Here is a 56,129-nt window from a genome sequence, read left to right as displayed (position 1 = left end):
TATGTACCATGAGCCGTTCAAATGGTTCAAAGCATAGCCCAAGGACTAAAAATAACACGGAAAAAAGCAGGATATGAGCTACTGAACGGTAGCTCGTCCCTGCTATAGAAAACAATATAAACATGACGGCAAAATAGGTCAACACCACTGCCGAAGCGGCCAGTAAATACGTTATAAAGAGCCGCAAAAAACATTTGAAAGACATTTGATATTTCACTGGTACATCTCCTTATAAAGACTCGCAGAGAACGATTGCTCTCTGCAAGCTGGCTTTTTTTATTTACTGTTTTTCTTTTTCACTACCGGATGTTTTTCTTTTGAAAGAAAATCAGTAAAGTCTTTTCCTAAATCAAGATGCTGTTGAACTAATGTTTCAGGAAGCATGGCAAGCCATTGGTTTAAAGAGACATCGGCATAATGATCGTCTTTAAAGATTTCTAAAAAGACAAGCGGTTCGTCCCCAACGTTTTCAACGTAATGGCCCATTGCAAAGGGAACATATCCGACATCACCGGCTTGGTAGTTAAATGTTCTGGCATGACCGTCAGAAGCAAAAACGGTCATTTTTGCTTTTCCGGAGATGTAGTATTGCCATTCGTGAGTATTCGGGTGCCAATGCAGTTCTCTCATGGCGCCGGGTTTCACTGTTACGAGCGCAGATGCAATCGTTTTAGACACTTTGAAGTTTGTAGAATCTGCAATATAGACTTTTCCGCCTTCTGATTTAATTGGCTCCTGTTCAAGAAGGCGGTAAGTAAACGGATAAGGCGCTTCGCCATTCGGTCCTTCTACAATGTCATCTTTCAAGCATCCTGGGACTGGTTCTTCAAAAATATATTTCTCTTTTTCTGGTAAATGAGAAATATCTTCTTGTGTTACGCCAAAGTTTGCAGCGATGACGTCTTTAGGCGTGTGGGCAAGCCAGTCTGTCAGCTGGAACGTACTGTTTTCAGAGAATGAACCATCGTCAAATACGAGCAGGAACTCGGCTCCCTCATCCAATGCTTGAATGGAGTGCGGCAGGCCCGATGGGAAATACCAAAGATCTCCTTCGCCTACATCATCAATAAAGCTGCGCCCCTTTTCATCCACAATGGTAACTCTTGCACTTCCATAAATCATATAAGCCCATTCTGCTTCTTTGTGCCAATGCAGCTCGCGAATGGCGCCAGGCTTCAAGCGCATATTGACAGATGCGAGGTTTTCGGAAATCGGCAGCTCCCGTACTGTTACTTCACGGGCATATCCGCCTTTTTCTAAGCGGTTATGAGTATCAGAGAATGAAAATTTCATATTGCTTACTGTGCCATTATCAGTCTCCGGCGGAACGAGCATATCTGGATTTTGGCGGTCTCTTTCAATATTTCGCGGGATTTTTACTGTTGCTCCTTCGTCTCCTCTAATTGGCTGTGGAATGTCATTTTGTTTTTTCATAAAATGTTTCCTCCTTAGAATGGAAATGTAATAACAGAAAGAGAAGGTGAAAGGCCTTTCGTTTTCCCTTCTGCCTTGTTAAGTGAAAAAATACAGTGAAAAGTCAACTTCGATTGAAAATTATTTTTTTGCTTTTTGATCTTTCAGCTCTGTCATCAGTTCGATAAGCTGATCAAACTTTTTCTCAAATCGGGTCAGCAGGTACATCGCAATCAGCGCAGGAAACCCCAGATTTCCGATTTGTTTCACGACCTCCTCTATAAACACCTGATCCATAGGAAAATACCTCCCTTCTTTTTTTACAGTCATGTATGTAAGTGAAGGAAATCTAAGAAAACGTAAACTGCGGCTGAAGTATGTAAGACAATCGCTAGTTAGAAAGTAGTAGTTTACTTTTTTTTGCTTTCCTTCATTTAATTTAGTAGGGAGGCGGTTTGATGGACTATCAAGAACTTTTACGGTCAAAATGTAAGGAGATAATGAAGCATCCCATCGTGAAGCATTTTTTGAGCAATCCTCAGCATTATCGTTTATTCAAAAGCGTAATGGAAAGCCCGAATGAAAAAGATGCACAATCATTGGACGAGCAATTTAAGCAATTTTATAAAGAAATCCGCATCGTCAAGTATATGAATTCAATGATCCGTATCTTTTCTATTGATTTTGATAAGCGGGTTCGCAAAAACCAAAAACGGTATCCGCTGACGGTTGATCATCCGGAAGCAGGAGAACGGCTTCCTTCTGAAACAGGAAGCGATACGTTTGAAGCATTTTTAGATATGCAGGATGATTTGAGCCAGCATGTCCAGGATTATCAGCTCTATCAAGCGATCCAAATGCTGACTGACAAACAAAAAAGCGTACTGACAAAAGTCTATCTTCACGGTGCCACGATGCAAGAAATTGCCGATTCATTAGGGGAGTCCAGGCAAAACATCTCTAACATTCATAAAAAAGGGCTTGAGAATATCAGAAAACAGCTAGCGGAGCAAAAAAGGGGGAAACGTAAGCGTGAACGGTTATTTTGAATACAAGAACCAAGAAGACGATACATTTGACATTGAACATCTGATCGAATGCTTTTCACCGATGATCAGAAAAAAACTCAGCAATACATCCTACCAAGAAAGAGAAGATTTAGAGCAAGAGCTGAAGATCAAAATGTTTGAAAAGGCTGATATGCTTTTATGCCAGGACGTTCCAGGGTTTTGGGAGTTTATTTTGTATATGGCAGACGAGAACTCATAATTATTTATTATCTGAAAATATGAAAGACGGGAACTGACGTGTTCCCGTTTTTTGTTTGCCCTGCCTAGATAAGGCGAACCCATTCAAAAATGTACCAAAAATAAACGATATAATGATAAGATGAAAAAAAAAGAGACAGAAAGGAACATAAAAGTGGAAAATGCGTCAATTTTAATTGTGGACGATGAGAAAGCGATTGTGGATATGATCAAACGCGTTCTCAAAAAAGAAGGATATCGAAATTTACTTGATGCGGCAAGCGCAGAGGAAGCGATCCCGGTTGTGAAGGCCAATAAGGTTGATTTGATTGTGCTTGATGTCATGATGGGCGGAATGTCAGGTTTTGAAGCCTGCACGATGATCAGAGAGTACTCTGAGGCTCCGATTTTTTTCCTGACGGCAAGATCATCCGATGCCGACAAATTGTCTGGCTTTGCGGTGGGGGCTGATGACTATATCACAAAACCGTTTAATCCGCTTGAATTAGCGGCGCGGATCAGAGCGCATCTTAAGCGCACATACCAATCGAAAGAAACGAATGCAGCTCAAACCTATACATATGATTATTTTACATTCTCTCCGCAAAATGCCGAACTGATTGCAGGCGGGGAAGCCGTCGCTTGTTCAGCTCAGCTTTTGCAGCTTTTACAGTATTTTTGCGAACACCCTAACGTTGTGCTCTCCAAAGATCAAATTTATGAAAAAGTGTGGGGGTATCCTTCCTACGGTGATAATAATACCGTCATGGTTCATATTCGCAAGCTTAGAGAGAAGATAGAACGCGATCCGAGCAATCCGGAGTATATTGTAACTGTTCGCGGTCTCGGTTATCGTTTTATCCCGAATCCTGAAGGCAAGCGGTCATGAGATTAAGATGGAAGTTTCTGTTTCACTTCTTCGGGCAGATGCTGATTGTCATTCTGTTGCTCACGGTTATGCTTGTTGCTTCGTTTTTCTATTTAGACTCGCGATTTAGCGATGCGGAATCCAATTCAGGGCTGACGAAGGCAACGACCGATACACTTGAGGCATACCTCGATGTAAATGAAGACGGGACATGGGAAGTGGATAATTTCCTGAAGAAATCTGTCGATAAACAGGACGGCTGGATGCAAATCATTGATTCGAAGGGGAAAAACGCTTATTCCTACAGCGTGCCGAAAGACGTGCCCAGCGACTTTACGAAAAAAGAGCTTTTATCTATTTATAAAACCAAAAAATTTAATCATTATAGGGTGAATTATTGGGCCATCAATATTGAAGATAAATCGTATCTTCTGTTGTCCGGCTGGAAGTCAAAGAGCGAACAGCTGCTGACTTCCGTTAGAAAACGCGAACAAAAGATAGACTCTCTATCGCATTATAAGTCCAGTACCATTGAGTATATTAAGCGGCAAAAAGGCGCCATTTACCTGTTAGACAGCAATGGAAAGATTCTCGACAGCATGAACAGCACAAAAAGTGAAAGAGAAACGATAAACCAGCTGGAGCTGCTCAAATACAGCTCTAAACCTTGGAACTATAAGCGGGAAATGTCCGTTAACATCCTCAATCAAGACAGATGGCTGGTCGCTACAGTGCCAAACCCTGTGTATGTCACTGATCAGGAATTTAACGATTCGTTTCTGAAGGTTGTGCTAAAGGCGATGTTCCTCGTTCTGGCCGTTTTGTTCTTATATATTATTTGGATGACCGTTTGGTATATGTTCCGATTTGGGCTGCCGATTTTTCACACGATTAAATGGCTGGTCAATCTATCAAAAGGAAAACTTGAAGAACCGAAAAATCGAAAAGGCCGCCCTGTCAGCAAAAACAAAAAGGGGAAAATCAAACATCCGTACCGTTTCTTCGGTGAGATTTTTGAATCAATGGATCAGCTGACTGAAACGCTGAGTCGTGATAAAAGGAACAGAGAAAAAATCCAGGCGACAAGGGAAGAATGGATTGCCGGGTTGTCGCATGACTTAAAAACACCGCTAAGCAGCATTTACGGCTACAGCATGATGCTCGAGTCGAAGCAGTATGACTGGTCGCCGGATGAAGTGAAAGAAATGGGGCAGGTTGTCAGAGAAAAATCCGAATACATGTCCAAGCTGATAGAAGATTTAAATTTAACCTATCGGCTGAAAAATGATGCCCTTCCAATTGAAAGAAAGCTTACAAACCTGATCCCGTTTTTTAAAAATGTCATTGAAGATTTTAAGAAAAATCCGTTTTCCGAAGGGTATGATGTCTTTTTTGTCTCCAAAGAAGAGCACATCGAATTTGCGCTTGATGAAGCATGGTTCAGGCGCATATTAGAAAATCTCCTTGGAAATGCCGTGAAGCACAATGACAAAGGAACAGAGATTCAGGTCATTCTGGAACAAACAAAAAATCACATTTCTTTGAAGGTGAAGGACAACGGGAAGGGAATGGATGAAGAAACGATCACCAATTTATTTAACCGATACTATAGAGGAACGAACACGAAAGACTCTGCTGCCGGAACTGGTCTCGGGCTTGCGATTGCCAAGGAGCTTGTCCATCTGCATAATGGAACGATTCATGTGAACAGCAGAATAAACATTGGTTCGGTCATTACCATCCTATTCCAAAAACAATAAATAGGTTTGGACATCTCTTTACAGGGAATAACAAGGTATAGACTGAAGCTAAAGAGGTGTAACATTCATGGATGCTGTATTGGAAGCAGATACTCGGGCGGTAATTGGTGAAGGCCCGTTATGGGATGAAGAAAACGGGCGCTTATATTGGGTTGATATTTTAGGGAGTGAGCTCCATATCTTCGACCCTCTAGAAAAAATCAACCGGTCGATCAAGTTTACATCTTTTGTGACGGCGCTTGCGAAATATTCAAAGGATGAGCTGGTGATGACAATGAAGGATGGGTTTTACCTTTATCATCTTCAAGAAGACAGCTTAGAAAAAATCAAACAGCCGAAAGATATGCATGAGAGCCTGCGTTTTAATGACGCAAAGTGTGATCCGTACGGACGGCTGTGGGCGGGGACGACAAGTATGGAAGGCGAGCAAAAACAAGCCTCGCTATACCGTTTGGACCCAGACGGCAGACTTATCAAAATGAAGGATCAAGTTTCCACCTCGAACGGTTTGGATTGGGATCGCGAGCGGAATTTGATGTATTACATAGATACACCTACTCAGGAAATTATGTGTTACAGCTATGATCCTAAAAGCGGAAATGTCTCAAATCCAAAGCCCGTCTATCGTTTTGATCAAACAGACGGATTGCCGGACGGCATGACCATCGACCAAAATGGTATGCTGTGGGTGGCGCTGTTTGGGGGCGGCCGCGTTGCTCATATTGACCCATTTCAGAAAAAAGAAATCGATTCAATCAGCGTCCCGGCTAAATATGTCACGTGCTGCGCATTCGGCGGCAAAGACTTAAAAACCCTTTATATCACAACGGCAACAGAACAAATGACAGAAAAAGAAAGACACGAGCAGCCCCATGCGGGAGGATTGTTTTCAGCAACCTTGGAAACAGGCGGCTATCAGCCGGTTCCATTCGCTGGTGAGGTATAAAAAAACGCATCCGAGATACGGATGCGTTTTTTGCGTATTAAAGTGAACGGATGATGCCGCCTTCGACGCGCTGTGCCGTGCCGTTAATAGCTGATGCGGCATCAGACGCGAGGAATGTGATTGTGTTGGCGACCTCCTCTGCTGTCGCGTATCGCTGTATCAGCGAAGTCGGCTCATTAACTTTGAAATAGTCGTTGATAAATGTATCTGTATCCTGTCCGGCAGCTTGTGCGGCGCCTTCCATGTAAGAGGCCACGCCTTCTGTCCAAGTGGGTCCCGGAAGGACTGAGTTTACTGTTACATTTGTGCCTTTCGTCATTTCTGCCATTCCTCTTGAAAGGCTGATCAGCGCCGTTTTTGTCATTGAGTATGGAATCATCGTCGGAATCGGTTTGATGCCTGCTTCACTTGCGATATTTAAAATGCGTCCGCTGTTTTTAGCAAGCATTTTTGGAAGAAAGTGACGGCTTGTCCGAACTGCGCTCATCACGTTCACTTCAAAATATTGATTCCACTCTTCATCTGTCACATCGGCAAAGTTTTTTACCTCGAAGAAACCAAGGTTGTTCACAAGGATATCGATATCACCGATTTCATTTACTTTTGTAATAAAAGCCGCAGCTTCATCTGTTTTTGACAAATCGGCAGCCGCACCGTGAACAGTTCCATATGCAGATAGCTCTTCAATCGTGCGGTCGACAGTCTCTTGTTTGCGTCCGTTAACAATGACTGCCGCTCCCTCTTGCAGAAAGCTTTTTGCCGCAGCTTTCCCGATGCCGGAAGTTGAGCCGGTGATTAAAACGAGTTTGTCTCTTAGCTGTAAATCCATAAGAATCATTCCTTTTTCATGATGATGTTATTAAGTATACTAGATCAAATTTAGTGTTTACGAGGATTTTGCTCGCATACATTTAACGGGAGAAAGTCATTCAGGACTCGTATACAAGCTTGTCAGTCCTATAGTATAATTACTCCGAAAAAAGGATACGAATGTCAAATAGGTGCCGGTCCGTGAACAACAGCCGGCTTAATAGGGAAACCGGTAAAAGCCGGTGCGGTCCCGCCACTGTAATTGGACAAAATGCCAAGAGCCAGGATACCTGCCTGTTTGACCAGCACGAAGTCTGCGAGGACAGATGATGTGTAAACAATAGGCTTTTTTTGTGTTGTTTACAGCATCTTTACCGTCGTAGAGATGCTTTTTTTAATTTACTTAGGAGGAAAGGTTATGAAAAAACGAGCCGGAATATGGATTGCGCTTTTGCTGGCTGCTGTTATGATCGCAGGCTGCGGCAATACAGCCGATCAGAAGAACGATCCAAAGGCGAAGCAAAAGACAGAAGCGTCTGAAGCGTTTCCTGTCACGATTGATGATGCGTCAAATCAAGAAGTGACCATTAAAAAGAAGCCGAACAAGATTGTTTCATTAATGCCGAGCAATACAGAAATCACATACGCTCTCGGCCTCGGTGACAAAATGGTCGGCGTCACCACAAACGATACATACCCAAAGGAAGTCAAAAAGGTTGAGAAGGTCGGAGATATGAATATAAACGTTGAGAAAGTCATGTCTTTAAAGCCAGATCTCGTTCTTGCGCATGAATCTTCCATGTCAGCTTCAGCTGATGCCATCAAACAGCTGAAGGACGCGGGCATTACCGTGGTGACTGTCAATGATGCAAAATCATTTTCCGAGGTGTACAAGTCAATCGAAATGATCGGAGAAGCTGCCGGGGCAGAGAAAAAAGCCGATCAGCTCGTGAAAAACATGAAATCAGATTTGCAGGATATTCAAGATAAAGCAAAAACCATTCCAAAAGACGAGGAGAAAAGCGTATTTATCGAGGTTTCTCCTGATCCTGACATTTACACAACCGGAAAAGACACGTTCATGAATGAAATGCTGAATGTCATCCATGCTAAAAACACAGCAGCAGACCAAACAGGCTGGGTGCAAATGACAGACGAGGCGATCGTAAAACTCAATCCTGACGCTATTGTGACAACAGATGGGGTAAAAGCGAAAGTAGTGGAAAATCGTGATGGCTGGAGTGACATCAATGCTGTGAAACATCATCGCGTGTATGATGTGGATCCTGATCTCGTGACACGCTCCGGTCCCCGTCTGATCGAAGGGGTCGAAGAACTTGCGGAAAGCATTTACCCGAATACGTTTAAGGAATAATCGTTATGCCGCATATATCATCAGTTTTTCATTTTTAGCTGCCTGCATCGTGATAGGAATTTCTTGCGGAAGCCTGCAAATTCCCATCCCCGCTATCTTTCGTGTCTTTTGGTATGAATGCTTTGGCGGCTCTATTGGCTCTGATGACCCGATGTACACCAATATTATAATGAATATCAGACTGCCGAGAGTTGTGCTGGCCGCCCTTGTGGGGGCGGCTCTTTCTATCGCAGGGGCCGCTTTTCAGGGGCTGCTGAAGAACCCGCTTGCTGATCCCTACACGCTGGGCGTTTCGTCCGGTGCTTCAGTCGGCGCGGTGGTGACCCTGTTCTTCGGCTTGCAGCTTCCTGTCATCGGAGGGTTCACACTCCCGGTTGTGAGTGTAGCCGCGGCACTTGTTACGATTGCGGCTGTCCTATCCTTTAGCCGCCTCGTGCATGCATCGATGACTGTTTCCACCCTCATTTTGACCGGTGTCATCATCAACTCATTTTTGGGCGCTTTTATTTCTCTTATTATTGCCCTGACAGGCGACAATCTGCTGCCGATTGTGCACTGGCTGCTTGGCAGCGTCTCAATGAGGGGCTGGAGCTATATTATGTTGTTTCTCCCGTTTTTTCTTTTAGGAACGGTTTTACTGATTATTAACGGAAGAGAGCTGAATGTGATGACTTATGGAGAAGATAAAGCAAGGCTTCTCGGAGTCAGTGTCCAGCAGAGAAAAGTGCTAATTTTAATAGCCGGCTCTCTTTTGACAGGGAGCGCTGTTGCTGTGTCGGGCACGATCGGCTTTGTCGGCCTTCTCATTCCGCATATTACAAGGCTTTTGTGGGGAACAGATCATCGGCATTTACTGCCTATCTCCGCCTTGCTCGGAGCAGGGTTTCTCGTTTTATCCGATCTGCTTTCAAGAACGATTATTGAACCGATTGAACTGCCGATTGGGATTATTACATCCTTGGCGGGAGCGCCTGTTTTCGCTCTTATTTTAATTCGTCAGCATCGTGGGGGGAAAGGCTTATGATGAAAGCAGAAGGACTATCGGGGGGATATGGAGACAGCAGGCTGATCAGCAATGTCAGCTTAACAGTGGAGCGGGGTGAATTTCTCGGAATTCTCGGCCCTAATGGCAGCGGAAAAACAACGCTTTTGCATTTGCTGACAGGTACGCTGCCGGCGAAGGAAGGCAGCGTTTATCTAGCTGGCAAACCGCTTGCGGACTATAAACCGAAGGAACTGGCGCGCATGATGGCTGTCCTGCCGCAAAAAACGGATCAAGCCTTTACCTTTACCGTCAAAGAAACGGTAGCTTTCGGCAGATATCCATTCCAAACAGGGCTGTTCAGACAGCAGACTGAAAAGGATGAAGCCATTGTACTGGAAGCAATGGAGCAAACAGGAGTGGCTGCATTTGCTCAAAAATCGATCCGTGAATTAAGCGGAGGTGAACAGCAGCGGGTGTATGTAGCCCAAGCTTTGGCGCAGCAGCCACGTATGTTATTTTTGGACGAGCCGACCAATTTTCTCGATCTGTCTTATCAAAAAGAATTGCTCGATCTGATCAAACGCCTGACAAGAGAAAGCGGATTGGCGGTTGTCAGCGTTTTTCATGATTTGAATACTGCGAGCCTGTATTGTGACGAGCTCTTGTTTATGAAAAACGGTATAGCCGGACCTAAGCAAAAGCCGGAATATGCGGTCACAGAACATCATATAAAGACGGTGTACGATACAGATATCACTGCTTTGGTTCATCACAGCTCCTCTAAACCGATGATTGTGATTCAGCCTGAAAAAGCAAGTGTGGACCAGCTGCGCATCCCATTTGAAGCAATGCTCCAAGCGGGGCGTGATGACATTATCCTTCAAACGGACCTCCCGCTTCGCACATTGTCCTCAGCTCCTGTCGGTGCGGGGTTTTCGTGGAGCAGGACGCTTATCCATAAAAGGCTGCCGTTTCAGGCGGATCCAATCGATGGGCTGACGGCTTATCTATCAGAAAACGGTTTTCATCTGCCGGAAACGTGTGCGATGGCGTCATCAGGAAGGCTTGACCATTTCGTGTATCGAACGTATGAGGATGGTGAGCTATCCGTTTTCATATGTGTCATGACAGGGTTTTCGATCTGGATTTTGATCAATGGATATGTATCAGATCAATCCTTCGTCAACATCCTTATGGCTGCGGAAGCAGAACGGACGAAAGTGCTGAGAGACAGACAGGCAGAGGGGGATATGCTCATCGCTGCGACACAAATTCAGCAATCTGAACACACAAAAAAGCAGCTCATTCAATTGATAAAGGCGGGAATGGCTGAATGTGTAAAAGAGGCGGAAGAGCTGTTTGAATAAGTCTGTAAAGGAGAGAGATGAATGAAACTATATACCAAAACAGGCGATAAAGGACAAACGAGTCTAGTAGGAGGCAGAACGGACAAGGATAGCCTTCGGGTCGAAAGCTACGGCACTATTGATGAACTGAACAGCTTTGTCGGACTTTGTTTAGCTGAGCTTTCCGGGCAGTCCGGCTTTGAAGATGTGACAGCAGAGCTGCTGATGATCCAGCATGAGCTGTTTGATTGCGGAGGCGATCTGGCAATCGTCACAGAAAAAAAAGACTATAAACTAACGGAAGAATCCGTTTCCTTTTTAGAAACGCGTATTGATGCCTATACAGCGGAAGCACCGGAACTGAAGAAATTTATTCTTCCGGGCGGCTCAAAGGGTGCTGCGCTTCTCCATTGTGCGCGCACTATTACGAGACGGGCGGAACGACGAGTGGTGGCCCTGATGAAATCAGAAGAGATCCATGAAACAGTGCTGCGTTATTTGAATCGCTTGTCCGACTATTTCTTTGCCGCCGCCCGCGTTGTGAATGTGAGAAGCAGCATTGGTGATGTAGAATATGAAAGAAGTGCTGTTGTGTTTCGGGACCAAAACAACAGCAAATCATAAAAAAAGAAAACAAATTCGGCGTGTTCACTCTGCATGCCGGATTTTTGTTTTTCATTCTGTCAATCTCCTATTTTACGACAAAAAATGAACCTTACGAATTATTGACCGAAAAATGAAAAAATGAGATATTGTAACAAATAGATGTAAAAAATAGGCAATAGGGGGCTCTGATAGATGGTGAATTTAATTGAAAGTGATAGCATCTGGAAGAGAAATTTCAATTATCTTTTTTTCTCAAGAATAGTCAAGATATCCGGCGATATGTTCGCATTTAACTCAATATTATGGTTTTTAATTTATGATGGCAAAGGTGCGATCGGCACTGCTTTATTGATTGCTGTCACCTTCTTGCCAGAAGCTGTACTGGCGCCTGTGACAGGTCCTTTCATGAAACAGACCACACTGAAATTTTGGATGTACTTTTCAGATTTGACGAGGGCTGCGATTGTCTTGATCATTCCTCTTTGCCATTTTGCGGGTTTTTCTCCATTGTGGTTTGTCATGACCCTTATGATTGTGCATTCTGCAACAGGAGCTGCCTATAATCCCGCCTCCATCGCTTTAATTCCCCAAATCGTAAATGAAGAGGGCATTCAAAAAGCAAACGCTGTGCTGCAATCCTCCGCCCAAATTGTCCGGCTCGGAGCTGTCACATTATGCGGCGCTATTCTGACATTTATCAGCCCTTCTTATACAATGCTTATCGCACTCATCCTTTATTTGGTTTCTGGTTTTCTCGTCCTTTTTATTAAGTACACTGCTGTTCAATCTCAATTAGAATCTGCTGCCGTTGCGCAGAGAGGCACATATATCGGCAGACTGAAACGCGGTTTTACGCTCGTGAGAAAACATCAGATTTTATATCCGCTCGCCATTTACTGTATCTTTATGAATTTCGCGGCTGCACCTTGGGAAGCACTCTCAGCCGTTTATGTAGCGGAGGATTTAAACGGCAATCCGATCGTTTACTCATTTTTAAAGGCCACCACCGCCGCAGGCGCTTTTTTATTAGGATTTGTGCTGGCGAAAGTCAAGGTGAATAGATACGGCCTGCTATTCGTAACGGCCGGCATTATTGAAGGATTCGCTTTCTTTATTACTGGGATGAATACATTTTTGCCGCTCGTTTTTCTCGCTGCGTTTACCTTTGGCGCTGCAGTCAGTGCTGTTAATGTTCCTGAGTACACGATTATCCAGACCTCTGTGGATAGTGAGGATCAGCCGCAAGTCTACGCCGTTATACATATGATCTCAAATATCTCCATTCCTGCCGGAGCTGTTATTTGCGGATATGCCGCGAATGCTTTTGGCTCAGGAACTGTGATCGCTGTCGGAGGAGTTGTTGAAATTATTGCAGGTATCGGAATTTTACTGTTCACAAAGCTGGCTAAAGCAGAACGGTCCGACCTGGTCAAAGAAAGGGAAGCAAGTGTTCATTTGTAAAGGGTTTTGAAATGCCATGCCTCGTGCATGGCGTTTTTTTGTGTCTATGGGTCCGGGGCATGATAAGACTCTAGTCTTATATAAAAATCAATCTCTGTTCGTTTTGCGCAAATGCCAACTTGTTTAAGATGAAGACAAGGAAAACGAAAGGAGGATCTGCATGAAGATAAACAAAAAAACGATAGGCGGATTCTTATTAATTGTTTTTGGAGTCTCTGTCTTTTTCGGAGGGGGAAGCTTCGGCTTTATCATCCCGCTCGCCATTGGAAGCTTGATGACATACGCAGGAATCAAAAGGTTTGCCGCAGGAAAAGCCATCACAGGAATCATCCTTGGCGGCATCGGAGCAATCATGCTCGTCTGCCCGCTTCCGTTTGTCCTCGGAATCGCGCTGGCGGCAGCTACGGTGTATTACGGCTGGAAGCTGATGAAAAACGGATCAGCTGATAACGGTGTATCGTCTTTTGACCCTGAACCGGCTTCGGCTGCCTATCAAAAGTGGCGGGAAAAGTATTATCCCGGCGCGCCACTCAGGAGAAAACGCACTCCCGCATGAATCATTAACAAAACGGGAGCTCGAAATTCTCTGCCTGATCGCGGAAGAAAAAACAAATAAAGAAATTAGCGAGGAGCTGTTTATCACTATTAAAACAGTCAAAACCCATATCACTAATATTTTATCAAAGCTGGATGTCAGTGACCGGACGCAGGCTGCGGTATATGCATACCGAAACCACCTCGTAAAATAGCGTCCGTTATTTCGTCGCGCCTTTTGTCCCGAAGTCTCTGACAACCACATGAATGCGGTAGTCTATTTCCGCATTGCTGAAATATTCATCATCCCATTTTCTTGCGATTTTGCTCCACTTTTGAGGATAATGAATTCTAACCTCGTTTCCCAGACCGGTTACATCTGCTTTGATATCTTCCTGCAGTTTGCCTGCGAACGCAGTCACTGTTTCATGCAATCGTTTTTCGATGGTTTTTTCAATCCCTTTTATATAGGAATCCTTAAAAGAATCCTCCTTAGTATCCCAGTCCTCGGATAATCGGCCTTCAATATGGCGTGTGACGGTGAACTTGAACTTGCCGTCCTTATAGTCAGTTTTGATCTTGCGGCTGCTGGAGTATACCTCATAAGAAAAAAGATTGCCGTTATGCCTCATATCAATGACGCCGCCTTGGACAGTGCCTGTGAATAAGTTTATGTTTTGCAGCTCACCCGGTGTTAAATCCCGGAGCCAAAATTTATTTTTGATGATAGCAGCCCCGTTTATCGCGAGTTTGCCGTTTTCCTCACCGACATGCGGGATGAGAAACGAATCATCAGAGGTTAAATGCTCTGATATCTCTCCCAGCGTAACAGGATCCATCATTCTGATCGTCACTGAATTGTTTTCTGTCAGAGCATAAATCACATTGGATGCAGGCTCGCCTCCCTCATTCATTTTAAATACATCCTTAGGACGGCTATTGGTGACAAAGACGTACGAACTCCTCCTTGTCCCATTGTCTCTAACAAATTGGTTAATGATCGCGTCCATTCCGACGTGATCAGCAATCGCATTTTTGGAAAGCAGGATGAGACGCAAATGCTGGGAAAACGTAGGATTATGCTTTAATGCAGATGTTCTTATCATTTGATGAACCGTTTCACCCTTTGTGATAGAAAGCTGGGTCGGATCAGATGAAGAACTTTCTGTGGAGCTAGCTTTTTTTGGCACAAGAATTTGCTGTGTCAGTTCTAAGTTCTGATGATCCGACTTGTCTAAGCCAACACCAATGACTAAGCTTAAATCCTCAATATTTCGGCTGTCCCAGCATCCGGACAGCAATAGGGGGCATATGAATATACATAAAATCCTGATCTTCATTTTGCTGTCATCCTCCTTTTAAGAGCTACAATAAAAAAGAGAATAAAGGGAAGCAGAAACAGACCGATGAACATGTATCCGAGGTAATCGCTATACATGATGACTTTGTTTGTGTCATCCGGCCACAGAGAAAAGTAAAAGACGGCCGCTCCAATGAGCATCATGCTTTTTTTAGCCGATAGCCCAAACGTCTTCTTGAGCCCATTCGCGGCAAGATATCCATAAATGACAAACGTTGTGAAAAATTGAATGACCCAGACGATCAGTAAAAACGATTCAAACCGTTCAATGAATGTGCCTTTCAACTCAAAGGACTGAAAGAGGGAAATCGTCGGCCATATCAGTGTTTTGACCTCAGGAGCTGTCAAAGCGCCAACGACAATGAGGTACGTCAGGATATATAAAACAATTGGAATCGCAAAGCCGATTACTGAGTATCTGAATGTGTATTTCTGTTTCTTCATATGTTCAGGTAGAAACAGCATCACTTCCATTCCTAAAAAAGAGATGGAAACGACAGTAAGGGAGTTTAAAATAGGGTGCAGACCTTCACCTAAAACAGGGCGCAAATTATTGATATCAAAAATCTTAAAGCTGATACCAAATAAAATCAGCAAAATAATGATCGTAATGACGAGATAAAAAGGAAAGAGTCGGGAGACATCCTTTAAACCGCCTACAATTAAATAGATACCGCAGCAGATAAACGTTATAATAATCACTTGAATTGGCGTTCTCTCCAGCAGGAAAAACTTAACCATTTCAGCCATCGCCCGGGTTTCAAAGCTGGCGACTCCGATAAAATAGCAGCAGATCAAAAGGCTGATGATGCTGCCGATCCATTTTCCGAGCCCTTCCCGCAAGTATTCAAACAATGAAGCATACTGATGTTTTTTTTGAATAAGCGTGTTTACATAGATGAAAAGAATAAATATAATGCCCTCTAACATGAGCGTAATCCAGCCGTCGGGGGTGTTGGTCTTAGTCGTCAGTGCCCTCGGTAATGTTAACAGGCCGGCCCCAAGCATTGTATTTGCAATAATGGAAATACCTTGAAAGGTATTAAGTTTGATTGGAGTCTGTTTTTGGCTCATTTGGATTATTCGCCTCTTTTGGTTTGTTTTTAAGCGGGAGACGGATAATGGAGTCATCCGTATTTTTCAAGCTAAAGAAGCCGCTTGGCGAAAAATAGGGAGATCCAAAGCTCGTTTGTCTCGTTAGGTGTGTGTAAACAACAAGCATAAATAAAATAATCCCGTACAGCCCAAGGATAGCGGCGGAAAACATTGAAACAAAACGCAGCACCCGGAAAGACAGGCCCATTCCGTATTGAGGAACGGTAAAGGATGCAAGGGCAATGACACTGACGACAATGACCATAATCGAACTGACAAGATTTGCTTCCACTGCCGCCTGACCGATGACAACGCCCCCGACTAGACCGATCGTCTGTCCGAGCGAATTGGGAAGGCGCAGTCCGGCTTCTCTCAACAGCTCGATCGTCACTTCCATCAGCAAGGCTTCAAATATCGGCGGAAACGGCACATTTTCTCTGTTTGCCGAAATCGTAACGGCGAGCGCGGTCGGCAGCAGCCCTTGATGGAAGGACACGAGTGCAATATAAATCGATGATAAAAACAAGGTAATAAAGATAGAAGCAAAACGCAGCAAACGGATGAGAGATGCTGAAATCCAGCGGTCATAATAGTCATCCGGCGACTGCATCAGGACACCGAGAGAAACGGGAACGAGAAGCACAAATGGTGAACTGTCGACCAAAATGGCCACACGGCCGTTAAACAGGGCCGAAGATACCTTGTCAGGCCTTTCCGTATTTTGAATCTGTGGAAACGGCGAATATTTATTATCTTCAATAAGCTCTCCAAGCATTCCGCTGTCCTGAATATCCTCCAGCTGGACATTTTTAAGCCGCGCTTTCACATCTTTTATGACGGACTTTTTCGCTCTGCCATCAATATACATAATGGCTGCAGGCTTCAGCTTGTTTTTGCCGATCATGATTTTTTTGGTGATTAACTTAGGATGCATAGTTCTTTGCCTGATCAGAGCGAGATTTGTATTCATATCTTCGACAAACGCTACCTTTGGACCCCGAACCACTTTTTCAGTTGTCGGCTCAGCCAGACTTCTTGATTTTTTCTGCCCGGTAGACAGCATATAAGCCCTATCCAATCCGTTGATAAACACAGCGCAATTGCCGCTGAGAATCGACTCCACCGTTTTTTCCGCGGTTTCAATGGGTCTTGCGTCAAGCTGGTCAAGGCGTTTTTTAATCTGGTTAAGCGTTAAGGTCTCCTCATCTTTGATTAAGGTTTTAATGGATTCTGACACCAAATTTTCATCATTCAATTCACTAAAATAGAGATAGTAAAAAACAAGTCCGTTCGCCAGCATTTTTTTATTCTTGACCAGATCATCATTTTCTTTAAGCTGTGGAAGCACCAATGCTAAATTATCATGTATATATTCCTTAAACGTGTGTTCCAAGGAAGTCACCTCTTGTCCAAAACCTTAGTAGAGGTTATCTTTTCCTGTTAAAAAAATGATATACTGTGTTACAGTATTTCAGGGTTAAGTTTTTTATGAAAGCGGAGGATATGAAAGTGGCACAGGTAAGGCTTGCAGGAAAACAAGAAGAAATAGAACAGCTCATTAAATCATTTGAAAAGCATTATGATGTCTCCTATACATCAAAGGAGTACGGCAGAACGAATCCGAAGTATAAGTATTCAAAGGATTCCCGCGTATATCTTGAATTAAAATTAAAATCTGCAAAGCTCGAAAATTAAAAAGGATTTTTTATATCATTGGCGAATTACATTCTATTGAAGCAACCGTTATGGAGGGATACATAAATGGAATTCAGAATTGAACGAGACACCATGGGAGAAGTAAAAGTTCCTGCTGATAAATATTGGGGCGCCCAAACACAGCGAAGCAAGGAGAACTTTAAGATCGGTTCTGAAAAAATGCCGATGCGTGTTGTGAAGGCGTTTGCAATTTTGAAACGAAGCGCAGCACTCGCTAATAAACGCCTCGGCAATCTGGATGCGGAAAAAGCTGAAGCGATTGCAGCGGTTTGTGATGATGTGCTCAAAGGCAAATACGATGACAACTTCCCGCTTGTCGTGTGGCAGACCGGAAGCGGCACACAAAGCAACATGAATATGAACGAAGTAGTGGCCAACCGTGCGACTGCTTTATTAAATGAAAAAAACTCTGATCAAACCATTCATCCAAATGATGATGTGAACCGCAGCCAAAGTTCAAACGACACATTCCCGACTGCGATGCATGTTGCCGCAGTTTTGTCTGTTTACGAGCAGCTTGTGCCTGCGCTTGACCAGCTTCGCAATACATTGGACGAAAAGGCAAAAGCATACAATGATATTGTCAAAATCGGACGCACGCACCTTCAGGATGCTACGCCTTTGACACTCGGACAGGAAATCAGCGGATGGGTTTACATGCTGGACCGTTCGAAGGAAATGATTTTGGAAGCGACAGATAAAATGCGTGCCCTTGCAATCGGCGGAACGGCTGTCGGAACGGGAATCAACGCTCACCCAGAGTTTGGAGAGCTTGTCTCAGAAGAGATCACAAAACTGACCGGCCAAACGTTCAGCAGCTCGCCAAATAAATTCCACGCGCTGACAAGCCATGATGAGATCACTTATGCGCATGGCGCACTAAAATCGCTCGCCGCTGACTTAATGAAGATTGCGAACGATGTCAGATGGCTTGCAAGCGGACCTCGCTGCGGCATCGGGGAAATCGTCATCCCTGAAAATGAGCCGGGCAGCTCCATTATGCCTGGTAAAGTCAACCCGACACAAAGTGAAGCATTGACGATGATTGCAGCGCAAATCATGGGGAACGATGCGACAATCGGCTTTGCGGCAAGTCAAGGGAACTTTGAATTGAACGTGTTTAAGCCTGTGATTATTTATAACTTCCTGCAATCTGTGCAGCTGCTGAGTGACGGCATGAATTCATTCCATGATAAATGTGCCGTCGGTATTGAGCCTAACAAAGAAACCATTCAGGAAAACCTGTCAAATTCATTAATGCTTGTTACGGCGCTGAACCCGCACATCGGATATGAAAACGCGGCGAAAATCGCCAAGCTCGCCCATAAAGAGGGATTGACGCTGAAAGAAGCAGCTTTGAAGCTTGAATTGCTGACAGAGGAGCAATTTAACGAAATGGTTAAGCCTGAAGATATGGTGAAGCCAAAAGCATAAGAGAAAGAAAAAACGGCTGCTTGTGAAGCAGCCGTTCTTCTAAATATGTTGCTGTTTTAATAAATATTTAAGCTGCTCCGCATCTTTAGCGAGAGCCTCAGACTCCATCAAATTATGGATCATGCCTTTTATGATCGCGAGCTTCGGTGTTTTTTTCTTCATTTCTGCTTCAAGTATGTCCAAGCTCTCCGATAATTCAAGAGAGGAGTTTGTGTGTAAGCTGTTGATTTTGTTGCGAAGGCTTTTCACAATCGATTCAGTCAGCGGATCAGGCCGTCCATGAGTAAGAGGCCCAAATAATGAGCTCGCCTCTTCTAATGTGATGAAAGGCTTATCATTTCGTTCTGACATGCCTTTTACCATATCATCAATTCGATTCATAATGATATCAGCTAATTGATCAGGCTTCACCGTGTAACCGAGCAGAATCATGCACTCCAGGTAAATCTGACTGATGCCCTCTATTAAAAAACAAAGCTCTGCAGTATACGGTTCCGCTTTTTTGCCGTAAATGTGCAGCAAGCTATCGATATGAAATTGAAGTGAGGACTGGCGGATTTTTTTTGCGCATTGCTCCACTTCCTCTGTGTAAGGCAGAGAACCTTCCTTCATCTGCATGCCGATAAAGTCTTTGTGTTCAAGGATGTTTTCATAGAGCACGGTCAGCTGTTTACGGTAAGCCGTTCTGGGACTGTCGCCCTTTGTTTTAATATTTAAAATTCGGGTAAACGTTTTATCGTAATAGTCGTTCAGCATAGACAGAAGAAGCGCTTCTTTCGAAGGAAAATAAATATAAAAAGCGCCTTTTGAAATTTTGCATTCTTTTGCGATTTCCTGAACTGATGTTGAATTATATCCTTTTTGGGCAAATAGTTTTAAAGCTGTTTCAATAATCAGCTTTTCTTTTTCCTTCAATGGTACCACCCTTTCGGAGCCTGGAGGCCTCATGAGGATATGACCATCTAGTCACACCTTCTGCTATAAAATTAACCTTATTGTAACTTGTTTTTTTATCATGTATTATTTATATTATAAGTTGAGATGACCGAATGGTCAAAGCTCAAGCGAAAGGGTGAATCTAATATGAGAGAATTGGATGAAATGATCAGCCGCTTGCGAAACAGAGGTATCAAAGTGGAGAAAGTCAAATATCCGAAGCAGACCTTGTCAGAGAAAAAATGGGTTCATCAATGCAAGCAGCAGCTCAAAACAAATTACAGAGATTTTAACGGTTATTCTTTCACATGAAAAAATAGACTGCAAAAATATCTACAGTCTATTTTGGTACTGTTATACGGTATGATACACCCGTTTTGTCATTTTCAATTGAGATAGACGCCTTATGAAGAGTTAAAATTCGTTTTACGATGCTGAGACCAATGCCGAATTCGCCTTTCTTCCCTTTACTAAAAGGCTCATAAAGGCTGGAGAGCATCTCATCTTCAATGTGGGGGCCGTCATTTTTAATGATGATCACGATATTTCGATCATCTTGTTTCATGCTGATTTTTATTTTTGTCTCAGCATAGCGGATTTGATTTTCCAGAATGTTTTCAAGGAGTTTGTTCCATTGTTCCGAATCGCCCGGCATCAGAATGTCTTCTTCTATATCAATGTCCCACGATAATTCTTTCCGCGCCCACTTCAGTCTTTCGATGACTTCTTTTGTCACTTCCAGAATACTGAACATGCCGTGCTGCACGTTTTGCTTCGCTAAATAATCCAGCTTCGTTAAATATAATAAATCCTTAATTTTTTTCTCCAGCTTAAGGGCTTCGCCTTCAATGACATCTACTGTATTTTCAAGATCTCCTTTAGGAAAAATTCCGTCCTTAATCGATTGCGTATAGCCTCTGATAACCATAACCGGCGTTTTTAAATCATGTGAAATATTTTGCAGGAGGGTTCTTTCAGTTTCATCCTTTTGCACAAGCTTTTGGCGCATTTCTTCAATGGTATGGCCTAATTTGCCGATTTCATCTTTCCGGTCCACTTTTACTGGGTCATCCCAGTCCTGTTCGGAAATCCGTTTAACGTGCTTTTCAAATGACACGAGAGGTCTTGATAAATATCTCGCAAGCCAAATGGCAGGAATCCAGCTTAATAAAATGACAACAGCTATAATCAACAGAAGCTGTTTGAATAGGGTATAGGCTAGATCGTCCCGATAAGAATCAAGCGCGTAGGAGAGCATCATAGCTGATTGTCCATTGACGGAAAGCCCCTTTTTGATGACAAAAAACACTTTCTCTCCATTGACATCGGCGCTGTACCGTTTCTTTTTAGCCTCCTGTTTATCAGCCAGCTTATACACCTTATGGATAAACGAAGACGACAGTATGCGTAAATTTTTGTCTGAAGAAGCTTCTTCGTTTTCAGGCAGCAGCACATGCTGTACAGAGCGGACGGTTGTCGGTGCTGTCGCTTCTTCACTGTAATAGCGCCGTTCAATTGAACCGGGCAGGCGGTATTCGGTCAGAACATGCTGCTCATTTTCAATCGTCGTATACGTTTCATTTGTAAAGAAATCGCGCAGCGTGTTTGAAAATAACACAAGCAGTAAAAGAGATATCGCTAGCAGGATACCGGATATGACAACCCATATTTGAAACGAGAGCGGTTTGTTTTTCATGATGTCATCATCCTGTAGCCGAATCCGTAAATCGTCTCCACCTTCAATTCAGGCATTTTTTTGCGCAGTCTTCGGACGAGGTCATCGACGACCCGGTCTGTTCCAAAGTAGTCATGCCCCCATATTTTTACGAGAATATCCTCACGAGAGTATGGATGTCCTTTATGATGGATAAACAATAGCAGCAGATCAAATTCCTTCGACGTCAAGTTGATGATATTTCCGTTTTCATCATAGACCTCGCGGGCGTCTTCAGCGATCCGATATGTGGAGACGGCGATTTCATTTTTTTGTACAGGCGGAGTCCCCTTGTAAACGAGCTGCAGCAGCTTTTGCACACGTATGATCAGCTCTCGCGGAAGAAACGGTTTTGAAATGTAGTCATTGCTGCCAAGCTCTAAGCCAAGCACTCTGTCAATATCTGCATCTCGGGCGGAAATAAAAATGACAGGCACATCAGGATCTTTCGCTTTGATTTCTTTTATTAATGTATAGCCGTCAGTATCCGGCAGCATGATATCGAGAATCCACAGGTGGGGAGACGGCGTCATTTTCTTTCTGGCGTCTTCACCTTTCGTAAAAGATGTAATGTTCCAGCCTTCATTCTCTAAATACTTCGTCAGCAGTTCATTCAGGTTATCCTCATCTTCAACTAGATAAATGGTGTATGACAAGGCTTTTCACATCCTTTCAACGTCATTATAAACTAGTTTTAACATACGGCAGGACATTTTCATAATTTCACATATTCTTTTCATTTTTATCCCACAATGTTTGTTTATGATAGAGATAAGGGAAGAAAGGAAGAGAAAAAGAGCGAGGAAGATGAAGGATGTTCAAACATATTTTATTTTGGTGCTTTGCTTTTCTCCTCATCATTGGCACAATTGAACTTGTACACGCGATCAATATGTAACGATAAATAAAAAACGGTTAAAGGAGTGTCAGAGTATGGATGATCGACGGGATGATTATAACAATCAACATCAATCAGAATCTTCACGGCCAGAACATCAGAATAAAGAAAACCGGCAGCTGATTGAACAACAGGAATTGCTTGATGCGCCTGTTACATATGAAACGGGAAAACAGGAAACAGCTGCTGCAATAGAAATGGAAAAGACCGAAACGGCTGTGAAAAAAGAAAAGAAACGAAGAGCCGCTTGGCTGAGTCCGATTTTAGGCGGTATTATTGGCGGCGGCTTGATGCTCGGCATCGCGCCTTATCTGCCGTCAGACCAAAATCATACAACTAATACTGTTTCTGCTAATAAACAGGTGCAGTCTGGTAATTTTACAACGGAACCAATAACGAATGCTTCAAACGTTGCTGATATGGTGGGGGATTTAGAGCCGACGATTGTCGGTATTTCTAACATCCAAACCTCGCAAAATAACACATTCGGCACAGGAGGCGGCTCCAGCTCAGAAAGTGAAAGCGGAACCGGATCAGGTGTTATTTTCAAAAAAGATGGCAATAAAGCGTATGTGATTACAAACAATCATGTCGTTGAAGGCGCGAATAAGCTGACTGTCACGTTAGACAACGGCGAAACGGAGACTGCCAAGCTTGTCGGCAGCGATACCATTACTGATTTGGCTGTTTTGGAAATCAACAGCAAAAACATCAAAAAAGTAGCGAGCTTTGGTGACTCTTCACAGCTGCGCACAGGCGAAAAGGTCATTGCCATCGGAAATCCGCTCGGACAGCAGTTTTCCGGTACGGTGACACAAGGTATCATCAGCGGATTAAATCGGACGATTGGTGTGGATACAACACAAGGTACCGTGGAAATGAACGTGTTGCAAACTGACGCAGCGATCAATCCGGGAAACAGCGGAGGCCCGTTAATCAATGCAAGAGGCCAGGTGATCGGCATCAACAGTTTGAAGGTGAGCGAAAGCGGCGTGGAATCACTTGGATTTGCAATCCCAAGCAATGATGTCGAGCCGATTGTTGACCAACTGCTGGAAAAAGGGAAAGTCGATCGACCATTTTTAGGCGTGCAAATGATTGACATGTCTCAAGTGCCAGAAACCTATCAGCAAAATACGCTCGGACTGTTTGGAGATCAATTAGGCAAAGGTGTTTATGTAAAAGAAGTTCAAGCAAACTCACCGGCGGCAAAAGCAGGGATTAAATCCGAGGATGTCATTGTCAAACTAAAAGGTAAAGATGTGGAGAGCAGCGCAGATATCCGTCAGATCCTCTACAAAGATCTGAAAGTCGGAGAAAAAACGACAATCCAAGTGCTGCGAAACGGAAAAATGAAAAAGCTGAACGTGACACTGACCAAGCAGGCAGAAAGCAGCTCAAGTTAAGTAATTAAAAAGCTGAACCCGAAAAGGGTTCAGTTCAGATTGAAGACAAAGCCCTAAAACGTTTTCGTTTTAGGGCTTTGTCTTCTTTCTTTCTTTTCAGCGTGATTGAAAACCCTTGAAGTCTAGGAAGAGCGCGCATCGGAGCACAGCGAATGTTGAAATTTGAAATTCGTGAGCACCGACGCGCGCAGTCCTGACAACGAATGCGAGGGTTTGTCGACACGCTGAGCTGAACCCGAAAAGGGTTCAGCTTTTTTTATCCTAAGTAAGCGGAAAGCATCCACACTTGTTTTTCAACTTCACCAACTAATCCGACAAACAAGTCGGCTGTTGTGTCATCTTGATTTTCTTCAGCCAGGCCGATTACGAATTTAGACTCGCTGCTTATTTGTTTGTAGTCGTTTACTAAGGCTTGTACCATTTCTGAAGCTGATGTTTCGTTTCCGCCATCTGTGATAGATGCATGCTCAGTGTATTCTTTCAGCGTGGCAACAGGCTGTCCGCCGATTGCCAGCAGACGTTCAGCAATGGTATCGGCTGTTTCCGCCGCATGGTCATATAGTTCTTCAAATTTTTCGTGCAATGTAAAGAAATGAGGCCCTTTCACATACCAATGGAAACGGTGGAGCTTAGCGTATAAAAGAAACCAGTTTGATAATTGTGTGTTCATTGAATTCTCAACTAATGTTTGATTTGTTTGTGCGTTTTCGGTTTTCATAAGATAACGTCCTCCTTGGATCTGTTAATTTAATTATATCACATATCAATTAAAAATCAATACTAAATTATAATTATTATAATTTAGGGCGGGTGAATAGTTTTTTCTTCAGGATATATTCCCATGCAGACCAAGGGAACAGCGACCGGAATAACAGGGTAAGCTTGATGCCTTTTCCGATCGGATATCGCAATTTCTTTACGTGCTGCTTTGTTGCTAATTGATAAATGAGGTCGGCTACCTCTTGGGGATCTCCGCTGTCATCTGCGTTTTTTTCAACGTAGGTAAGAATCTTTTTATAGTAGTGATAATAAGCTGAATCGTCAGCAGGCACCGACATATAATGTGATAATGATGTCGACCAGATCGACGTTTTGTATGAACCAGGTTCCACCAAAGCGGTTTCGATACCGAACGGAAGCAGCTCAATACGAAGGCTTTCAGAGAAACCCTCTAATGCATGCTTGGACGCTGCATATGGCGACAACGCAGGAAATCCGGTCAGGCCGCTGATGCTGCTCACATTTATAATCTTTGCACCGCCATGCTTTCTTATGTAAGGCAGAATAGTTTTTGTCACATGGATTACTCCGAAGACATTCGTTTCAAATTGCTGTCTGAAATGTTCCATCGGCACATCCTCGACAAATCCCCCGTAAGCTGTTCCGGCGTTGTTGACGAGAAGATCAATAGGAGCGTAAGTACTAATGGCTTGACCGAATGAAGCTATAGATTGTTCATCTGTGACATCGAGAGCAATAATGTGAATAGAATCAGCCACATTGTGTGCGGCAGCCATTTCACGCAGCTGTTCAGCTTTCTCAGGCTGTCTTGTTGTGGCAATCACGAAAAATGACTTGGCGAGCTTTAGGGCTGCCAGCTGTCCAAAGCCTTTTGACGCTCCTGTTACGATTGCAATTTTTTTATTCATCATATACCTCCAATTTAACTGCTACAGCTATTGTACAATCATGAACAGGAAATGACGCTATAAAAGAAACTTTTATACAATAATTCAGAATTGTTCTATAATAAAACGAAAGCAGGAAAGGGGTTTTGTGGTATGGCGCTGCAAGGAGTAGACCAAAAGTGGGATCTTGATTCATTTTTTAAGGGTGGGAGCCAATCAGAAGAGTTCAAAGATTATATCCAAAAGCTGTCACAAGGTCTGCGTGTATTTCATGACACGACTGAGGCCTTTCAGGTGCCTGAAAGGCCAGAAGATGCTGAGGGACTGATTGCTTTGCTTGATGAATTTGAACAGGTTTCTGTCAAGCTTCAGCAAGCCGGTGCTTTTGTTGCTTGCCTTCTGGCCCAAAATATTAATGATCAAAAGGCTGTTGAGCATCAGTCCCTCATAAATCGGCTTCATGCTGATTTTCAATCGTCCCTCGTCACATTAGATCATAAGCTTGTGGCCATCAAACAAGACGTGTGGGATGAATTGCTAACCCAACCGGGATTACGGAATGTATCTTACATATTACATGAAAGAAGACAGCGGGTTGCCGAAAAGCTTAGCCCAGGTAAAGAAAAATTGGTAGAAAACCTCGCGGTGGACGGGTACCACGCTTGGAGCGACTTATACAATATGATTGTCGGGAAAATGACGATTCCGTATGAGGAAAACGGTGTGAACAAGCAGTTGTCTGTCGGCCAGGCTGAAAATGTGATGGATCATCGAGACCGCACTGTTAGAAAAACAATATACGAACGTTTGCATCAAGTGTGGGAAAGCAAGCAGGATATGTTCAGCAGCACGCTAAATCATTTGGCGGGGTTCCGGCTTGAGACCTATAAAGCGCGCGGCTGGGAGGACGTCTTGAAGGAGCCGCTGCAAATCAACAGGATGAAAAAGGAAACACTTGATACGATGTGGCAGGTCATCACGGAAAATAAGCAGCCGTTCGTTCAGTTTCTGAATCGAAAAGCGTCGATGCTCGGTCTTGAAAAGCTCAGTTGGTACGATGTTGGGGCTCCGATCGGGTCTGAGGGAAAGGTTTATTCATATGATGAAGCTGCAAATGTCATCGTCAGCCAGTTTTCAACGTTTGGCAAAAAACTGTCCGCGTTCACTGAAAAAGCGTTTCGGGACCGCTGGATTGAAGCGGAAGACAGGAGCGGGAAAAGAGTCGGCGGCTTTTGCACGAGTTTTCCTGACAGCGGAGAATCACGGATTTTCATGACGTTTTCGGGAAGTGCCTCAAATGTCTCAACGCTTGCTCATGAGCTTGGCCACGCGTTCCATCAGGAAGCGATGCTCAACGTCAGGCCGTTAAACAGATCCTACGCCATGAACGTTGCAGAAACCGCTTCAACATTTGCAGAGATGATTGTGGCGGATGCGACTGTCCAACAGGCGGAGACGAAGGAAGAAAAGCTCGTCCTTCTTGAAGATAAAGTGCAAAGAAGCGTTGCGTTTTTCATGAATATCCATGCAAGATTCTTATTCGAAACGAGATTTTATGAAGAACGAAAGCGTGGAGTGATTCCGGCCGACCGTTTGAATGAGCTGATGGAAGCGGCGCAAAAAGAGGCGTATTGCAATGCGTTAGGAGAATATCACCCGCTCTTTTGGGCGTCAAAGCTTCACTTTCATATCACGAGGGTTCCGTTTTACAATTTCCCTTACACGTTCGGCTATCTTTTTTCTCTTGGTATTTATGCATTGGCGCTTGAAGAAAAAACCGCATTCGAAGAGAAGTATATCGCACTATTGCAAGATACAGCTTCGATGACTGTGGAAGATTTGGCGATGAAACATTTGGGCGCTGATATCACGAAGCGCGATTTCTGGGACAATGCCATCAAGCTGGCCGTTCGTGACGCAGAAGACTTTTTGCAAATGACAGAATCTTCACAGCGTGATTGAAAACTCTTGAAGTCTAGAATTTTTGAAGGGTGTGATGATGGCGTCGTTTAGGCAGGATACTTAAGTATTCAACCGCCGCTCCGTATTGATCACCGAGGCGCAGTCTTGACAACGAATGCGGGAGTTTAACGCCTCGGCTTTTTCAATTCTCTCCTGAATGAGGATTTCATAGTCTGGATATACCTAAAACAAATGGAATCCTACAGGAGGGGAAATATATGCGTTTGATCAGAACAGCCGGGGCTGTTTGTCTGGCAGTCGTTCTGATTGCGGGCTGCCGTCTCAATGAAGAGCAGCAGGCAGAAGAAAAAAATACAGCTGTCACCCAGCAGAAACCCGTTCCGTACAGCGATTTCTCGCTTCATGTGAGCTACGGAGATGGTGAGCATAATCGTTATGAAAGTATATATACAAAAAACGGGGCTCAGGAAACAGCGGAAATACTGGATAAGCTCTCTGGCGTCAAACAGGAGGGAGAAGAAGCATTAGATGAGATGAGAATCATCCTAAGCGAGCTTTCTGTGACAGACCAGATGGCAGAAGCAGAAGTGATCCGCAATGTGCTGGAGGCCTTTAATCTGGACAGCCATTACCATCATATCAACTTAAAGCTGAAGCTGAACAATGGCTCCGTTAGAGAAATTAAGAAATAACCTGCAAACGCCAATTATATCCAAATCTAATTGAAAATGATTTTCAAAATCAGCGTTTTCTGCTACAATGAGCAATATGACCGAATACATTAACATTAATGACAATTGACCCAAATACACATGGAGAAAACGTGCAATACATAGTGCTGCTAAAAAGCCAGCAAAAAGGAGCGGTTATGGGTATGAGTGCAATTTCTACAGAAACGCTGAGCTTAGGATACGGAGATACCGTTATTATTGATGAGTTGGATTTAACAATTCCCAAAGGTGAAATTACCGTATTTATCGGCAGCAATGGCTGCGGAAAATCGACACTTTTACGTTCATTAGCGCGTCTGATGAAGCCGAGAGGCGGTTCAGTGCTGCTGGAAGGAAGAGCGATTGCCAAGCTTCCGACAAAGGAAGTCGCAAAAGAGCTCGCAATTCTGCCGCAGGGTCCATCGGCTCCAGAGGGCCTTACGGTGCATCAGCTGGTGAAACAAGGAAGATATCCTTATCAAAATTGGCTGAAGCAGTGGTCAAAAGAGGATGAGGAGGCGGTTGAGAGGGCTCTTAAAGCAACGAAGCTTGAGAACATGGCTGACCGCGCCGTCGATTCTTTGTCAGGCGGACAGCGCCAGCGAGCCTGGATCGCGATGACGCTTGCGCAGGAAACAGATATTATCCTTCTGGATGAACCGACAACGTATTTAGACATGACGCATCAAATTGAAATTCTTGATTTGCTGTTTGAGCTGAATGAAAAGGAAGAGCGGACGATTGTGATGGTTCTTCATGACTTAAACTTGGCGTGTCGTTATGCCCATCATCTTGTCGCCATAAAAGATAAACAAATTTATGCTGAAGGCCGTCCGGAAGAGGTCATCACTTGCGATCTTGTGCAAAATGTGTTTTCTATGAACTGTCAGGTCACACAGGACCCGCTGTTCGGAACGCCTCTATGCATCCCTCATGGCAGAGGCAGGTGCATTGTCCGGGAAGCGGCTTTTACATCACATGGATAAATAAACGCCCAGCGCAAGGAGCTTTCTCAGGATGAGGGGCTTCTTGCTGTTTTTTCGAAAGGAAGATGGAAATGGAACAAAAACTTCAGGAGCAGCTGGATGGGTTGCTGGAGAAGTATACTGAGCTTCTGCTTGGTGAAACAAGCAATGAGCTAAAAGAAGAAGTAAAGCAATGGATTTTGTACACACATATCGCCAAAAGCATGCCGCCGCTCGCCAAGCATTGGAATGCAACATATCCCGACGCGAAGCAGGGCATTAAAGATATCATTCAGCATATTAAGGAACTGAATGAGGCGCATCGAAACAAATAATAGCTAAAAAAGCAGTCTGCTAATCACAGCAGACTGCTTTTTTGTGATGTTGCCGTTTTGCCTGGCGTAAATGAATCCATAAAGGCTTGCAGTGCGCTGCTGATAAACGAGTTTTTTCGGATAATAAATATTGTTTTCATCTGTCTGAGAGCTTCAGGCAGCGGGTACAATCGAATCGTCCCTTCAGCCGCGTGTTTCTGCACAACCGTTCTCGGCAGCAGCGAGATGCCAAGACCTGCTGTAACCCCGCCGATAATCGCTTCAAGCGTACCAAATTCCATAATGACCGGCTGTGTGACACCGACAGAGCGCAGCCACTTTTCAAGTGTCTCCCGATACGAACAGCCTGTGCTGTATACGAGAATCGGCTTTGTGATGGCTTCCTCTGCACCGGATATGGAAGCAGCCGAAACAACTACCGGCTCTTCCTCAAATGCAGGATAGGATTCGAGATCAGGATGATTGCATTCACATCCGATAAAGGCGCCATCCAATTCATAACGGAGAACCTGATCAAGGAGAAATTGTGTATGTCCTGTTGTTAAAGACAGCTGAACGTTTGGATGTTCTTCATAATAAGAGGCCAAAAGCTTCGGAAGTCTTACCGCGGCGGTTGTCTGAGTGGAGCCGATCATAAGCGGTCCGCTAGGTTCGACGGAGGATGAGAGTGCTTTAGATGCCTCATCCAGCAGGCCGACAATTTTATTGGTGTAGTCCAGCAGCAGCTTTCCGCTTGCAGAAAGTGTCATGCCCCTGTTATGGCGCAAAAACAGCATGGTACCCAGCTCAGCTTCCAATTGCTGAATTCTGGCCGTGACATTCGATTGTACATAGCCAAGCTGCTGGGACGCTTTTGTAATGGAGCCTTCACGGGCTACCATTTGAAACACACGTAAATCTCCGCTTTCCATTTTGCATTCCTCCGTTCGTTTGCTATCAATCTGAGTGATAGCAAGTATCTTTAACAATCATTATACGTAACACCAAACCTTGATTACAATGGAATCAGCAAGAAAATTTCATAAACGGCAAGGAGTGGCGGCAATGAATGTCATGAACAAAATAGCTCTCGTAACAGGGGGCGGCACAGGAATCGGAAGAGCAGCCAGCATAGAATTGGCAAAACGCGGAGCGATTGTTGCGGTGAATTATTCACGCTCGCAATTCGAAGCGGAGGAAACAGTAGAAACGATTAAAAAAGATGGCGGGCAAGCTTTCACCATCCAAGCGGATGTATCCAAAAATAGCGAAGTGCAGGATATGGTTCAATCGATTGTGAAAATATATGGCACTATTGATATTTTAATCAACAATGCCAGCATTACAAGGCATATTCCAATGGATGACCTTGAAGCTGCGACAGAAGACATCTGGGATGAACTTTACGCTGTCAATGTGAAAGGCATGTTTTTCTGTGCGCGGGCAGCGGTTCCTTTCATGAAAAAAAGCAAGGCCGGGGCGATCGTAAATGTCGGCAGCATCGCAGGGGTAACCGGTGCGGGTTCATCCATGCCTTACGCAGTATCAAAATCGGCGGTGCACGGCTTAACGAAATCTTTGGCTCACGCCTTAGCGCCTGAAATCAGAGTGAGCGGTGTAGCACCGGGAGCTGTCGCAACGAGATGGTGGGCCGGCCGGGAAGAAAAAATGAAAAGCATGATCGGCACTTTGCTGCTGCAGCGTATTGCTGAACCGGATGATGTCGCCAAATTGATTTGTTCGCTTGTTGAACAGGAATCGCTCACAGGTCAAATCATCACAATTGACAGCGGACAGACGTTGTAAGAGAGGGGATGCGGGGATGCCATTTGTACAAATTCATTTACGTGCGGGGAGAAGCGAAGCGTGGCTTCAAAAACTTAGCAGGACCATTCATCAATCAATGACTGAAGAAATCAATGTGCCGGAAGATGACTATTTTCAAGTCATCAGGCAATATGAAAAAAGCGAGTTTTTTTATGATCCGTCTTATCTGCAGGTCGAGCGTACTGATGAACTGATCTACATTCATTTTACGTTGAAACATTCAAGAACAACTGAACAGAAAAAAGCGCTTTACCGCTCTATCGCAAGTGGAATTCATTCCGAGCTTGGTGTAAGAAAAGAAGATGTGTTTATCATGCTGACCGGTAATCAGGATGAGGATTGGTCTTTCGGAAGTGGAAAGGCTCAGATGATCGAATAAGAAAACCCCGCGGTCTTGGGACCCGCGGGGTTTCTATTAATGAGAAGGCGATTCAACGGTTTGTGCCGTTTTCTCTTTTACTTGTTCTTCCGTTTTCTTATTTGATAGCTTGATAGGTTTTAAAAACAATGTAAATACGGCTCCGACTACGATAAAGATCAGGCCTGTGTAAAACACGCTATGGAGTGAATCCATCAGCGATGTTTTTAAAATCGGCACAATATGGGATGAGAAGGCCGCAGGTATTTGTTTGATTGCATCCGGGCTGAACAGTGATTGCAGCAGCCCTTGCGGATTTGTATCAATCATACCCTTCAGCTGGCCGGCAAATGAACTTGCCTGTGCCGGAAGAGAGTCTAAATACGGCACCAATTTATCAGTTAATAGATTTCCGGAACGGGCATTCATTACTGCTCCCAGCATGGTAATGCCGAATGTTCCTCCGATAGAACGGAAGAATTGACTGGATGAAGTGACGACCCCAAGCTCTTCCTTCGAAAAGCTTTCCTGTAAAGCGAGTGTCAGGATCGGCATGACGAGACCCATTCCCAAACCAATAATCGCCATATACGAAGTAGCGACAAGCTTGCCCGTATCAAGGTCTAAAGTCGTTAACAGCAAAAATCCTCCGGCCATAATCAGCATACCTGTAATGATTTGCGGTTTAATGCCGATTTTATAGACAAGCTGGCCGCCGATAATACTTGTAATGATCATAGAGATCATCATCGGTGTCATAATCGTGCCTGATTCAGACGCACTTACACCGACAATTCCCTGCATAAAGAAAGGAACAAACGTAATGGCGCCAAACATGCCGATGCTCATAAAGAAGCCGATCAAGTTTAGGAATGTAAACGTTCTGTTTTTAAATAAATACATTGGCAGGATCGGCTCTTTTGCTTTTGACTCTACAATAATAAAGCTGACAATGCCGACCAGCGCGAGTGCGAACAGGCCAAGAATCTGCCAAGAACCCCACCCGTAATCTTTTCCTCCAAAGCTTAAAGCGAGAAGAAGGCTGACAACCCCGACAATCATCGTGAAAATCCCAGCGATATCGAAGTTGATCGGACCAGTTTGCCGGCGGCCCTGTAATCCTCTGGCAATGAAAATAACGGCAATAATTCCGACTGGAAGATTGATATAGAAAACCCATTTCCAGTTGAGCGAGTCTACGATCCAGCCGCCGATTTGCGGCCCAATCACTGAAGCCAGCCCATAAATCGCGCCAAAGACCCCTTGGAATTTAGCACGCTGTTTTCCTGTGAACAAGTCACCGATGACAATCATCGCCATCGGCATCATAATGCCTCCGCCGATTCCCTGCAGTCCTCGGAAGATAATCAATTCTGTCATGTTGTTGGCCATTCCGCACAAAGCAGAAGCGGCCATAAAAATAATCAAGCCTGATACATAAACAATCCGGCGTCCCAATAAATCGGCCAGTTTACCGGCAATTGGAACAACGGTTGTTGATGTTAACAAATACGCGGTTGTCAGCCAGGTCATCATGCTCAAGCCGCCGAGATCACCGACGATTTTCGGCATGGCCGTTCCGACAATGGTACCGTCAAGCGCGGAAAAAAACATGGCAATAATTAAGCCTGTTATTAATAACGTTCGTTTTGATTGCTGTTTGCCTTCTGTACTCATTTCATTCGTTTCCTCTTTTCGTGTTGTGCTGTTCATCAGTTTCCGCTGCTGCCTGTGCGAGCTTTTCTGTAATATGAGCCGCCTGAAGCATTTCCTCCTTCGTCAAGAAGGAAAGGTACCGTGCCATAATGGCTTTTCTGCCTGCTAAAACCTCTTCGAACTTTCTGTCTCCTTCATCAGTAAGGCTGATATCGATCACTCGCCTGTCTTTTGTGTTATGTGTTCTGGCGATGAGATTTTTTTGTTCAAGGCGATCTGCCATTAACGTCACCGCGCTTGGCTTCACCTCCATACGCTCGGCAATTTCAGAAATCTTGAGGCTGCCGTGTTTTTTTAGGCTGGCCAGCACAAACAGCTGCGCTGGGGTAATGCCTTGTTTCTCCATACTTTCTAGCATTTCAGGCTGTATCTTTTGAAAGAGCGCCTGAAGCGATAATTGAATATCGGACATTAACCGATCCGCACTCTTCATGTTCATTTCCCCTCTATTACTTACACTGTATATATATTTTGATAACAAAATAGTTAATGCTTATTAAATATAAATAAGCGTAAATGAAAAGTCAATCATTTTTACCATAAAAAAAGGATAGATGCCTGAACGCACATCGTACCCTTTTTTGCTGATGCTGTTATTGCTGGTAAGGAGACTGCTGCTGAATGGTTTGCTGAAATTTTTGGTAGGATTGCTGCAGCTTTTGGGTATCCTCCGCTTCAACAGAATACCATCCATATTGGAACATAAGATCATACAGTTTTCTTTGCGCTTTTTGTGACTCATCAAAAATGGATTGAATATCCTGGTAAAGAGATTCGTGGCTGAATTCGTGCAAGGCTGTGCAATAAGCTGTTGTCATATATTTTTCGGTTGTCAGCAGTTCATTGACGAAGTCTCTGTCATTCATCTCCGAAGTTGTCGGTACAGGCGTCTGCGGGTTGCTGATTTTCTGATTTTGCTGATTCATTTTGTCGCCTCCTTATTGGATGTAGCCGGACTGCTGCTGGCCTGGCTGCAGGTGCTTTACTATTCTTTGATAATGATCATGATGCATGTGTCCGAGGCGGTCGAGTTCTTGTTTTAATGTTTGATCCTGGCACTGCTGCGCCATGAAATGCGCTTTTTTCATCGCAAGCAAATTCCAGTTCAGCATGTCATTGAGATACAAATGATCCTTTGTAGAAATAACGGAAGGCGGCATTTGAGCTTGTTGCTGATTGTCCATTGTGAACCTCCTTTGATTTTTGTTCATTTTATAGTTTCCTTCAGTCTGGGAGTTCTATACAGGTGTTTTGAAGATGATGGCAGGAGGGAGTCGGATGTTGAGACCTGTGTTTTTATTCTTATCTCAAAATAAAACACTTACCAAGCTCGCCAAAGCATATGGAACGAAGCTTGGAGCAAGACGATTTGTCGCTGGAGATACAATTGAGTCGGCGGTTAAGACCGTCAAAAGACTAAACAGATCCGGTTTGTGTGCAACGATTGATTATTTAGGCGAATATGCGGCATCAGAAAAAGAAGCACATCAAATCGCAGAGGAGTGCAAGAAAGCCATTCGAGCCATTGCTGAGCATCAATTGGATTCAGAGTTTTCATTAAAGCTGACCTCAATTGGGCTAGATCTTTCAGAAGAACTTTGCCTTTCTCATTTGCGTGCAATTTTATCTGCTGCGAAGCAACATGGTGTTGCTGTGACCATTGATATGGAAGACTATTCTCATTATGAACAGACACTTTCTATTTATAGGAAATGTAAACAGGAATACGAAATGCTCGGCACGGTCATTCAGGCGTATTTGTATCGGGCGGCAGAAGATATCAGACATATGCATGGCTTAAAGCCGAATCTCAGACTTGTAAAGGGCGCTTATAAAGAGTCTGCGGCTGTAGCATTCCCTGACAAAAAGGGAACAGACCTTCATTTTCAAAGCTTAATTAAGCTGCAGCTGTTAAGCGGGAACTATACGGCTGTCGCTACACATGACGATGACATCATTGCGTTTACAAAACAGCTCGTTGCTGAACACCATATCCCCGCATCGCAATTTGAGTTTCAAATGCTGTATGGCATAAGGACGGAGCGGCAGAAGGAACTTGCCAAGGAAGGATACAGAATGCGTGTGTATGTTCCATATGGAACGGATTGGTTCAGCTACTTTATGAGAAGAATTGCTGAGCGGCCTGCCAATGCAGCGTTTGTGTTAAAAGGAATCTTGAAAAAGTGAAAGCAGCCGCGAAAAGCAGCTGCATTACGATTGTTCCATGTTATGCTTTTTATATTGCTGATTTTGACTTGTCCGCTTTCCGCCGCTGTAATGCTGAGTCGGACCGGCATCCCCTTTTACACTCGCCGCGCTGACTGCCGCTGAAGACGGGTTTTTTTTCTCTCGCACCATTCCTATCACCTCCGGGTTTAAGTTGCCCGTCTTTTGTAAACCACATACAAAAAAATAACAAATTAGCTATTGAAGTCGAATCAGAAATCTTTTAAGATGAAAGAAGAAACAGGTTTCATTTTTTTTGGTCAAAAAATGAATGATTATTCATTCAATGTTCAAGGGGGATATCTCATGCACAAACACATTCGAAAGGCAGCCGTTTTAGGATCGGGGGTAATGGGTTCCGGGATTGCGGCACATTTGGCTAACCTCGGAATTCCTGTCCTGCTGCTTGATATTGTGCCGAACGATTTGACAAAGGAAGAAGAAAAAAGAGGGCTGGCAAAGGACAGTCCGGAGGTGCGCAGCAGGCTGAGCCGCCAAGCGGTAAAAAAACTGCTGAAACAAAAGCCAGCCCCCCTCACATCAGCGGAAAACATCTCTTATATCACATCAGGCAATCTGGAGGATGATGCAGAAAGGCTGAATGAAGCAGATTGGATTATTGAAGTTGTTGTGGAAAACCTTGAAGTCAAAAAGCGAATTTTCACCCTTGTGGATAAACACCGAAAGCCTGGAAGTATTGTCTCTAGCAATACATCTGGTATATCAGTGCAGAAAATGGCTGAGGGCCGGTCGGATGATTTTAAAGCCCATTTTCTCGGAACACACTTTTTTAATCCCGCCCGCTATTTAAAGCTGCTGGAGATTATTCCGATTCAGGAAACAGACCCTGATATCTTAAAGTTTATGACAGCCTTCGGTGAAAATGTTCTCGGTAAAGGTGTAGTCACAGCAAAGGACACACCGAACTTTATCGCAAACCGAATCGGAACGTACGGGCTTCTCGTTACAGTACAAGAAATGCTGAAAGGCGGCTATCAGGTCGGTGAAGTCGACTCAATCACAGGCCCGCTGATCGGCAGACCGAAAAGCGCAACCTTCAGAACGCTTGATGTTGTCGGACTCGATACATTCGCCCATGTCGCCCGAAATGTGTATGACAAAGCGGAGGGAGACGAGAAAGAAATATTCCGCCTGCCAAGCTTTATGAACGATATGCTGGAAAAAGGATGGATCGGAAGCAAGGCTGGTCAAGGCTTTTATAAAAAAGAAGGCAAAACGATTTATGAGCTTGATCCAATGACGCTTACTTATGGGAAGCGAACAAAAATGATATCACCGGCACTTGAAGCGGCAAAACAGGCAAAAGGGACAAAAGCCAAAATGAAAGCGCTTATTTACTCGGACGACAGAGCTGGCAGATTGCTTTGGAATATCACATCTCAAACCCTGCTTTATTCAGCTGAGCTGCTTGGTGAGATTGCTGATGATATTCATGCGATTGACCAAGCCATGAAGTGGGGATTCGGCTGGGAGCTGGGCCCGTTTGAAATGTGGGATGCCATCGGTCTCAGACAGTCTGCAGAAAAGCTTGGGGCTAAAATACCCGGCTGGATTAAAGACATGCTGGACAAAGGAAATGAAACCTTCTACATCAAAGAGAACGGAACAGTATTTTATTATGACCGCGGCGAATACAGGGCCGTGAAGGAAAACAAAAAACAGATTCATTTACAAGCGCTTAAAGAAACAAAAGGGGTAATTGCGAAAAACAGCGGAGCAAGCCTGATTGACCTTGGAGATGATGTGGCCCTTCTTGAGTTTCATTCGAAAAGCAATGCCATCGGCCTTGATATTATTCAAATGATCAACAAGGCGTTAGAGGAAACAGAGCGGAACTATAAAGGGCTTGTCATCGGCAATCAAGGAAAAAATTTCTGTGTAGGCGCGAATCTCGCTATGATTCTAATGGAAGTCCAGGATGACAACTTTTTGGAAGTTGACTTCGTGATCCGCCGATTCCAAGAAACGATGATGAAGATTAAATACAGTGCGAAGCCGGTTGTCGCCGCTCCGTTCGGCATGACGCTCGGCGGCGGAACGGAAGTATGCCTGCCTGCGGCGCGCATTCAAGCAGCAAGCGAAGCCTACATGGGGCTTGTCGAATCCGGTGTCGGCCTTATCCCTGGCGGAGGAGGTAATAAAGAGCTGTACATTAACCATCTTCGCCGCGGTCTTGATCCGATGAATGCGGCAATGAAAACATTTGAAACAATTGCGATGGCGAAAGTATCCGCCTCCGCCCAAGAGGCTCGTGAGATGAACATTTTAAAAGAAACAGACCGTATCAGCGTGAATCAGGATCACCTGCTGTACGATGCGAAGCAGCTTGCCGCCTCTTTATACGATACCGGCTGGCGGCCGCCTGTAAAAGAAAAGGTCAAGGTGCCGGGTGAAACCGGTTATGCGGCACTCTTGCTTGGCGCTGAGCAGATGAAACTGTCCGGTTATATATCTGAGCATGATTTTAAGATCGCGAAAAAACTCGCTTATGTCATTGCCGGCGGAAAAGTGCCGTTTGGCACAGAAGTAGACGAAGAGTATTTATTAGAGATCGAGAGGGAAGCGTTTTTGAGTTTGGCAGGAGAGGCGAAATCTCAAGCGAGAATGCAGCATATGCTTGTGAAAGGTAAACCTTTACGGAATTAGGAGGGAGCTTATGAAAGAAGCAGTCATTGTGTCAGGTGCAAGAACACCGGTGGGGAAAGCCAAAAAAGGATCGCTTGCCGCCGTTCGTCCGGATGATTTAGGTGCGATTTGCGTAAAAGAAACATTGAAAAGAGCAGGCGGCTACGAAGGCAATATTGACGACTTGATTATCGGCTGTGCGACACCTGAAGCGGAACAGGGGCTCAATATGGCGAGAAATATCGGCGCGCTCGCCGGACTGCCGTACACGGTTCCGGCGATAACAGTCAATCGCTACTGCTCTTCAGGCCTTCAGTCTATCGCATATGCGGCGGAAAAAATTATGCTTGGCGCCTACGATACAGCGATCGCCGGTGGAGCAGAATCCATGTCACAGGTTCCGATGATGGGGCATGTCACCCGTCCGAACCTTGCGCTGGCAGAACAGGCGCCGGAATATTATATGAGCATGGGACATACAGCCGAGCAGGTCGCGAAAAAATACGGCGTCACGCGAGAGGATCAGGATGCATTCGCCGTTCGCAGCCACCAAAATGCGGCCAAAGCCCTTGCAGCGGGGAAATTTAAAGATGAGATAGTACCTGTCGAAGTGACGATGACAGAAATCGGAGAAAACCATAAGCCGGAGGAAAAACGGTTTGTGTTTTCTCAGGATGAAGGCGTACGCCCGCAAACGACGGCAGACATCTTAGCGACATTGCGTCCGGCTTTTGCTGTTGATGGAACGGTTACGGCGGGCAACTCCTCACAGACGAGTGACGGAGCGGCGGCTGTTATGCTGATGGATCGGGAAAAAGCTGATGCGCTTGGCTTGGCGCCGCTTGTGAAATTCCGTTCCTTTGCGGTAGGCGGCGTGCCGCCGGAAGTAATGGGTATTGGGCCAGTGGAAGCCATCCCGCGTGCCTTAAAGCTTGCCGGGCTTCAGCTGCAGGACATCGGCTTGTTTGAATTGAATGAAGCTTTCGCCTCACAGGCCATTCAAGTCATCAGAGAACTGGGAATTGATGAAGAAAAAGTGAATGTCAACGGAGGTGCAATCGCGCTTGGGCACCCGCTTGGCTGTACGGGCACAAAGCTTACACTTTCACTCATTCATGAAATGAAACGGAGAAACGAGCAATTTGGCGTCGTCACAATGTGTATCGGCGGCGGGATGGGAGCGGCCGGTGTATTTGAATTATGCTAAAGGGGGAAAAGCAAATGGCGAAAAAAGCGGCTGAAGTGCAAAAAGGCGGCGGTTTCTTAATTGAGAATGTCACATACGACCAAATGTATACACCGGAGGATTTCACTGACGAGCATAAAATGATTGCGAAAACAACGGAGGATTACATCGAACAGGATGTTCTCCCTCATATAGATGACATCGAAAACCATCAATTTGAGCATTCCGTCAGGCTGTTGAAGAAAGCGGGCGAACTGGGACTGCTTGGCGCCGATGTGCCGGAGGAATACGGAGGGCTTGGCCTTGATAAAATCAGCTCCGCACTTATCACTGAAAAATTTTCGCGCGCGGGAAGCTTTTCGCTTTCTTATGGCGCGCATGTCGGCATCGGTTCCTTGCCGATCGTCTTTTTCGGATCAGAGGAACAAAAGAAAACGTATTTGCCCAGGCTCGCTTCAGGCGAAAAAATCGCGGCTTATGCCCTGACTGAGCCGGGCTCTGGTTCGGATGCACTGGGAGCAAAAACAACAGCCGTCTTGAATGAAGCGGGAACGCATTACGTATTAACCGGAGAAAAACAGTGGATTACGAACTCTGCCTTTGCTGATGTATTTGTTGTTTACGCTAAGGTGGACGGTGATAAGTTTTCAGCGTTTATTGTAGAAAAAGATTTCCCTGGCGTATCAACAGGCCCGGAAGAAAAGAAAATGGGGATCAAAGGATCGTCAACAAGAACCCTTATTTTAGATCAGGCTGAAGTGCCAAAAGAAAACCTGCTCGGAGAAATCGGCAAAGGGCATATCATCGCCTTTAATATTTTAAATATCGGCCGTTATAAACTGGCGGTTGGCACAATCGGCGCATCTAAACGGGTGATTGAGCTATCTGCGGCATACGCAAATCAGCGCCGCCAATTTAAAACGCCGATTGCGGGCTTTTCGCTGACACAGGAAAAAATCGCGACAATGGCATCAAGGCTTTACGCGATGGAAAGCTCTGTGTACAGAACTGTGGGGCTGTTTGAAGACAACATGAGCCAGTTTACGGCCGAAGATCTCAAGGACGGCCGGCAAATTGCCAAGTCAATTGCCGAATATGCGATCGAATGCTCTCTGAATAAGGTTTTCGGGTCTGAGACACTTGATTATATCGTAGATGAAGGCGTGCAGATTCATGGCGGCTACGGTTTTATGCAGGAATACGAAGTAGAAAGAGCCTATCGCGATTCAAGGATCAATCGGATTTTTGAAGGCACAAACGAAATCAACCGGTTAATCGTGCCAAGCACTTTTTTGAAAAAGGCGCTCAAAGGCGAACTCCCTCTATTTGAAAAAGCGCAGTCGCTTCAAGAAGAACTGATGATGCTTATGCCTGAAGAGCCTGGCAGCGGCGTTTTAGAACAGGAGAAATATGTCGTTAAGCAAGCCAAAAAGATCGCGCTGTTCGCTGCCGGTCTCGCTGCCCAAACATACGGAAAAGCACTCGATCGTGAACAAGAAATCCTCGTCAACATCGCGGATATTGTCAGCAATGTATATGCAATGGAATCAGCCGTGCTTAGAACAGAAAAAGCCATCGCCGCACAAGGAGAAGAAAAAGCGGTGCAGAAGGTGCTGTATACAGAAATTTTTGTCCAGGAAGCTTTTCATGAAATTGAAGCGCACGCGAAAGAATCACTCATCGCAATGGAAGAAGGAGACTCCCTCCGCATGATGCTTTCCGCTTTGCGCAAGCTGACGCGCGTAACGCCTAAAAATGTCATTCAGAAAAAACGCGAAGCAGCGGCGGCCGTTTTCGAAGCTGAAAAATATATTGTCTGATTGTCCGAGAGCTCCGCATTAAGCGGAGCTTTTTTTTTAGAAGCACAGGTTTAGGCTTTTAAAACAAACTGTGTTAAAATAACCTCGATTATTTTATTGAGGGGGAAGAAGATGTCGTTAACTTTTTACTGGTACCCTAAATGCGGAACGTGCCGCAAAGCAAAGAAATGGTTAGAAGAGCATGGAAAAGAATTCAACGAAATACATATTGCAGAGCAGCCTCCAAGCAAAGAGGAACTAAAGGCGCTTTATGAAAAAAGCGGACTGGATCTCAAGAAATTTTTCAACACAAGCGGCATGAAATACCGCGAGCTGAATCTCAAAGAAAAGCTGTATCATATGTCGGAGGACGAACAGCTAGAACTGCTGGCTTCAGACGGAATGCTGATCAAACGCCCGCTTACAACAGACGGTGAAAAAGTGACAGTCGGATTCAAAGAAGACCAATTTGAAGAAAACTGGGCTTAATGTCAATTTTTTTTGAAAAGTGTGGTATCTTCTTATTATAGTGCTGTAAAAAATGGAGGGATTCAATTGAGCATACCTAAAGATTTGCGTTACTCAGGAGAACACGAGTGGGTGAAAGTTGAAGGAGAAAAAGCCAGAATCGGAATTACGCATTTTGCCCAAGCCGAACTAGGCGATATCGTGTTTGTCGAACTTCCTGAAGTTGGCGCTGAAATCAAAGCGGACGAGCCATTCGGCAGTGTTGAATCCGTTAAAACGGTATCTGAGCTTTATGCACCGATTAATGGAACGGTTGTGGAAATAAACGAAGATCTTGATGACAGTCCGGAATTCGTTAACGAATCACCGTACGAGAAAGCATGGATGATCGTTGTTGAACCGTCTGACGCTTCTGAAATTGAAAAACTGATGACAGCAGAGCAATACGAAGAAATGACACAAGAAGACTAAAACAGGATAGCTGTGAAGGCAATTGGACACGCTAACGTTATGGGAGGTGTCCAATATGGCTTTCAGCAAACAAAAGCTCGATGTCACCAATGATGTGACAGGCCGCTTTCAAAATGGCCGGCTCTCGTTATATCATGATAATGAGAAAATCGGCCAAATGACAAGCATGGATGAATATGAGCTTAAATCAGGCTATTCCTTTGAAAATGAGAAATTTTATAAGACAGCCGATGTGGTCTCAGGAAATGATGAAAAATACGTGGATTGTGACTATGAAAACGGCTGGTGTTAATGTTGGCGGTGAATTTCACTGCCTTCTTTTACAATCTGAACGTTTCAAATTTAACGCAGCAGGTGATAAAGATGGATGAGCTGGAAAAGGTGATGATTGTCGAAGGAAAATCAGATAAAGAGAAAGTTGAAAGTGTCCTGAATGAACCAGTGCGCATTATCTGTACCAACGGAACAATCAGCCAGCTGAAGCTTGAGGAATTGGCTGACGAGCTATACGATAAAGACGTCTATATATTAGTTGATGCTGATGAATCAGGCGAGACATTAAGAAAACAGCTGAAAAGAGAATTTAATGACGCCTGCCATTTGCATATAGACAGAGCCTATAAGGAAGTAGAGGCTGCACCGAAACACCATGTCGCTTCTGTACTGCTCCGCGCAAATTTAAATGTCCATACTATTTTTCTTGAAAGAAAGTCCCGAGGTGTATAGCATGAAAGAACTTCAAGAACACGAGCTAGAGCACATCGCAGATGATGTGTATCTCCTATATTTATATACTCCGTTTTGCGGCACCTGCCAGCTTGCAAGCAAAATGCTGACAGTTGTGAAGGAAATGCTGCCTGATGTCGCCTTCTATCAAAACAATGTCAATTACTCTCCGACATTCGCAAAAGCGTATCAAATTGAAAGTGTCCCGTGTTTTCTCCTGTTTAAAGGCGGAAAAGTGGTCGAAAGAGGATATGCGTTTCATTCTGTTTCTTATTTATATGAGCTGATTAAACAAAAATCATCTTCCGCGTCCCATTTGTGACATATTTCTCAGTGTATTTCAATGAAATTGTCGTTCGTTTTATAAAGGGGTTCTTGCGTCAAAAAGAGAAATGTCTATGTATGACCAACAAATAGGAGGTTGTACATATGGAGAAAGCAGAAGTGTTAGAAGATGAGTATCAGCATCTGTTTTTAAAACCTCTTTTGAACGCATCAACATTACTCATTACCTTCCAGGGAGAAACAGAAGCCTTAACCGTCTCGATAAACGAACAGGGGGAAATGAAAAAAATTTCTCCGCCCCCAGCGTCCAACCTGACCTTTTACGGAAACCAAGCGGAAATTATTCATCTGTTGCACGGAGATATTTCCCTGCAGCATTTGATCCAGAGGGGAAGCCTGAAAGTGAAGGGCTCATTCAGGGCTCTCTTAAAACTAGAAGCTATTCTCTGGCTGACAAATGGATTTTTTCAGAGGATTTTAAAAAGTGAAAAAATAGAAAATTATTATAATAGTAAAAGTTGACATCATTTATTTTATTGACATTTCATCATTCGCCATGCTATTCTACATTAAGAATTTCCGGACGAAAAAGACTATATATTTCTCTTATCAAGAGAGGTGGAGGGAAGTGCCCTATGAAGCCCGGCAACCATCAACGCTGTTGAAATGGTGCCAATTCACACGAAGCGTTCAGCTTTGAAAGATGAGAGAAAGGCGTTTTATATAAGCCTTTCTGCTCACATGTGCAGAAAGGCTTTTCTTTTGCCGAATATCCCGGAAGATTTCTTAGAATAGTGTTAAGGCAGGTGATTGCTTTGATCAATCTTCAAGATGTTTCAAAAGTTTATAAGTCGAAACATGGAGATGTCAATGCTGTCCAAAATGTCTCTCTTTCCATACAAAAAGGTGAGATTTTTGGAATTATAGGATATAGCGGAGCTGGTAAAAGTTCCTTAATCCGTCTGCTGAACGGCCTTGAGAAACCAACCTCAGGAACCGTGGAAGTGGCGGGAACTAAAATTAATGAAGTAAACGGACGCGCTTTAAGAAATGCACGCCATGACATCAGCATGATTTTCCAGCATTTCAATTTGCTTTGGTCGCGGACCGTCAGAGATAATATCATGTTTCCTTTAGAAATTGCCGGGGTGAAAAAAAGCGAACGGATGAAGCGCGCTAACGAACTGATTAAACTGGTCGGTTTAGAAGGAAAAGAAAAATCTTACCCGTCTCAGCTGAGCGGCGGGCAGAAGCAGCGCGTCGGAATCGCAAGAGCGCTTGCAAACAATCCGAAGGTTCTCCTTTGCGATGAAGCGACATCAGCATTAGATCCGCAAACGACGGATTCAATTTTGGATTTATTGTCCGATATTAATGAAAGACTCGGTTTGACGATTGTGCTGATCACCCATGAAATGCATGTCATCCGCAAAATCTGTAACAGAGTCGCTGTCATGGAAAACGGTAAGGTTGTGGAAGAAGGCGAGGTTCTCGATGTCTTCAAAAATCCGAAGGAAGACATGACAAAACGATTTGTTCAGCAGGTGACAGAGCCGGAAGAAACGAAAGAAACGCTTTCGCACCTTCTTGATGAAACAGCATCAGGAAAAACGGTCCAGCTCACATTTGTCGGTGATTCGGCTGAGCAGCCTTTGATTACAGAAATGATTAGAAACTTTAATGTCAGCGTCAATATTCTGCAAGGGAAAATCTCGCAGACAAAGGATGGAGCTTACGGCTCGCTGTTCATCCATATTGACGGAGACGAGGAAGAAGTTCAAAACGTGATCCGGTTTATTAATGATAAACAGGTGAAAGCAGAGGTGATCGCGAATGTTTGAAATATACTTCCCAAACGTTGATTTAACAGAATTGTGGAATGCGACATATGAAACACTTTATATGACGCTGATCTCTCTGCTGTTTGCCTTTGTCATCGGAGTGATCCTCGGCTTGCTGCTCTTTTTGACAAGCAAAGGGAGCCTTTGGCAGAATAAAGCGGTCAACTCTGTAATTGCGGCCATTGTCAACATATTCAGATCGATTCCGTTTCTCATTTTAATTATTTTACTGCTGGGCTTTACGAAGTTTTTAGTCGGCACCATCTTAGGGCCAAACGCCGCACTGCCGGCGCTGGTGATCGGCTCTGCACCGTTCTACGCGCGCTTGGCGGAAATCGCATTGCGCGAGGTTGATAAAGGTGTGATTGAAGCCGCTAAATCAATGGGTGCTAAAACGTCTACGATTATTTTCAAAGTGCTGCTTCCGGAGTCTATGCCGGCTCTCATTTCCGGCATTACGGTTACGGCCATCGCTTTGATCGGCTCAACCGCAATTGCCGGGGCCATCGGTTCAGGCGGTCTTGGAAATCTTGCGTACGTAGAAGGCTATCAGTCTAATAATGCTGATGTTACCTTCATTGCCACTGTGTTTATTTTAATCATCGTGTTTATTATCCAAATCATCGGTGATGTGATAACAAATATTATAGATAAACGATAAGGGAGGATTTACATTGAAAAAGCTATTTTTGGGTGCATTACTGCTTGTATTTGCAGGAGTCATGGCGGCCTGCGGTTCGAATAACGGGGCTGAATCCGGCAAAAAAGACATTGTCGTCGCAGCAACAAAAACACCGCATGCGGAAATTTTAAAAGAAGCTGAACCATTGTTGAAAGAAAAAGGCTACACGCTGAAAGTGAAAGTGCTTAGTGATTACAAGATGTACAACAAAGCTTTATCTGATGAAGAAGTGGATGCGAACTACTTCCAGCACATTCCTTACCTTGAGCAAGAAATGAAAGAAAACAAAGACTACAAACTTGTGAATGCCGGAGCTGTTCACTTAGAGCCATTCGGTATTTACTCTAAAACATATAAATCGCTGAAAGACCTTCCAAAGGGTGCGACCATTATTTTGACAAACAACGTCGCTGAACAAGGCCGTATGCTTGCAATGCTTGAAAACGCGGGATTAATCACACTTGACTCTAAAGTGGAAACAGTTGACGCGACATTGAAAGACATTAAGAAAAACCCGAAAAATCTTCAATTTAAAAAAGTAGCGCCGGAAGTAACGGCAAAAGCATATGATAACAAAGAAGGAGACGCTGTCTTCATCAATGTAAACTATGCGATTCAAAATAAATTAAATCCTAAAAAAGATGCGATTGAAGTAGAAGCAACGAAAAACAACCCATACGCTAACATTATTGCCGTCAGAAAAGGCGAAGAGAATTCCGCAAAAATCAAAGCGCTGATGGAAGTTCTTCACTCTAAAGAGATCAAAGATTTCATCGAGAAAAAATACGATGGAGCTGTGCTTCCTGTATCTGAATAAGACCGAAACCCCGGATGAAAATCCGGGGTTCGATTATTGACAAAGCCCTAAAACTTAGTTTAAGGGCTTTGTCATCTTTTCAGCGCGAATGAAAACCCTTGAAGTCTAGGAAGGCCGAGCATTGGAGCGGAGCGAATGTTGTGATTCGTGAGCACCAACGTGCAGGTCTGACAACGAATGCGAGGGTTTGCTGACACGGTGAAACCCCGGATGAGAAATCCGGGGTTTTTTTCGGGTATTTTCCTAAAAGCTGTTCATAATAAAAAGGAATGTTAAACAGATGGAGGGATTTTCTTTGAATCAAGACAGAGAAAGCATGCAGGACGCGCTAACGCAATATAAATTAGGTTTAGGCACATTTGAACAAAAGATGCCGCTGATGGGAAGAAAGTTTAACGAGTTTACTGAGCAATGCTTTGCCGGCAACTCACTGACTGAAAGAGAAAAACAGCTGATCGCGCTCGGAATTGCCATCAATGCCCAAGATGAGTATTGCATGATCTATCATACAAAAGGCTGTCTTGATCAGGGAGCCACAGAAGAAAACATTCTCGAAGCGGTCAGTGTGGCAGCGGCGTTTGGAGGCGGCGCGGCACTCAGTCAGGGCGTGACAGTTGTCCAGCAGTGCATAGAGGAATTCGGAAACACTCCGCATTAAGAGAAGGAATATTCCAAAAAACCGTTCTCATTTGATCTAAAAGGATGCTTTCGTCTCATCTGCCGCTATATCAAGCCACATCCTTTTTGCGGCATTCATCGCATCGTTGATACAATAAAAGCAAATAAATGAAGGGATTGATTCATTATTTGCAGCAGCCAGGATAGACTGAACCTCGATTATACGTCAGAAATGGAAAAAGCGATGCAGCTGTCACATGGAATTGGATATGAGGAATACGGACGCCGGCTGGAAACAAGAATCAAAGTAGAGCGGCAGAGAGAGCTTGATTATGAAAAGAGCAAGCGGATTTCTGCGGGAGCTTATTGAGAAAATCAATCTTTTAAAAAAGGGTGGGAATCCACTCTTTTTCTTTTTCAATCGCTTTAATAAAGTGCTGATCTTTGTTAAACTTGTGGAATGTGCAGGGCACGATAAAAAGTTGTATTTACTTTTCATTTGTTATAAAATTAGAATGAGAATAAAATGAGAATAATGATTATATATTTTTGGAGGTATAGATATGGCTGCTTCAACATTAACGATCAAAGATCTTCACGTTGAAATCGAAGGGAAAGAGATCTTAAAAGGTGTAAACCTTGAAATAAAAGGCGGAGAATTCCACGCGGTAATGGGTCCGAACGGAACTGGTAAATCTACTTTGTCAGCTGCGATTATGGGGCATCCTAAATATGAAGTAACAAAAGGCAGCATCACGCTTGACGGCAAAGATGTACTGGAGATGGAAGTGGACGAGCGCGCACAGGCAGGCTTATTCCTTGCGATGCAATACCCAAGTGAAATCAGCGGTGTAACAAATGCTGACTTCCTTCGCTCAGCAATCAATGCGCGCAGAGAAGAAGGCGATGAAATTTCTCTTATGAAATTCATCCGCAAAATGGACGAAAACATGGAATTCCTTGAAATGGATCCTGAAATGGCTCAGCGTTATCTTAATGAAGGCTTCTCAGGCGGGGAGAAAAAGCGCAACGAAATCCTTCAATTAATGATGATTGAACCGAAAATCGCCATCCTTGATGAAATCGACTCAGGTCTTGATATTGATGCTTTGAAAGTTGTATCCAAAGGGATCAACAAAATGCGCAGCGAAAACTTCGGCTGCCTGATGATCACTCACTATCAGCGCCTGTTAAACTACATCACTCCGGATGTTGTTCACGTTATGATGCAAGGGCGCGTTGTAAAATCCGGCGGTGCAGAGCTTGCACAGCGTCTTGAAGCAGAAGGTTATGAATGGATCAAACAAGAACTTGGCATTGAAGACGAAACTGTAGGCCAAGAAGCGTAAGCGTTAGGGGGATTAACATGACACTAGGTACAAAACTATCTGTAGATCAGGAGTATCTCAAAAGCTTTTCCGAAAAGCATCAAGAACCTGCCTGGCTGAAAGACCTGCGCTTACAGGCTCTTGAACAAGCTGAGGATCTGCCGATGCCAAAGCCTGACAAAACAAAAATCACAAACTGGAACTTCACGAATTTCGCGAAGCATACAGTTGATAACGAACCGCTTTCTTCATTAGAAGATTTGACTGATGAAGTAAAAGCGCTGATTGATATAGAAAACGAAGATAAAACATTATACGTACAGCGTGACCAGACGCCGGCACACCTTTCTCTTTCGCAGGAATTGAAAGACAAAGGCGTCATTTACACTGACATTTTGACTGCAGCCCGCGAGCACAGCGACTTGGTGGAGAAGTACTTTATGAAGGATGGCGTGAAGGTTGATGAGCATAAATTAACTGCGCTTCACGCGGCTCTTATGAATGGCGGAGCATTCCTTTATGTACCGAAAAATGTTCAGGTGGAGACACCGATTCAGGCTGTTTATGTCCACGAAAGCAACGATACAGCGCTATTCAACCATGTGCTGATTGTGGCTGAAGACCACAGCTCTGTCACATATGTAGAAAACTATATCAGCACTGTAAACCCGAAAGACGCTGTCTTCAATATTATCAGTGAGGTCATCACAGGTGATAATGCCAGCGTGACATACGGTGCGGTGGATAATCTGTCTAGCGGTGTGACAACATATGTGAACCGCCGCGGTGCTGCGCGCGGACGCGACAGCAAAATCGAGTGGGCTCTAGGTCTCATGAATGATGGTGACACGATTTCTGAAAATACAACAAACCTTTACGGTGACGGCACATATGGCGATACGAAAACGGTTGTTGTCGGAAGAGGAGAGCAAACAGAGAACTTTACAACACAAATCATCCATTTCGGTAAAGCTTCAGAAGGTTATATCTTGAAGCACGGTGTGATGAAGGATTCCGCTTCTTCTATCTTTAACGGAATCGGTAAAATCGAACATGGCGCTTCAAAAGCGAATGCGGAGCAAGAATCACGTGTACTGATGCTCAGTGAAAAAGCACGCGGAGACGCAAACCCTATTCTTTTAATTGACGAAGACGATGTAACTGCAGGACATGCGGCATCTGTCGGCCGTGTGGATCCTGTTCAGCTTTACTACTTGATGAGCCGCGGAATTGCGAAAGAAGAAGCAGAACGTTTAGTCATCTACGGCTTCCTTGCGCCGGTAGTAAACGAACTTCCGATTGAAGGCGTTAAGAAACAATTAGTTTCTGTTATCGAAAGGAAAGTGAAGTAATGAATATCACAGATATTCGTGAACAGTTCCCGATCCTTCATCAGCAAGTGAACGGACATGATCTCGTCTATCTCGACAGCGCGGCGACTTCCCAGAAGCCGCGTGCTGTCATTGAAACACTGGATAAGTATTATAACCAATACAATTCCAATGTTCACCGGGGCGTCCATACACTTGGAACCAGAGCGACAGATGGTTATGAAGGTGCGCGTGAAAAAGTCCGCAAGTTTATTAACGCGAAGTCAATGGCTGAGATTATTTTCACAAAAGGCACGACCACATCTCTGAATATGGTGGCGTTAAGCTATGCGCGCGCCAACCTAAAACCGGGTGATGAAGTGGTCATCACTTATATGGAGCATCATGCGAATATCATTCCGTGGCAGCAGGCTGTCAAAGCGACTGGAGCCACATTAAAATATATTCCGCTGCAAAAAGACGGAACGATTTCTTTAGAAGACGTCAGAGAAACGGTCACAAGCAACACGAAAATTGTTGCAGTGTCTCATGTATCTAACGTCCTCGGCACGATCAACCCGATTAAAGACATTGCGAAAATCGCTCATGACAATGGGGCTGTCATTGTGGTGGACGGTGCGCAAAGCACACCTCACATGAAAATTGACGTGCAGGATCTCGATTGCGACTTCTTTGCGCTTTCTTCCCATAAAATGTGCGGTCCTACCGGCGTTGGTGTGCTGTACGGAAAGAAAGACCTGCTGGAAAACATGGAGCCTGCCGAATTCGGCGGTGAAATGATCGACTTTGTCGGGCTTTATGAATCAACTTGGAAAGAGCTTCCGTGGAAATTCGAAGCGGGTACGCCGATTATTGCAGGAGCAATCGGACTCGGTGCCGCTATTGATTTTCTCGAAGAAATCGGTCTTGATGAAATCTCTCGCCATGAGCACAAGCTTGCAGCTTATGCGCTTGAACGCTTCCGCCAGCTTGACGGTGTAACAGTTTACGGACCGGAAGAGCGTGCCGGCCTTGTCACATTTAACCTCGATGATGTTCATCCTCATGATGTGGCAACCGTACTTGATGCGGAAGGGATTGCTGTAAGAGCTGGCCATCATTGCGCGCAGCCGCTGATGAAATGGCTGGATGTATCTGCTACTGCGAGAGCAAGCTTTTATCTGTATAATACAGAGGAAGAGATTGATAAGCTTGTGGAAGCTCTTCAAAAGACAAAGGAGTATTTTACAAATGTCTTTTAATGCAAATTTAGATACATTGTACAGACAGGTGATTATGGATCATTACAAAAACCCCCGCAACAAAGGGGTTTTGAATGACAGCATCGTCGTGGATATGAACAATCCGACATGCGGCGACCGCATCAGACTGACAATGAAGCTTGATGGAGACATCGTGGAAGATGCGAAATTTGAAGGGGAAGGCTGTTCCATTTCAATGGCATCCGCTTCGATGATGACTCAGGCGATTAAAGGGAAAGATATCGAAACAGCCCTTTCCATGTCTAAGATTTTCTCGGATATGATGCAAGGCAAAGATTATGATGATTCTATAGATCTCGAGGATATTGAAGCCCTTCAAGGCGTTTCAAAATTCCCGGCCCGTATCAAATGTGCAACCCTGTCATGGAAAGCACTTGAAAAAGGAGTCGCAAAAGAAGAAGGCGGCAATTAAAAGGATTGGAGTGAAAATGGATGGCTAAAAAAATGCCTGATATTGGTGAATACAAGTATGGTTTTCACGACAAAGACGTTTCCATTTTCCGTTCAGAGCGCGGATTGACAAAAGAAATCGTAGAAGAAATTTCTCGCATGAAAGAAGAGCCTCAATGGATGCTTGATTTCCGCTTGAAATCACTTGAGCATTTCTACAACATGCCGATGCCGCAATGGGGCGGAGATTTAAACTCACTGAACTTTGACGAAATTACGTACTACGTAAAACCGTCTGAGCGTTCAGAGCGTTCTTGGGATGAAGTTCCTGACGAAATTAAGCAAACATTCGACAAGCTCGGTATTCCTGAAGCTGAACAAAAATACCTTGCGGGTGTTTCTGCTCAGTACGAATCTGAGGTTGTATACCACAACATGAAAGAAGACCTTGAAGCGCAGGGCATCGTCTTTAAAGACACTGACAGCGCCCTGAAAGAAAATGAAGATATTTTCCGTGAGCACTGGGCAAAAGTGATCCCGCCGACTGATAACAAGTTTGCGGCGCTTAACTCAGCTGTTTGGTCCGGCGGATCTTTCATCTACGTGCCTAAAGGCGTAAAGGTTGAAACACCGCTTCAAGCTTACTTCCGCATCAACTCTGAAAACATGGGTCAGTTCGAACGTACGTTGATCATCGTTGACGAAGAAGCAAGCGTTCATTACGTTGAAGGCTGTACTGCGCCTGTTTACACAACAAACTCGCTTCACAGTGCGGTTGTTGAGATCATCGTCAAAAAAGGCGGCTACTGTCGTTATACAACGATCCAAAACTGGGCGAACAACGTTTACAACCTTGTAACAAAGCGTACGATTTGTGAAGAAAACGCAACAATGGAATGGATCGACGGCAACATCGGTTCTAGACTGACAATGAAATATCCGGCTTGTATCCTAAAAGGCGAAGGCGCGCGCGGTATGACGCTTTCTATCGCTCTTGCGGGTAAAGGCCAGCATCAGGATGCGGGTGCGAAAATGATTCACCTTGCACCAAACACATCATCCACAATCGTATCAAAATCGATTTCAAAACAAGGCGGAAAAGTAACGTACCGCGGAATCGTCCACTTCGGACGCAAAGCGGAAGGTGCCCGCTCTAACATCGAGTGCGATACGCTCATTATGGATAACAAATCAACATCAGACACCATTCCTTACAATGAAATCTTAAATGATAACATTTCATTAGAGCACGAAGCGAAAGTGTCTAAAGTATCTGAAGAGCAGCTCTTCTACTTGATGAGCCGCGGCATTTCTGAAGAAGAAGCGACTGAAATGATCGTAATGGGCTTCATCGAGCCATTCACAAAAGAGCTTCCAATGGAATACGCAGTTGAAATGAACCGTTTGATTAAGTTCGAAATGGAAGGTTCAATCGGTTAATTGTTTCACAAAAAAGGACGCAACTGGTTTTCAGTTGCGTCCTTTTATTTGTTTAGAACCAGGGTATGTAAATTAGGGATATTACATGTTTTCACAAACGACTTTTGCAACTCCATTTTGAATAGTGTGACACCAACCAATTGTACCCAATCTATATATATCATTAAGTACATTATTAGCGAAATTCAACCCTATAAAAGCAATTAAAACTAAATAAAGAGTCCTATCCTTTGGATATTTTTCTTGAAGCACACTAAAACCCTCTTTTTAAAATGGATATTTACATTTTAAATTAAATAAGGATTCAATTATGCTATTTGTTAATATTTTGATAATGATTTGAATTACAGAGCTAAAACAAAAGCGTAATTGATGCAATAAAAGAGCCTCTCATATAATGAGGGGCTCTAAATTGCAATACTTTTGCTTAATCGTCCCAGTCTTCATCTTCTTCCCAGTTTTCTTTCATCTCAAGAAGCCTTTCATAAAAGAACTTTATAAAATTTGATGAATCAAGTTCTTTATAGCCACCGAATTCACTCCAAATAATAACTGGACATTCTCCTTGGTTCATTTGCGTAGTATCTAAGCAATATCCAAAAAAATCAACATGTTCTATAACTACTAAACCACTTGGTAATTCTCTATATTCACGATACTCTCTGGTTGTTTCCACAACTGAAGCGCCACCCAAATCATAGCCTAATAAATCGATTCCATAAACTCCGCCAGAACCATAATTTCTAAGAAACCATTTGTAGCTATCTGGAAGTGTGACTTGAAGATCTTGTTCTATTTTTAAAATTTTATCTCCTTCAATTCCACCTGTGAAATCTTTTTCCTTAGCATTTTCAGCTAAGAATTCCTTTATTTTCAAATAAAAATCCATGATTTATAACTCCTTATTCTTTCTCATATTGTTTTGCTCTCCATCTCCAATACCTTGTCTTAAAGTTATTGTACTGTTTCTCCAAATAAACATCGTTCCTAAAACTTTCTCCATTACCTTTAAGGCCATGTATTACATCGCTATACTTTGTATGTAAACTATTAGGTATCTCAAGCAATGGTCCACTTTCTTCTTGTATGAGATGATGTAGGTTAATCTGTGTTCCGTCTTTAGCATAAGGAGACTTACCATCTTTCATTAATTTCAGATTAGTTTTTCCTTTTGGGGTTTTTTGATTAACATCAATGTCCTTTAGTGTATAGACTCTACGGCTTACATCTCTACTTTGTCCTTTAACTTTTACATTGCCGTCTATTTCAACAGCTCCATACTTTTCTTTATTTAACCAAGGGAGATTTATTTCCTGACCTGTAAATGGCTTTCTGCTCTCATCTAATTTCTTCGCATTAGTCAAGAGTTCATTCTTAAGGTTTAGGCTATCAACCACATTGTATGGCACATTATCAGCTAGGGCAAGATCGTATTTAGGGTTATAAGGTAGCAAATCTGGTATCTTAACGTCCTTGATTTTCTTACCTGCTTGACTTGCCTTGTTTATTACTTTACCCGCTGCATCTGCTTTGTTAATTGCTCCTGCGCCTTTCGTTCCAAATATAGCTACAGCCACCGAACCAATTGCATACGTTACCCATCTTGATCTAGAATAGGCATCTCCATTCGTCATATCCTTTTGATATGACTCTTCAATTGCTGCTGAAATGGCATCGTATGTTTTCACTGGATGCATAGCTGCATTGCCCAGTGCTGAGAGTGTTTCTCCTGGATCGGTAATGAAGTCCCGGTTACAGTGTCTTTTCCTACATCATATAAGCCTACTCCTACACCTTTTACGATATCCCAGGTGATTTCTCCTGCTCCTTCTAGCTGCTTCGCTTGTTCAATTTGCACTGCAAGCTGCACTTGAGACGGCTCTAGATTCTCATAGCCGACCTTCTTGGCGATTTCTAAGTATTCATCCGGATCTGTCACTCCGTCTGCTAGCTTCTTCTTTAAATCCTTGATTTCTCGCTCTTTCGCTTCATCTTTTTTGATCTTCAAATAAGCTTCAGTCTGTTTCTCAATATCGCCTTTTTTCTTATGTATGTCACTTTCTCGATAAGCTTTAGCATTGTAGTGAATGGGCGTAGCGTTTTTTCCTTTGCCTGTGGATTCCTCAAGCTTTTGGAAGTCCTTCTTGATGAATTGCTCGTTTGGCTCTGACTGGGCATATTCAGAAACAAGTGCTTCGTCAGCGCTGTCTATTTTATTGACTGTTTTTTTGCGTTGGTTCTCCGTATCGGCGAGTTCGTCTTTAAAGGTTTCTGTCGAGAACAAATCAAGCGGAAGAATATCGTCGATATCATGTAAAATATCTTTCATAGCTTTCTTTTGTTCAGACATAATCGTTTTTGATTTTGTGTAGGCGTTAGACAGCTCGTGTTCTAAGAAGGATTCTTCTATATAAGCATCAGATAAGCTGGCGTACTCTAAAGTGCCGGAAATGCTTGTCAAGAAAGCAATTTTCATATCAAGTAAGTCAATCCAATTGTCAGCTACACCTGCGTAGTCTTGATAAAATGCTTTAATGTTGTCGGCGCCTTTGCCGGAAAACTCACTGTCATCTAAATCAGCTACAGCTTTAAAAGCCTTTTTTAGATTGACCATCTGACTTCTTAATTCTTTGTATTCCTTGGCGCGTTTATCTGCTTCGGAAAGCAGTGTTTTGGCTTCAAATACTTTCATCTTCATATCCCTTCTTTTGGAATTTCACAACAAAATCTTATCACGAGGAAAAGAGGAATAATTGAAAAGTCTTTGTATTTAAAGAAAATGATTACTTTGATCTGTGTCTTTATTCCTGTTTTGTAAAACGAAAAAGTCCCGACTCATTAGAGAGGGACTTTATATAATCCATATTTTCTTTAGCCCAAGAAAAACGTGATACCACTTTTGATACCGAAAAATAAACTTTTTCACTGAAATCTATAAAAAAACGATAACGCAAAACAGCGCAAACCCTTATTTTATGCGCATTTGTGTTTTTCTTGCCCGCAATCATAGTCGAAATGGAAGGTTCAATCGGTTAATATAAATGAAACCCTTGGTATATTAAGAAATACCAAGGGTTTTTCTTTGTGAGGATCGGTTCGTGCCGGTTTGAATTTTTTACCCGACTACTTGCGTATGCTGCACATACTATGGAGAAATTTGATAATGGAAGGAGGATACGGAAGGATTGATTTCCATTGAGACCATTTGGGCTAGGCGATCGAGAGCCTAATCAAGAGGAAAGGGCTCGAAGCTTGCGACGTA

Annotated in this window: 61 protein-coding genes, 2 pseudogenes and 2 riboswitches (1 of these 65 cut by a window edge); of the genes and pseudogenes, 42 read left to right on the top strand and 21 right to left on the bottom strand. The window is 43.8% G+C overall.

What is annotated here, in order from left to right; all coding sequences use genetic code 11:
- The 3 genes from BTW01_RS13865 to BTW01_RS18305 form a co-directional block, all read right to left on the bottom strand.
- On the bottom strand, positions 1-205 hold the 5' portion of the coding sequence (locus tag BTW01_RS13865; protein ID WP_276019976.1) for a YrvL family regulatory protein. The gene continues 194 nt to the left of window position 1, outside the view; only the first 205 of its 399 coding nucleotides appear in the window; it begins with the start codon at positions 203-205; its stop codon lies off the left edge, out of view.
- 71 nt (positions 206-276) lie between these two features.
- Entirely contained in the window at positions 277-1,434 is a 1,158-nt protein-coding gene (gene oxdC, locus BTW01_RS13860; RefSeq protein WP_162103536.1) for an oxalate decarboxylase, read from the bottom strand.
- 120 nt (positions 1,435-1,554) lie between these two features.
- Positions 1,555-1,710, bottom strand: coding sequence for a YvrJ family protein (locus BTW01_RS18305; RefSeq protein WP_010330059.1), 156 nt, complete (start codon positions 1,708-1,710; stop codon positions 1,555-1,557).
- A 203-nt stretch (positions 1,711-1,913) separates the two neighbouring features.
- Between BTW01_RS18305 and BTW01_RS13850 the strand changes: the two genes are divergently transcribed.
- The 5 genes from BTW01_RS13850 to BTW01_RS13830 all read left to right on the top strand — a co-directional run bounded on the left by BTW01_RS13850 (position 1,914) and on the right by BTW01_RS13830 (position 6,234).
- Positions 1,914-2,462, top strand: coding sequence for a sigma-70 family RNA polymerase sigma factor (locus tag BTW01_RS13850; protein ID WP_162103534.1), 549 nt, complete (start codon positions 1,914-1,916; stop codon positions 2,460-2,462).
- On the top strand, positions 2,446-2,682 hold the full coding sequence (gene rsoA / locus BTW01_RS13845; RefSeq protein WP_162103533.1) for a sigma-O factor regulator RsoA: 237 nt from the start codon (positions 2,446-2,448) through the stop codon (positions 2,680-2,682). The genes BTW01_RS13850 and rsoA overlap by 17 nt, the downstream gene beginning before the upstream one ends.
- 153 nt (positions 2,683-2,835) lie before the next feature.
- Positions 2,836-3,549, top strand: coding sequence for a two-component system response regulator YvrH (gene yvrH / locus BTW01_RS13840; RefSeq protein WP_162103532.1), 714 nt, complete (start codon positions 2,836-2,838; stop codon positions 3,547-3,549).
- Positions 3,546-5,288, top strand: a complete 1,743-nt coding sequence (locus BTW01_RS13835) for an ATP-binding protein (protein WP_162103531.1) — start codon at positions 3,546-3,548, stop codon at positions 5,286-5,288. Before yvrH ends, BTW01_RS13835 begins: the two co-directional genes overlap by 4 nt.
- Positions 5,289-5,355: 67 nt before the next feature.
- Positions 5,356-6,234 carry an SMP-30/gluconolactonase/LRE family protein gene (locus BTW01_RS13830; protein ID WP_162103530.1) on the top strand — a complete coding sequence of 293 codons (879 nt, stop codon included), beginning with the start codon at positions 5,356-5,358 and terminating at the stop codon, positions 6,232-6,234.
- A gap of 37 nt (positions 6,235-6,271) precedes the next feature.
- Here the strand turns inward: BTW01_RS13830 and BTW01_RS13825 are convergent, their stop codons facing one another.
- Positions 6,272-7,063: an SDR family NAD(P)-dependent oxidoreductase gene (locus tag BTW01_RS13825; RefSeq protein WP_162103529.1), complete on the bottom strand. Its 792-nt coding sequence runs from the start codon at positions 7,061-7,063 to the stop codon at positions 6,272-6,274.
- Between the two features lie 153 nt (positions 7,064-7,216).
- Positions 7,217-7,357: riboswitch (cobalamin riboswitch) on the top strand.
- 105 nt (positions 7,358-7,462) lie between these two features.
- On the opposite strand from BTW01_RS13825, the gene BTW01_RS13820 reads away from it, so the two are divergent.
- The 7 genes from BTW01_RS13820 (at position 7,463) to BTW01_RS13790 (ending at position 13,566) form a co-directional block, all read left to right on the top strand.
- Entirely contained in the window at positions 7,463-8,419 is a 957-nt protein-coding gene (locus tag BTW01_RS13820) for an ABC transporter substrate-binding protein (protein WP_162103528.1), read from the top strand.
- Complete coding sequence (locus BTW01_RS13815; RefSeq protein WP_162103527.1) at positions 8,382-9,443, top strand: FecCD family ABC transporter permease; 1,062 nt, start codon at positions 8,382-8,384, stop codon at positions 9,441-9,443. The genes BTW01_RS13820 and BTW01_RS13815 overlap by 38 nt, the downstream gene beginning before the upstream one ends.
- Positions 9,443-10,771, top strand: a complete 1,329-nt coding sequence (locus BTW01_RS13810) for an ATP-binding cassette domain-containing protein (protein ID WP_162103610.1) — start codon at positions 9,443-9,445, stop codon at positions 10,769-10,771. The genes BTW01_RS13815 and BTW01_RS13810 overlap by 1 nt, the downstream gene beginning before the upstream one ends.
- A gap of 21 nt (positions 10,772-10,792) precedes the next feature.
- Positions 10,793-11,374 carry a cob(I)yrinic acid a,c-diamide adenosyltransferase gene (locus BTW01_RS13805; RefSeq protein ID WP_162103526.1) on the top strand — a complete coding sequence of 194 codons (582 nt, stop codon included), beginning with the start codon at positions 10,793-10,795 and terminating at the stop codon, positions 11,372-11,374.
- 174 nt (positions 11,375-11,548) lie between these two features.
- On the top strand, positions 11,549-12,817 hold the full coding sequence (locus BTW01_RS13800) for an MFS transporter (protein ID WP_162103525.1): 1,269 nt from the start codon (positions 11,549-11,551) through the stop codon (positions 12,815-12,817).
- Positions 12,818-12,977: 160 nt separating this feature from the next.
- Complete coding sequence (locus BTW01_RS13795) at positions 12,978-13,373, top strand: protein liaI (protein WP_162103524.1); 396 nt, start codon at positions 12,978-12,980, stop codon at positions 13,371-13,373.
- Positions 13,270-13,566: a response regulator transcription factor gene (locus BTW01_RS13790; protein WP_419724072.1), complete on the top strand. Its 297-nt coding sequence runs from the start codon at positions 13,270-13,272 to the stop codon at positions 13,564-13,566. The genes BTW01_RS13795 and BTW01_RS13790 overlap by 104 nt, the downstream gene beginning before the upstream one ends.
- Positions 13,567-13,572: 6 nt before the next feature.
- Here BTW01_RS13790 and BTW01_RS13785 read toward each other — a convergent pair whose 3' ends face one another.
- The 3 genes from BTW01_RS13785 to BTW01_RS13775 are packed head-to-tail and all read right to left on the bottom strand — an operon-like array spanning position 13,573 to position 17,199.
- A complete protein-coding gene (locus BTW01_RS13785) occupies positions 13,573-14,691 on the bottom strand; it encodes a Ger(x)C family spore germination protein (protein ID WP_162103523.1) in 1,119 nt (372 codons plus the stop codon).
- A complete protein-coding gene (locus tag BTW01_RS13780; RefSeq protein WP_162103522.1) occupies positions 14,688-15,785 on the bottom strand; it encodes a spore germination protein in 1,098 nt (365 codons plus the stop codon). The genes BTW01_RS13785 and BTW01_RS13780 overlap by 4 nt, the downstream gene beginning before the upstream one ends.
- On the bottom strand, positions 15,754-17,199 hold the full coding sequence (locus BTW01_RS13775) for a spore germination protein (protein WP_162103521.1): 1,446 nt from the start codon (positions 17,197-17,199) through the stop codon (positions 15,754-15,756). Before BTW01_RS13775 ends, BTW01_RS13780 begins: the two co-directional genes overlap by 32 nt.
- A gap of 116 nt (positions 17,200-17,315) precedes the next feature.
- On the opposite strand from BTW01_RS13775, the gene BTW01_RS13770 reads away from it, so the two are divergent.
- Both BTW01_RS13770 and fumC read left to right on the top strand, forming a co-directional pair.
- Positions 17,316-17,501 (top strand): YvzF family protein, encoded by a 186-nt coding sequence (locus tag BTW01_RS13770; protein WP_162103520.1) that lies wholly within the window; start codon positions 17,316-17,318, stop codon positions 17,499-17,501.
- A gap of 66 nt (positions 17,502-17,567) precedes the next feature.
- Positions 17,568-18,956, top strand: coding sequence for a class II fumarate hydratase (gene fumC / locus BTW01_RS13765; protein WP_162103519.1), 1,389 nt, complete (start codon positions 17,568-17,570; stop codon positions 18,954-18,956).
- 39 nt (positions 18,957-18,995) lie between these two features.
- Here fumC and BTW01_RS13760 read toward each other — a convergent pair whose 3' ends face one another.
- The gene (locus BTW01_RS13760) at positions 18,996-19,871 is read right to left on the bottom strand and encodes a TetR/AcrR family transcriptional regulator (protein ID WP_162103518.1); all 876 of its coding nucleotides are present in this window, start codon (positions 19,869-19,871) and stop codon (positions 18,996-18,998) included.
- Between the two features lie 168 nt (positions 19,872-20,039).
- Here BTW01_RS13760 and spxO point away from each other — a divergent pair, with 168 nt between their 5' ends.
- Positions 20,040-20,204 (top strand): anti-adapter protein SpxO, encoded by a 165-nt coding sequence (gene spxO / locus BTW01_RS13755; RefSeq protein ID WP_162103517.1) that lies wholly within the window; start codon positions 20,040-20,042, stop codon positions 20,202-20,204.
- A gap of 28 nt (positions 20,205-20,232) precedes the next feature.
- Here the strand turns inward: spxO and cssS are convergent, their stop codons facing one another.
- Positions 20,233-21,588: a secretion stress-responsive two-component system sensor histidine kinase CssS gene (gene cssS, locus BTW01_RS13750; RefSeq protein WP_162103516.1), complete on the bottom strand. Its 1,356-nt coding sequence runs from the start codon at positions 21,586-21,588 to the stop codon at positions 20,233-20,235.
- Positions 21,585-22,262, bottom strand: coding sequence for a secretion stress-responsive two-component system response regulator CssR (gene cssR / locus BTW01_RS13745; RefSeq protein ID WP_162103515.1), 678 nt, complete (start codon positions 22,260-22,262; stop codon positions 21,585-21,587). Before cssR ends, cssS begins: the two co-directional genes overlap by 4 nt.
- 277 nt (positions 22,263-22,539) lie before the next feature.
- On the opposite strand from cssR, the gene BTW01_RS13740 reads away from it, so the two are divergent.
- On the top strand, positions 22,540-23,910 hold the full coding sequence (locus BTW01_RS13740; RefSeq protein ID WP_162103514.1) for a S1C family serine protease: 1,371 nt from the start codon (positions 22,540-22,542) through the stop codon (positions 23,908-23,910).
- 256 nt (positions 23,911-24,166) lie between these two features.
- On the opposite strand, the gene BTW01_RS13735 is transcribed toward BTW01_RS13740, so the two are convergent.
- Positions 24,167-24,628 (bottom strand): Dps family protein, encoded by a 462-nt coding sequence (locus BTW01_RS13735; protein ID WP_162103513.1) that lies wholly within the window; start codon positions 24,626-24,628, stop codon positions 24,167-24,169.
- A gap of 76 nt (positions 24,629-24,704) precedes the next feature.
- Complete coding sequence (locus BTW01_RS13730; RefSeq protein ID WP_162103512.1) at positions 24,705-25,559, bottom strand: oxidoreductase; 855 nt, start codon at positions 25,557-25,559, stop codon at positions 24,705-24,707.
- 132 nt (positions 25,560-25,691) lie between these two features.
- Here BTW01_RS13730 and BTW01_RS13725 point away from each other — a divergent pair, with 132 nt between their 5' ends.
- The 4 genes and pseudogenes from BTW01_RS13725 (at position 25,692) to BTW01_RS13710 (ending at position 29,471) form a co-directional block, all read left to right on the top strand.
- A complete protein-coding gene (locus BTW01_RS13725) occupies positions 25,692-27,500 on the top strand; it encodes a M3 family oligoendopeptidase (RefSeq protein WP_162103511.1) in 1,809 nt (602 codons plus the stop codon).
- Positions 27,501-27,718: 218 nt separating this feature from the next.
- Positions 27,719-28,153, top strand: a complete 435-nt coding sequence (locus tag BTW01_RS13720) for a YusW family protein (protein ID WP_162103510.1) — start codon at positions 27,719-27,721, stop codon at positions 28,151-28,153.
- 176 nt (positions 28,154-28,329) lie between these two features.
- Positions 28,330-29,157 carry an ABC transporter ATP-binding protein gene (locus BTW01_RS13715; protein ID WP_162103608.1) on the top strand — a complete coding sequence of 276 codons (828 nt, stop codon included), beginning with the start codon at positions 28,330-28,332 and terminating at the stop codon, positions 29,155-29,157.
- A pseudogene (locus BTW01_RS13710) lies at positions 29,158-29,471 on the top strand (YusU family protein).
- A gap of 23 nt (positions 29,472-29,494) precedes the next feature.
- Here BTW01_RS13710 and BTW01_RS13705 read toward each other — a convergent pair.
- Entirely contained in the window at positions 29,495-30,382 is an 888-nt protein-coding gene (locus BTW01_RS13705) for a LysR family transcriptional regulator (RefSeq protein ID WP_162103508.1), read from the bottom strand.
- 133 nt (positions 30,383-30,515) lie between these two features.
- Between BTW01_RS13705 and BTW01_RS13700 the strand changes: the two genes are divergently transcribed.
- Both BTW01_RS13700 and BTW01_RS13695 read left to right on the top strand, forming a co-directional pair.
- Complete coding sequence (locus BTW01_RS13700; RefSeq protein WP_162103507.1) at positions 30,516-31,256, top strand: SDR family NAD(P)-dependent oxidoreductase; 741 nt, start codon at positions 30,516-30,518, stop codon at positions 31,254-31,256.
- A gap of 16 nt (positions 31,257-31,272) precedes the next feature.
- Positions 31,273-31,656 carry a tautomerase family protein gene (locus tag BTW01_RS13695; RefSeq protein ID WP_162103506.1) on the top strand — a complete coding sequence of 128 codons (384 nt, stop codon included), beginning with the start codon at positions 31,273-31,275 and terminating at the stop codon, positions 31,654-31,656.
- A gap of 36 nt (positions 31,657-31,692) precedes the next feature.
- Here the strand turns inward: BTW01_RS13695 and mdtP are convergent, their stop codons facing one another.
- The 4 genes from mdtP to BTW01_RS13675 all read right to left on the bottom strand — a co-directional run bounded on the left by mdtP (position 31,693) and on the right by BTW01_RS13675 (position 34,535).
- The gene (mdtP, locus tag BTW01_RS13690; RefSeq protein WP_225493359.1) at positions 31,693-33,348 is read right to left on the bottom strand and encodes a multidrug efflux MFS transporter MdtP; all 1,656 of its coding nucleotides are present in this window, start codon (positions 33,346-33,348) and stop codon (positions 31,693-31,695) included.
- Positions 33,314-33,784, bottom strand: a complete 471-nt coding sequence (locus BTW01_RS13685; protein WP_162103505.1) for a MarR family transcriptional regulator — start codon at positions 33,782-33,784, stop codon at positions 33,314-33,316. Before BTW01_RS13685 ends, mdtP begins: the two co-directional genes overlap by 35 nt.
- A 160-nt stretch (positions 33,785-33,944) precedes the next feature.
- Positions 33,945-34,277, bottom strand: a complete 333-nt coding sequence (locus tag BTW01_RS13680; protein ID WP_014477927.1) for a spore coat protein — start codon at positions 34,275-34,277, stop codon at positions 33,945-33,947.
- Between the two features lie 12 nt (positions 34,278-34,289).
- Positions 34,290-34,535: a hypothetical protein gene (locus BTW01_RS13675; protein ID WP_162103504.1), complete on the bottom strand. Its 246-nt coding sequence runs from the start codon at positions 34,533-34,535 to the stop codon at positions 34,290-34,292.
- Positions 34,536-34,629: 94 nt separating this feature from the next.
- On the opposite strand from BTW01_RS13675, the gene BTW01_RS13670 reads away from it, so the two are divergent.
- The gene (locus BTW01_RS13670; RefSeq protein ID WP_162103503.1) at positions 34,630-35,538 is read left to right on the top strand and encodes a proline dehydrogenase family protein; all 909 of its coding nucleotides are present in this window, start codon (positions 34,630-34,632) and stop codon (positions 35,536-35,538) included.
- Positions 35,539-35,562: 24 nt separating this feature from the next.
- On the opposite strand, the gene BTW01_RS13665 is transcribed toward BTW01_RS13670, so the two are convergent.
- On the bottom strand, positions 35,563-35,709 hold the full coding sequence (locus BTW01_RS13665) for a YuzL family protein (protein WP_162103502.1): 147 nt from the start codon (positions 35,707-35,709) through the stop codon (positions 35,563-35,565).
- A 174-nt stretch (positions 35,710-35,883) separates the two neighbouring features.
- On the opposite strand from BTW01_RS13665, the gene BTW01_RS13660 reads away from it, so the two are divergent.
- From BTW01_RS13660 to sufB, 19 genes are all read left to right on the top strand, one after another.
- Complete coding sequence (locus BTW01_RS13660; RefSeq protein WP_162103501.1) at positions 35,884-38,244, top strand: 3-hydroxyacyl-CoA dehydrogenase/enoyl-CoA hydratase family protein; 2,361 nt, start codon at positions 35,884-35,886, stop codon at positions 38,242-38,244.
- 10 nt (positions 38,245-38,254) lie between these two features.
- Positions 38,255-39,430, top strand: coding sequence for an acetyl-CoA C-acetyltransferase (locus BTW01_RS13655; protein WP_162103500.1), 1,176 nt, complete (start codon positions 38,255-38,257; stop codon positions 39,428-39,430).
- A gap of 14 nt (positions 39,431-39,444) precedes the next feature.
- Entirely contained in the window at positions 39,445-41,229 is a 1,785-nt protein-coding gene (fadE, locus tag BTW01_RS13650; protein WP_162103499.1) for an acyl-CoA dehydrogenase FadE, read from the top strand.
- A gap of 111 nt (positions 41,230-41,340) precedes the next feature.
- Positions 41,341-41,697 (top strand): arsenate reductase family protein, encoded by a 357-nt coding sequence (locus tag BTW01_RS13645; RefSeq protein WP_162103498.1) that lies wholly within the window; start codon positions 41,341-41,343, stop codon positions 41,695-41,697.
- A 66-nt stretch (positions 41,698-41,763) separates the two neighbouring features.
- Complete coding sequence (gcvH, locus tag BTW01_RS13640; protein WP_162103497.1) at positions 41,764-42,147, top strand: glycine cleavage system protein GcvH; 384 nt, start codon at positions 41,764-41,766, stop codon at positions 42,145-42,147.
- Between the two features lie 55 nt (positions 42,148-42,202).
- Positions 42,203-42,439: a YusG family protein gene (locus tag BTW01_RS13635; protein ID WP_162103496.1), complete on the top strand. Its 237-nt coding sequence runs from the start codon at positions 42,203-42,205 to the stop codon at positions 42,437-42,439.
- Between the two features lie 71 nt (positions 42,440-42,510).
- Positions 42,511-42,873, top strand: coding sequence for a toprim domain-containing protein (locus tag BTW01_RS13630; RefSeq protein ID WP_202923607.1), 363 nt, complete (start codon positions 42,511-42,513; stop codon positions 42,871-42,873).
- Position 42,874: 1 nt separating this feature from the next.
- Positions 42,875-43,195 (top strand): thioredoxin family protein, encoded by a 321-nt coding sequence (locus BTW01_RS13625; protein WP_024713602.1) that lies wholly within the window; start codon positions 42,875-42,877, stop codon positions 43,193-43,195.
- A gap of 107 nt (positions 43,196-43,302) precedes the next feature.
- Positions 43,303-43,680 carry an SCP2 sterol-binding domain-containing protein gene (locus BTW01_RS13620; RefSeq protein WP_162103494.1) on the top strand — a complete coding sequence of 126 codons (378 nt, stop codon included), beginning with the start codon at positions 43,303-43,305 and terminating at the stop codon, positions 43,678-43,680.
- 81 nt (positions 43,681-43,761) lie between these two features.
- Positions 43,762-43,868, top strand: a riboswitch (SAM riboswitch).
- A 105-nt stretch (positions 43,869-43,973) separates the two neighbouring features.
- The gene (metN, locus tag BTW01_RS13615; RefSeq protein WP_162103493.1) at positions 43,974-44,999 is read left to right on the top strand and encodes a methionine ABC transporter ATP-binding protein MetN; all 1,026 of its coding nucleotides are present in this window, start codon (positions 43,974-43,976) and stop codon (positions 44,997-44,999) included.
- A complete protein-coding gene (gene metP / locus BTW01_RS13610; protein WP_162103492.1) occupies positions 44,992-45,660 on the top strand; it encodes a methionine ABC transporter permease MetP in 669 nt (222 codons plus the stop codon). Before metN ends, metP begins: the two co-directional genes overlap by 8 nt.
- A 13-nt stretch (positions 45,661-45,673) precedes the next feature.
- Positions 45,674-46,498: a methionine ABC transporter substrate-binding lipoprotein MetQ gene (metQ, locus tag BTW01_RS13605; protein WP_162103491.1), complete on the top strand. Its 825-nt coding sequence runs from the start codon at positions 45,674-45,676 to the stop codon at positions 46,496-46,498.
- A gap of 280 nt (positions 46,499-46,778) precedes the next feature.
- Positions 46,779-47,156 carry a carboxymuconolactone decarboxylase family protein gene (locus BTW01_RS13600; RefSeq protein WP_162103490.1) on the top strand — a complete coding sequence of 126 codons (378 nt, stop codon included), beginning with the start codon at positions 46,779-46,781 and terminating at the stop codon, positions 47,154-47,156.
- Between the two features lie 192 nt (positions 47,157-47,348).
- Entirely contained in the window at positions 47,349-47,486 is a 138-nt protein-coding gene (locus BTW01_RS13595; protein ID WP_162103489.1) for a hypothetical protein, read from the top strand.
- Between the two features lie 193 nt (positions 47,487-47,679).
- A complete protein-coding gene (gene sufC / locus BTW01_RS13590) occupies positions 47,680-48,465 on the top strand; it encodes a Fe-S cluster assembly ATPase SufC (protein ID WP_162103488.1) in 786 nt (261 codons plus the stop codon).
- A 17-nt stretch (positions 48,466-48,482) separates the two neighbouring features.
- Positions 48,483-49,796 carry a Fe-S cluster assembly protein SufD gene (sufD, locus tag BTW01_RS13585; protein WP_162103487.1) on the top strand — a complete coding sequence of 438 codons (1,314 nt, stop codon included), beginning with the start codon at positions 48,483-48,485 and terminating at the stop codon, positions 49,794-49,796.
- Entirely contained in the window at positions 49,796-51,016 is a 1,221-nt protein-coding gene (sufS, locus tag BTW01_RS13580; protein ID WP_162103486.1) for a cysteine desulfurase SufS, read from the top strand. Before sufD ends, sufS begins: the two co-directional genes overlap by 1 nt.
- Positions 51,006-51,449, top strand: a complete 444-nt coding sequence (gene sufU, locus BTW01_RS13575) for a Fe-S cluster assembly sulfur transfer protein SufU (protein WP_162103485.1) — start codon at positions 51,006-51,008, stop codon at positions 51,447-51,449. The genes sufS and sufU overlap by 11 nt, the downstream gene beginning before the upstream one ends.
- Positions 51,450-51,469: 20 nt before the next feature.
- Positions 51,470-52,867 (top strand): Fe-S cluster assembly protein SufB, encoded by a 1,398-nt coding sequence (gene sufB, locus BTW01_RS13570; protein ID WP_162103484.1) that lies wholly within the window; start codon positions 51,470-51,472, stop codon positions 52,865-52,867.
- Positions 52,868-52,948: 81 nt separating this feature from the next.
- Here sufB and BTW01_RS13565 read toward each other — a convergent pair whose 3' ends face one another.
- From BTW01_RS13565 to BTW01_RS13555, 3 genes and pseudogenes are all read right to left on the bottom strand, one after another.
- Positions 52,949-53,119, bottom strand: coding sequence for a hypothetical protein (locus BTW01_RS13565; protein ID WP_162103483.1), 171 nt, complete (start codon positions 53,117-53,119; stop codon positions 52,949-52,951).
- A gap of 175 nt (positions 53,120-53,294) precedes the next feature.
- Entirely contained in the window at positions 53,295-53,756 is a 462-nt protein-coding gene (locus tag BTW01_RS13560; RefSeq protein ID WP_162103482.1) for an SMI1/KNR4 family protein, read from the bottom strand.
- A gap of 13 nt (positions 53,757-53,769) precedes the next feature.
- Positions 53,770-55,559: pseudogene (locus BTW01_RS13555) on the bottom strand (T7SS effector LXG polymorphic toxin).
- Positions 55,560-56,129 lie beyond the last annotated feature (570 nt).

Source organism: Bacillus sp. SKDU12, assembly GCF_010093085.1.
Taxonomy (GTDB): Bacteria; Bacillota; Bacilli; order Bacillales; family Bacillaceae; genus Bacillus; species Bacillus mexicanus.
The sequence above is the reverse complement of the archived record's forward strand: the minus strand, read 5'-3'. Positions and strand labels throughout refer to the sequence as shown.

Excerpts from the sequence above, each read along its gene's own strand:
- oxdC (WP_162103536.1), bottom strand. The coding sequence starts at position 1,434 with ATGAAAAAACAAAATGACATTCCACAGCCAATTAGAGGAGACGAAGGA.
- BTW01_RS18305 (WP_010330059.1), bottom strand. The coding sequence starts at position 1,710 with ATGGATCAGGTGTTTATAGAGGAGGTCGTGAAACAAATCGGAAATCTG.
- BTW01_RS13850 (WP_162103534.1), top strand. The coding sequence starts at position 1,914 with ATGAAGCATCCCATCGTGAAGCATTTTTTGAGCAATCCTCAGCATTAT.
- BTW01_RS13835 (WP_162103531.1), top strand. The coding sequence starts at position 3,546 with ATGAGATTAAGATGGAAGTTTCTGTTTCACTTCTTCGGGCAGATGCTG.
- BTW01_RS13830 (WP_162103530.1), top strand. The coding sequence starts at position 5,356 with ATGGATGCTGTATTGGAAGCAGATACTCGGGCGGTAATTGGTGAAGGC.
- BTW01_RS13825 (WP_162103529.1), bottom strand. The coding sequence starts at position 7,063 with ATGGATTTACAGCTAAGAGACAAACTCGTTTTAATCACCGGCTCAACT.
- BTW01_RS13820 (WP_162103528.1), top strand. The coding sequence starts at position 7,463 with ATGAAAAAACGAGCCGGAATATGGATTGCGCTTTTGCTGGCTGCTGTT.
- BTW01_RS13810 (WP_162103610.1), top strand. The coding sequence starts at position 9,443 with ATGAAAGCAGAAGGACTATCGGGGGGATATGGAGACAGCAGGCTGATC.
- BTW01_RS13805 (WP_162103526.1), top strand. The coding sequence starts at position 10,793 with ATGAAACTATATACCAAAACAGGCGATAAAGGACAAACGAGTCTAGTA.
- BTW01_RS13800 (WP_162103525.1), top strand. The coding sequence starts at position 11,549 with ATGGTGAATTTAATTGAAAGTGATAGCATCTGGAAGAGAAATTTCAAT.
- BTW01_RS13795 (WP_162103524.1), top strand. The coding sequence starts at position 12,978 with ATGAAGATAAACAAAAAAACGATAGGCGGATTCTTATTAATTGTTTTT.
- BTW01_RS13785 (WP_162103523.1), bottom strand. The coding sequence starts at position 14,691 with ATGAAGATCAGGATTTTATGTATATTCATATGCCCCCTATTGCTGTCC.
- BTW01_RS13780 (WP_162103522.1), bottom strand. The coding sequence starts at position 15,785 with ATGAGCCAAAAACAGACTCCAATCAAACTTAATACCTTTCAAGGTATT.
- fumC (WP_162103519.1), top strand. The coding sequence starts at position 17,568 with ATGGAATTCAGAATTGAACGAGACACCATGGGAGAAGTAAAAGTTCCT.
- spxO (WP_162103517.1), top strand. The coding sequence starts at position 20,040 with ATGAGAGAATTGGATGAAATGATCAGCCGCTTGCGAAACAGAGGTATC.
- cssS (WP_162103516.1), bottom strand. The coding sequence starts at position 21,588 with ATGAAAAACAAACCGCTCTCGTTTCAAATATGGGTTGTCATATCCGGT.
- BTW01_RS13740 (WP_162103514.1), top strand. The coding sequence starts at position 22,540 with ATGGATGATCGACGGGATGATTATAACAATCAACATCAATCAGAATCT.
- BTW01_RS13735 (WP_162103513.1), bottom strand. The coding sequence starts at position 24,628 with ATGAAAACCGAAAACGCACAAACAAATCAAACATTAGTTGAGAATTCA.
- BTW01_RS13730 (WP_162103512.1), bottom strand. The coding sequence starts at position 25,559 with ATGAATAAAAAAATTGCAATCGTAACAGGAGCGTCAAAAGGCTTTGGA.
- BTW01_RS13725 (WP_162103511.1), top strand. The coding sequence starts at position 25,692 with ATGGCGCTGCAAGGAGTAGACCAAAAGTGGGATCTTGATTCATTTTTT.
- BTW01_RS13720 (WP_162103510.1), top strand. The coding sequence starts at position 27,719 with ATGCGTTTGATCAGAACAGCCGGGGCTGTTTGTCTGGCAGTCGTTCTG.
- BTW01_RS13715 (WP_162103608.1), top strand. The coding sequence starts at position 28,330 with ATGGGTATGAGTGCAATTTCTACAGAAACGCTGAGCTTAGGATACGGA.
- BTW01_RS13705 (WP_162103508.1), bottom strand. The coding sequence starts at position 30,382 with ATGGAAAGCGGAGATTTACGTGTGTTTCAAATGGTAGCCCGTGAAGGC.
- BTW01_RS13700 (WP_162103507.1), top strand. The coding sequence starts at position 30,516 with ATGAATGTCATGAACAAAATAGCTCTCGTAACAGGGGGCGGCACAGGA.
- BTW01_RS13695 (WP_162103506.1), top strand. The coding sequence starts at position 31,273 with ATGCCATTTGTACAAATTCATTTACGTGCGGGGAGAAGCGAAGCGTGG.
- mdtP (WP_225493359.1), bottom strand. The coding sequence starts at position 33,348 with ATGAACAGCACAACACGAAAAGAGGAAACGAATGAAATGAGTACAGAA.
- BTW01_RS13685 (WP_162103505.1), bottom strand. The coding sequence starts at position 33,784 with ATGAAGAGTGCGGATCGGTTAATGTCCGATATTCAATTATCGCTTCAG.
- BTW01_RS13680 (WP_014477927.1), bottom strand. The coding sequence starts at position 34,277 with ATGAATCAGCAAAATCAGAAAATCAGCAACCCGCAGACGCCTGTACCG.
- BTW01_RS13675 (WP_162103504.1), bottom strand. The coding sequence starts at position 34,535 with ATGGACAATCAGCAACAAGCTCAAATGCCGCCTTCCGTTATTTCTACA.
- BTW01_RS13670 (WP_162103503.1), top strand. The coding sequence starts at position 34,630 with ATGTTGAGACCTGTGTTTTTATTCTTATCTCAAAATAAAACACTTACC.
- BTW01_RS13665 (WP_162103502.1), bottom strand. The coding sequence starts at position 35,709 with ATGGTGCGAGAGAAAAAAAACCCGTCTTCAGCGGCAGTCAGCGCGGCG.
- BTW01_RS13660 (WP_162103501.1), top strand. The coding sequence starts at position 35,884 with ATGCACAAACACATTCGAAAGGCAGCCGTTTTAGGATCGGGGGTAATG.
- BTW01_RS13655 (WP_162103500.1), top strand. The coding sequence starts at position 38,255 with ATGAAAGAAGCAGTCATTGTGTCAGGTGCAAGAACACCGGTGGGGAAA.
- fadE (WP_162103499.1), top strand. The coding sequence starts at position 39,445 with ATGGCGAAAAAAGCGGCTGAAGTGCAAAAAGGCGGCGGTTTCTTAATT.
- BTW01_RS13645 (WP_162103498.1), top strand. The coding sequence starts at position 41,341 with ATGTCGTTAACTTTTTACTGGTACCCTAAATGCGGAACGTGCCGCAAA.
- BTW01_RS13635 (WP_162103496.1), top strand. The coding sequence starts at position 42,203 with ATGGCTTTCAGCAAACAAAAGCTCGATGTCACCAATGATGTGACAGGC.
- BTW01_RS13630 (WP_202923607.1), top strand. The coding sequence starts at position 42,511 with ATGGATGAGCTGGAAAAGGTGATGATTGTCGAAGGAAAATCAGATAAA.
- BTW01_RS13625 (WP_024713602.1), top strand. The coding sequence starts at position 42,875 with ATGAAAGAACTTCAAGAACACGAGCTAGAGCACATCGCAGATGATGTG.
- BTW01_RS13620 (WP_162103494.1), top strand. The coding sequence starts at position 43,303 with ATGGAGAAAGCAGAAGTGTTAGAAGATGAGTATCAGCATCTGTTTTTA.
- metP (WP_162103492.1), top strand. The coding sequence starts at position 44,992 with ATGTTTGAAATATACTTCCCAAACGTTGATTTAACAGAATTGTGGAAT.
- BTW01_RS13600 (WP_162103490.1), top strand. The coding sequence starts at position 46,779 with ATGGAGGGATTTTCTTTGAATCAAGACAGAGAAAGCATGCAGGACGCG.
- BTW01_RS13595 (WP_162103489.1), top strand. The coding sequence starts at position 47,349 with ATGGAAAAAGCGATGCAGCTGTCACATGGAATTGGATATGAGGAATAC.
- sufC (WP_162103488.1), top strand. The coding sequence starts at position 47,680 with ATGGCTGCTTCAACATTAACGATCAAAGATCTTCACGTTGAAATCGAA.
- sufD (WP_162103487.1), top strand. The coding sequence starts at position 48,483 with ATGACACTAGGTACAAAACTATCTGTAGATCAGGAGTATCTCAAAAGC.
- sufS (WP_162103486.1), top strand. The coding sequence starts at position 49,796 with ATGAATATCACAGATATTCGTGAACAGTTCCCGATCCTTCATCAGCAA.
- sufU (WP_162103485.1), top strand. The coding sequence starts at position 51,006 with ATGTCTTTTAATGCAAATTTAGATACATTGTACAGACAGGTGATTATG.
- sufB (WP_162103484.1), top strand. The coding sequence starts at position 51,470 with ATGGCTAAAAAAATGCCTGATATTGGTGAATACAAGTATGGTTTTCAC.
- BTW01_RS13560 (WP_162103482.1), bottom strand. The coding sequence starts at position 53,756 with ATGGATTTTTATTTGAAAATAAAGGAATTCTTAGCTGAAAATGCTAAG.